This is a genomic window from Hallella sp. (assembly GCF_037460745.1).
Taxonomy (GTDB): domain Bacteria; phylum Bacteroidota; class Bacteroidia; order Bacteroidales; family Bacteroidaceae; genus Prevotella; species Prevotella faecis.
Map to the genome: position 1 here is coordinate 1 of NZ_JAXVAE010000075.1, position 49,653 is coordinate 49,653.

At 50.3% G+C, this 49,653-nt stretch carries 41 protein-coding genes; 20 read left to right on the forward strand and 21 right to left on the reverse strand.

Annotated elements, in window-relative coordinates; all coding sequences use genetic code 11:
* The first annotated feature begins 222 nt into the window (after positions 1 to 222).
* From WKK33_RS03780 to WKK33_RS03790, 3 genes are all read left to right on the forward strand, one after another.
* Positions 223 to 1,095 (forward strand): sigma-70 family RNA polymerase sigma factor, encoded by an 873-nt coding sequence (locus WKK33_RS03780; protein ID WP_215760496.1) that lies wholly within the window; start codon positions 223 to 225, stop codon positions 1,093 to 1,095.
* Positions 1,096 to 1,214: 119 nt separating this feature from the next.
* Entirely contained in the window at positions 1,215 to 4,067 is a 2,853-nt protein-coding gene (uvrA, locus tag WKK33_RS03785) for an excinuclease ABC subunit UvrA (protein ID WP_337932553.1), read from the forward strand.
* A gap of 10 nt (positions 4,068 to 4,077) precedes the next feature.
* A complete protein-coding gene (locus tag WKK33_RS03790; protein ID WP_337932554.1) occupies positions 4,078 to 4,950 on the forward strand; it encodes a glycosyltransferase family 2 protein in 873 nt (290 codons plus the stop codon).
* A gap of 47 nt (positions 4,951 to 4,997) precedes the next feature.
* Here WKK33_RS03790 and WKK33_RS03795 read toward each other — a convergent pair whose 3' ends face one another.
* Positions 4,998 to 5,255, reverse strand: coding sequence for a hypothetical protein (locus WKK33_RS03795; protein ID WP_287768937.1), 258 nt, complete (start codon positions 5,253 to 5,255; stop codon positions 4,998 to 5,000).
* Positions 5,256 to 5,656: 401 nt separating this feature from the next.
* Here WKK33_RS03795 and WKK33_RS03800 point away from each other — a divergent pair, with 401 nt between their 5' ends.
* The 8 genes from WKK33_RS03800 (at position 5,657) to WKK33_RS03835 (ending at position 14,331) form a co-directional block, all read left to right on the forward strand.
* The gene (locus WKK33_RS03800; protein ID WP_337932556.1) at positions 5,657 to 6,472 is read left to right on the forward strand and encodes an MBL fold metallo-hydrolase; all 816 of its coding nucleotides are present in this window, start codon (positions 5,657 to 5,659) and stop codon (positions 6,470 to 6,472) included.
* A gap of 38 nt (positions 6,473 to 6,510) precedes the next feature.
* A complete protein-coding gene (locus WKK33_RS03805) occupies positions 6,511 to 7,641 on the forward strand; it encodes a hypothetical protein (protein WP_337468784.1) in 1,131 nt (376 codons plus the stop codon).
* Positions 7,638 to 8,897, forward strand: a complete 1,260-nt coding sequence (locus WKK33_RS03810; RefSeq protein ID WP_287768940.1) for a hypothetical protein — start codon at positions 7,638 to 7,640, stop codon at positions 8,895 to 8,897. Before WKK33_RS03805 ends, WKK33_RS03810 begins: the two co-directional genes overlap by 4 nt.
* A gap of 2 nt (positions 8,898 to 8,899) precedes the next feature.
* Positions 8,900 to 10,213, forward strand: a complete 1,314-nt coding sequence (locus tag WKK33_RS03815) for a DEAD/DEAH box helicase (RefSeq protein WP_337569673.1) — start codon at positions 8,900 to 8,902, stop codon at positions 10,211 to 10,213.
* Positions 10,214 to 10,388: 175 nt separating this feature from the next.
* Positions 10,389 to 11,456: a 3-phosphoserine/phosphohydroxythreonine transaminase gene (serC, locus tag WKK33_RS03820; RefSeq protein WP_309438252.1), complete on the forward strand. Its 1,068-nt coding sequence runs from the start codon at positions 10,389 to 10,391 to the stop codon at positions 11,454 to 11,456.
* A 24-nt stretch (positions 11,457 to 11,480) separates the two neighbouring features.
* The gene (locus WKK33_RS03825; RefSeq protein ID WP_337569672.1) at positions 11,481 to 12,398 is read left to right on the forward strand and encodes an NAD(P)-dependent oxidoreductase; all 918 of its coding nucleotides are present in this window, start codon (positions 11,481 to 11,483) and stop codon (positions 12,396 to 12,398) included.
* A 92-nt stretch (positions 12,399 to 12,490) separates the two neighbouring features.
* Entirely contained in the window at positions 12,491 to 13,738 is a 1,248-nt protein-coding gene (locus WKK33_RS03830) for a DUF1015 domain-containing protein (protein ID WP_337569671.1), read from the forward strand.
* On the forward strand, positions 13,738 to 14,331 hold the full coding sequence (locus WKK33_RS03835; protein ID WP_337932558.1) for a YigZ family protein: 594 nt from the start codon (positions 13,738 to 13,740) through the stop codon (positions 14,329 to 14,331). Before WKK33_RS03830 ends, WKK33_RS03835 begins: the two co-directional genes overlap by 1 nt.
* A gap of 486 nt (positions 14,332 to 14,817) precedes the next feature.
* Here WKK33_RS03835 and WKK33_RS03840 read toward each other — a convergent pair whose 3' ends face one another.
* From WKK33_RS03840 to WKK33_RS03875, 8 genes are all read right to left on the reverse strand, one after another.
* Positions 14,818 to 15,330: a CinA family protein gene (locus tag WKK33_RS03840; RefSeq protein ID WP_287768946.1), complete on the reverse strand. Its 513-nt coding sequence runs from the start codon at positions 15,328 to 15,330 to the stop codon at positions 14,818 to 14,820.
* A gap of 59 nt (positions 15,331 to 15,389) precedes the next feature.
* Positions 15,390 to 16,415, reverse strand: coding sequence for a tRNA (adenosine(37)-N6)-threonylcarbamoyltransferase complex transferase subunit TsaD (gene tsaD, locus WKK33_RS03845; protein WP_337932559.1), 1,026 nt, complete (start codon positions 16,413 to 16,415; stop codon positions 15,390 to 15,392).
* Between the two features lie 17 nt (positions 16,416 to 16,432).
* On the reverse strand, positions 16,433 to 17,296 hold the full coding sequence (gene map / locus WKK33_RS03850; protein WP_287768948.1) for a type I methionyl aminopeptidase: 864 nt from the start codon (positions 17,294 to 17,296) through the stop codon (positions 16,433 to 16,435).
* Between the two features lie 120 nt (positions 17,297 to 17,416).
* Entirely contained in the window at positions 17,417 to 20,197 is a 2,781-nt protein-coding gene (metH, locus tag WKK33_RS03855) for a methionine synthase (protein WP_337932561.1), read from the reverse strand.
* Between the two features lie 9 nt (positions 20,198 to 20,206).
* Positions 20,207 to 20,686 (reverse strand): SsrA-binding protein SmpB, encoded by a 480-nt coding sequence (smpB, locus tag WKK33_RS03860; RefSeq protein ID WP_337569667.1) that lies wholly within the window; start codon positions 20,684 to 20,686, stop codon positions 20,207 to 20,209.
* Positions 20,683 to 21,189, reverse strand: a complete 507-nt coding sequence (locus WKK33_RS03865; protein ID WP_337932563.1) for a DMP19 family protein — start codon at positions 21,187 to 21,189, stop codon at positions 20,683 to 20,685. Before WKK33_RS03865 ends, smpB begins: the two co-directional genes overlap by 4 nt.
* Before the next feature lie 184 nt (positions 21,190 to 21,373).
* Entirely contained in the window at positions 21,374 to 21,934 is a 561-nt protein-coding gene (locus WKK33_RS03870; protein WP_215760723.1) for an NADH peroxidase, read from the reverse strand.
* Positions 21,935 to 21,962: 28 nt separating this feature from the next.
* Positions 21,963 to 22,382, reverse strand: coding sequence for a transcriptional repressor (locus tag WKK33_RS03875; protein ID WP_337932565.1), 420 nt, complete (start codon positions 22,380 to 22,382; stop codon positions 21,963 to 21,965).
* Between the two features lie 398 nt (positions 22,383 to 22,780).
* Here WKK33_RS03875 and WKK33_RS03880 point away from each other — a divergent pair, with 398 nt between their 5' ends.
* Positions 22,781 to 24,118: an NADP-specific glutamate dehydrogenase gene (locus WKK33_RS03880; RefSeq protein ID WP_215760725.1), complete on the forward strand. Its 1,338-nt coding sequence runs from the start codon at positions 22,781 to 22,783 to the stop codon at positions 24,116 to 24,118.
* A 327-nt stretch (positions 24,119 to 24,445) separates the two neighbouring features.
* Here the strand turns inward: WKK33_RS03880 and WKK33_RS03885 are convergent, their stop codons facing one another.
* On the reverse strand, positions 24,446 to 25,633 hold the full coding sequence (locus tag WKK33_RS03885; RefSeq protein WP_337932588.1) for an aminotransferase class I/II-fold pyridoxal phosphate-dependent enzyme: 1,188 nt from the start codon (positions 25,631 to 25,633) through the stop codon (positions 24,446 to 24,448).
* 160 nt (positions 25,634 to 25,793) lie between these two features.
* Here WKK33_RS03885 and WKK33_RS03890 point away from each other — a divergent pair, with 160 nt between their 5' ends.
* The 6 genes from WKK33_RS03890 (at position 25,794) to WKK33_RS03915 (ending at position 34,289) form a co-directional block, all read left to right on the forward strand.
* On the forward strand, positions 25,794 to 26,840 hold the full coding sequence (locus tag WKK33_RS03890; protein ID WP_287768954.1) for a diacylglycerol kinase family protein: 1,047 nt from the start codon (positions 25,794 to 25,796) through the stop codon (positions 26,838 to 26,840).
* A 673-nt stretch (positions 26,841 to 27,513) separates the two neighbouring features.
* Entirely contained in the window at positions 27,514 to 29,121 is a 1,608-nt protein-coding gene (locus WKK33_RS03895; protein ID WP_337932566.1) for a hypothetical protein, read from the forward strand.
* 158 nt (positions 29,122 to 29,279) lie between these two features.
* Entirely contained in the window at positions 29,280 to 29,645 is a 366-nt protein-coding gene (locus WKK33_RS03900) for a DUF3244 domain-containing protein (protein WP_337932568.1), read from the forward strand.
* Positions 29,646 to 29,850: 205 nt separating this feature from the next.
* Positions 29,851 to 30,639 (forward strand): GLPGLI family protein, encoded by a 789-nt coding sequence (locus tag WKK33_RS03905; protein ID WP_337932570.1) that lies wholly within the window; start codon positions 29,851 to 29,853, stop codon positions 30,637 to 30,639.
* Positions 30,640 to 30,749: 110 nt separating this feature from the next.
* Positions 30,750 to 31,535 carry a GLPGLI family protein gene (locus WKK33_RS03910; protein ID WP_337932572.1) on the forward strand — a complete coding sequence of 262 codons (786 nt, stop codon included), beginning with the start codon at positions 30,750 to 30,752 and terminating at the stop codon, positions 31,533 to 31,535.
* Between the two features lie 204 nt (positions 31,536 to 31,739).
* Positions 31,740 to 34,289 (forward strand): hypothetical protein, encoded by a 2,550-nt coding sequence (locus tag WKK33_RS03915; protein WP_337932573.1) that lies wholly within the window; start codon positions 31,740 to 31,742, stop codon positions 34,287 to 34,289.
* Positions 34,290 to 34,537: 248 nt separating this feature from the next.
* Here the strand turns inward: WKK33_RS03915 and WKK33_RS03920 are convergent, their stop codons facing one another.
* From WKK33_RS03920 to WKK33_RS03950, 7 genes are all read right to left on the reverse strand, one after another.
* The gene (locus tag WKK33_RS03920; RefSeq protein ID WP_337746176.1) at positions 34,538 to 35,188 is read right to left on the reverse strand and encodes a response regulator transcription factor; all 651 of its coding nucleotides are present in this window, start codon (positions 35,186 to 35,188) and stop codon (positions 34,538 to 34,540) included.
* 12 nt (positions 35,189 to 35,200) lie between these two features.
* A complete protein-coding gene (locus WKK33_RS03925) occupies positions 35,201 to 37,789 on the reverse strand; it encodes a DUF5686 family protein (protein ID WP_337569300.1) in 2,589 nt (862 codons plus the stop codon).
* Between the two features lie 42 nt (positions 37,790 to 37,831).
* Positions 37,832 to 38,536, reverse strand: coding sequence for an HAD family hydrolase (locus WKK33_RS03930; protein ID WP_337469106.1), 705 nt, complete (start codon positions 38,534 to 38,536; stop codon positions 37,832 to 37,834).
* Positions 38,537 to 38,588: 52 nt separating this feature from the next.
* Positions 38,589 to 39,557: a CDP-alcohol phosphatidyltransferase family protein gene (locus tag WKK33_RS03935; RefSeq protein WP_309438718.1), complete on the reverse strand. Its 969-nt coding sequence runs from the start codon at positions 39,555 to 39,557 to the stop codon at positions 38,589 to 38,591.
* A gap of 42 nt (positions 39,558 to 39,599) precedes the next feature.
* A complete protein-coding gene (locus WKK33_RS03940) occupies positions 39,600 to 40,406 on the reverse strand; it encodes a hypothetical protein (RefSeq protein WP_337932575.1) in 807 nt (268 codons plus the stop codon).
* Between the two features lie 34 nt (positions 40,407 to 40,440).
* Positions 40,441 to 41,169, reverse strand: a complete 729-nt coding sequence (locus WKK33_RS03945) for a sugar phosphate nucleotidyltransferase (RefSeq protein ID WP_337932577.1) — start codon at positions 41,167 to 41,169, stop codon at positions 40,441 to 40,443.
* A 121-nt stretch (positions 41,170 to 41,290) separates the two neighbouring features.
* Positions 41,291 to 42,559 carry a D-alanyl-D-alanine carboxypeptidase gene (locus tag WKK33_RS03950; RefSeq protein WP_337932578.1) on the reverse strand — a complete coding sequence of 423 codons (1,269 nt, stop codon included), beginning with the start codon at positions 42,557 to 42,559 and terminating at the stop codon, positions 41,291 to 41,293.
* A 274-nt stretch (positions 42,560 to 42,833) separates the two neighbouring features.
* On the opposite strand from WKK33_RS03950, the gene WKK33_RS03955 reads away from it, so the two are divergent.
* Together WKK33_RS03955 and nudC are read left to right on the forward strand one after the other, a co-directional pair.
* Positions 42,834 to 44,516 (forward strand): bifunctional metallophosphatase/5'-nucleotidase, encoded by a 1,683-nt coding sequence (locus tag WKK33_RS03955; RefSeq protein WP_337932589.1) that lies wholly within the window; start codon positions 42,834 to 42,836, stop codon positions 44,514 to 44,516.
* A gap of 92 nt (positions 44,517 to 44,608) precedes the next feature.
* The gene (nudC, locus tag WKK33_RS03960) at positions 44,609 to 45,427 is read left to right on the forward strand and encodes an NAD(+) diphosphatase (protein WP_337932580.1); all 819 of its coding nucleotides are present in this window, start codon (positions 44,609 to 44,611) and stop codon (positions 45,425 to 45,427) included.
* A 150-nt stretch (positions 45,428 to 45,577) separates the two neighbouring features.
* On the opposite strand, the gene WKK33_RS03965 is transcribed toward nudC, so the two are convergent.
* From WKK33_RS03965 to WKK33_RS03980, 4 genes are all read right to left on the reverse strand, one after another.
* The gene (locus tag WKK33_RS03965) at positions 45,578 to 47,542 is read right to left on the reverse strand and encodes a TlpA disulfide reductase family protein (RefSeq protein WP_337932582.1); all 1,965 of its coding nucleotides are present in this window, start codon (positions 47,540 to 47,542) and stop codon (positions 45,578 to 45,580) included.
* A 6-nt stretch (positions 47,543 to 47,548) separates the two neighbouring features.
* Positions 47,549 to 48,145 carry a DUF5041 domain-containing protein gene (locus WKK33_RS03970; protein WP_337932584.1) on the reverse strand — a complete coding sequence of 199 codons (597 nt, stop codon included), beginning with the start codon at positions 48,143 to 48,145 and terminating at the stop codon, positions 47,549 to 47,551.
* A 116-nt stretch (positions 48,146 to 48,261) separates the two neighbouring features.
* Complete coding sequence (locus tag WKK33_RS03975) at positions 48,262 to 48,888, reverse strand: DUF4230 domain-containing protein (protein WP_337932586.1); 627 nt, start codon at positions 48,886 to 48,888, stop codon at positions 48,262 to 48,264.
* Positions 48,885 to 49,553 (reverse strand): DUF4230 domain-containing protein, encoded by a 669-nt coding sequence (locus WKK33_RS03980; protein WP_337570338.1) that lies wholly within the window; start codon positions 49,551 to 49,553, stop codon positions 48,885 to 48,887. Before WKK33_RS03980 ends, WKK33_RS03975 begins: the two co-directional genes overlap by 4 nt.
* Positions 49,554 to 49,653: the final 100 nt, after the last annotated feature.

Below are 49,653 nucleotides of genomic sequence, written 5' to 3' on the forward strand. Positions count from 1 at the left end.
CAAGCCTTATTTGAGGCTTGATACCCCGCCATGCCCTTTCGCTGAATAGTTACTTTCAGAAAAAAACTCGTTAATAAATGCTTTTTCGTGAAATCCATTTGCAGTATATCCTAATTATTGGTATCTTTGCACGCCTTTTCCATAAATGGAAAGGTAAGACCTTCATCATTGCAAGGGGCGTCAGGGTAAAAATTAGGCATTAGAAATAATTAAAACAATAACATGCGTCAACTTAAAATTCAGAAAAGTATCACCAATCGCGCTGGCGAAGCATTGGACAAGTATCTCGTTGAGATTGGCCGAGTGCCCATGATCACAGTGGAAGAAGAAATTGAGCTTGCACAAAAGATCAAGAAAGGCGGACGTGAGGGTGAACGGGCTAAGGACAAACTGGTTAAAGCCAATTTGCGCTTTGTGGTTTCCGTAGCCAAGCAGTACCAACACCAGGGGCTTGGTCTTACCGACCTCATCGATGAGGGTAACATCGGACTGGTTAAGGCTGCAGAAAAATTTGATGAGACACGTGGATTCAAGTTCATCTCATACGCTGTATGGTGGATTCGTCAGAGTATTCTGCAAGCCATCGCCGAGCAGAGCCGTATCGTAAGGTTGCCACTCAACCAGGTTGGTGCGCTGTCGAAGATCAACGCTGAGATTTCGAAGTTTGAACAAGAGAACCAGCGTCGTCCGTCGGTTCACGAGTTGTCAGATTTGACCAACATCGATGAAACGAAGATCGACCAAACCATTAAGGCCGACAACCATCACATGAGCATCGACGCTCCTTTCCAGGAGGACGACGACAACAGTATGGCCGATGTGCTGGCTTCAGGCGAGGACAGTCGCGCTGACAAGCATGTCGACTATGAGAGCATGTCGCACGAGCTCGACACTGTTCTTCGCAATGTGCTGAAGGATCGCGAGATTACCATTGTGCGCGAGTGTTTTGGCATTGGCTGCAATGAGAAAGGACTTGAGGAGATTGGCGACCAGCTTGGTTTGACGCGCGAACGTGTCAGACAGATTCGCGAGAAAAGCATCGTCAAGCTCAGAGAGAGTGGTTACTCGAAGCTGCTCATCAAGTATTTGGGCTAAGCGACGTTGAAAATAGCCTGTTTCGTTAGAGATAAAAGGTCGAAGCAGGCTATTTCGCGCCCTACTCCATCTCCTATTTACCTAATTATTATAGTGTTTCCAAACCGCAAATCGTTAGAATGGAAGAGAATTGCATAGAGGTTAAGGGCGCGCGGGTCAACAACCTGAAAAACATAAGTTTAAACATTCCGCGCAACAAGTTCATCACAATCACTGGTGTTTCCGGCTCTGGCAAATCATCGTTAGCTTTCGACACGCTTTATGCAGAAGGCCAGCGACGCTACGTTGAAAGCCTTTCAAGTTATGCCCGTCAGTTTATGGGTAGGATGAACAAACCCGAATGCGATTTTATCAAAGGATTACCACCCGCCATTGCCATTGAACAGAAGGTTATTTCGCGCAATCCTCGTTCAACGGTAGGCACCTCCACGGAGATTTACGAATATATGAAGCTGCTCTATGCACGCATAGGGCATACCTATTCACCCCTCTCAGGCCAGGAGGTGAAGAAACATTCGGCCGACGACATTGTGAACCAAACGTTCGGCTTTTCTGATGGCACTCGCTTCATGGTGCTCGCACCCTTACATGTGGTCGAGGGACGTACCATTGAAAAACAGTTGGAGATGTTCCTTCAGGAGGGTTATACTCGATTGATGACGGGTTCCGACGTGGAACGGATAGAGGACATTCTCGCAGATGGAGCATCATCGAAGGTGTCTCTAAGCAACTCGTATTTGGTTATCGACCGCATGAGTGTCTCGCATGAGAAAGATGCCATAGCCCGCCTTACCGACTCAATAGAGACCGCCATGTATGAAGGCGACGGTGCCTGTCGGCTGGCTTTTTTGCCATCAGGAATCGTATACGATTATTCATCGCGATTCGAAGCCGATGGCATGACCTTTGAGGAGCCCAATGAGAATATGTTCTCATTCAACTCACCATTGGGTGCTTGCCCAACTTGCGAAGGCTTCGGCAGCGTTATTGGAATTGACGAAAAGTTGGTTATCCCCAACTCTACCCTATCTGTTTATGATGGGTGCGTTCAATGTTGGCATGGCGACAAGATGCAAGGATGGAAAGATGAGTTTTGCAGAAGAGCCAAGCACGCCAACTTCCCTATCTTCAAGCCCTATTTGGATTTGTCGCTTGAGGAAAAAGACTGGCTTTGGCACGGCCTTCCCTGTGACCGCGATGAAGCAGGCCATCTTCGCGATGACGCCGTTTGCCTGGATTCGTTCTTCCAAATGGTGAAGAACAACCAATATAAAATTCAATACCGCGTAATGCTCAGCAGGTACCGCGGAAAGACGGTCTGTCCTGACTGCCATGGAAGTAGACTGAAAAAGGAAGCCTCGTGGGTGAAGATCAACGGCCGTAGCATTATTGACCTCGTGCAAATGCCGGTAGAACAACTTCGTCAGTGGTTTGCAATGCTGCAACTGCCAGAGCATGAGCAGGAAGTGGGTAAGCGCCTGCTAACAGAAATCAACTCGCGACTGAAGTTTCTTTGTGAGGTGGGACTGGGCTATCTCACGCTTAACCGCATGAGCAACACCCTGTCGGGAGGTGAGAGCCAACGCATCAACCTCACCACATCATTGGGATCGTCGTTGGTGGGAAGCCTATACATTCTTGATGAACCCAGCATAGGTTTGCACAGTCGCGACACCGATCGCCTCATACACGTCCTTAAAGAATTGCAGGCGCTTGGCAACACCGTCATTGTGGTGGAGCATGACGAGGAGATTATGCGTGCTGCCGACTGGCTCATCGACATTGGCCCCAATGCAGGTGACCTTGGCGGTGAAATTGTATACGAAGGTTCCATTCCCAACGGTTTGGAGAACAAAGAAAATGACTCTTTGTGTCAGCAACTTCTAAAAGACCATCCGAACAGTTACACCATCAAATACCTTACGGGGAAAGACACAATTGCTGTTCCTAAATCACGCAGAAAATGGAATCTTTCTATTGGCTTGAAGGGGTGTCGAATGAACAATCTGAGAGGCATCGATGTGGATATTCCGCTCAACGTTTTGACGGTGGTAACTGGTGTGTCGGGCTCGGGAAAGTCAAGCCTGGTGAAGGGTATCCTCTACCCTGCCCTAAAGCGACACATGAATGAGGTGGCCGAAACGCCTGGCGAGTATCTCGCTTTGGAAGGCGATTGGAATGCGCTTCGTCATGTGGAGTTTGTTGACCAAAACCCCATTGGCAGAAGCACACGTTCGAACCCGGCCACATACCTGAAAGCATATGACGCCATTCGTGACCTGTTTGCAAGCCAACCATTGGCCAAGCAGTTGGGATTTCCCGCCCAATACTTCTCCTTCAATGCCGAAGGTGGACGCTGCGAGGAGTGCAAAGGGGCTGGAGAAATCACTGTGGAGATGCAGTTTATGGCCGACCTTACATTGGTGTGCGACGCCTGTCATGGCAAACGCTTCAAACAGGATGTGCTCGATGTGAGGTTTGAGGGGAAAAACATTTACGATGTGCTGAGCATGACCGTCAGGGAAGCCATCGATTTCTTCGGCACCCATAAGCAAAAGACCATCGTCGATCGCCTCAGACCATTGTATGAAGTGGGACTGGGTTACATCAAACTCGGACAGAGTTCGTCGACGTTGTCGGGGGGCGAGAACCAACGAGTGAAACTGGCTTATTTCATCGGGCAGGAGCGTCAGGAACCCACACTATTCATTTTCGACGAGCCTACCACCGGTCTTCATTTCCATGACATTGCACGCCTGCTGCATGCCTTCAACGCACTCGTTGAACGGGGTCATAGCCTAGTGGTCATTGAGCACAACTTGGATGTAATCAAAGAGGCTGATTGGGTTATCGACTTAGGACCCGATGGAGGCGACAAGGGTGGACAACTGGTTTGTGCTGGAACACCAGAGACCATAGCCAAATGTGCGAATAGCGTTACGGGAAAATACCTGAAAGACAAACTTCAATAAACCGACACCTATGCTGTCTATACTGATACCGACATACAATGACGATTGCTATGCGCTTGTTCAAGCGCTTGCTCTCCAAGCGAAAGCCATCAACTTAGCGGATTGGGAGATTATCGTTGCCGATGACGGATCGACCGACGATCAGGTGATAGCTCGTAACAAGAATCTCCAGGACATTTCTGGATGTCGGTTTGTTAGAAACAATGACAACATGGGGCGTGCGGCCATCCGCAACTTCTTGGTAGAGCAAGCGCGTGGTGAATATTTGATATTCATTGACGCCGACATGAAAATCTGCGAGCCCAACTACCTGAAAAGGTATGTTACGGCGCAAGCACTTGGCAATGTTGTTTATGGAGGCTACATTGTACAAGGAGGAACAAAAACGAACCTGAGATTCCTCTACGAAAAGCAAGGTGAGAAAAACCGTTCGGCCCAACTTCGCAACAATCAGCCCTACAAAGATTTTCACACATCCAATTTCATGGTTTCACGCAAGGTGATGAAAGTTCTTCCATTCGACGAGCGTTTCCGCCATTATGGTTACGAAGATGTGTTTTGGGGAAAGCAGTTGGAAGTATATGGTGAGAGCATAGTTCACATCGATAATCCTGTGGCTTTTTGTACCTTTGAGCAAAACTCCGATTTTATCGTTAAAACGGAGGAAGGCCTTCGTACCCTGCGACTTTTTCGCAATGAGCTCAAAGGTTATTCGCCCTTGCTGAAAGTTGCTGATAAACTTGAAAGGAACAAGCTTAAACCGTTGTTTGCCTGCATTTTCAGAGTAATGGGAAAGAGCTTAAAAAGGCTCTTGCTTTCCAAACACACGAACCTGCTGGCATTTCAAATATATAAGCTGGGATATTACCTTAGCCTCAAATAAGCCCCAAACTCACAATAGACCGTTGGCAGAGCAGTCCTGTTGCAAGTTTATTCTACTGCCTGAGGAAATCCTTGGAGCCGAATGCGCCAAAGACCATTGGTGCGAACCATTTGAAAATTATATTCCGACTCGCCTTTCACCAAGGTGATCTTGTCCAAACTGTCCATACGGAAATAGTTGGATACATGAACCTCTATGGAGGCCATACTGTCGTTGTCGAAACTGAAGCCGCCCAAGGTGCACTCCACGTCGCTCTCGGTTGCCTTAAGACTGTCAATGTCGTCTTGTGTGACTTGAGAGGCCATATAACGTAGCCAACGTTGGGATGATTCGTCGCAATATGTACTGGATTTTTGAAATTGCCACCTAAAGAACGATTGGGCAAAAGAATCGGCACATGAAGTTAGCTGCTTATCGCTATTTGCACACGAAGAAAACGGCAAAATAAGCAAAAAACAGCAGGAAACTGCAAACAACAAGGTTGTTAAGAAAAACATGTGTCTCATTCACCAAACGATTTTTATAAGCATTGCAAAGGTAAGCAATCCATCTGTGGAAGCCAAACATCGCGCTTACTTTTTGTTGCTGTCTTCCATGATGTGTTTAACAAGAATGTGAGTAATGCATGCTGATTAAGGATTTTTGCATATTAAAAGTTGAATATGTCCTTTCTTTTAGCTAACTTTGTGGGAAAATTGAAAACAAAATGTTGCATTATATATCGTTTGGCAGTGGAAGCAGCGGAAACAGCAGCTTCCTCTTCACGGAGACTGATGGACTCCTGATAGATGCCGGCATAGGTATTAGGGCGCTCAAAAGGCAGTTTAAAAATTTTGGACTGCACATGTCGAGCGTCAAAAACATTCTCATCACGCACGACCACGCAGACCACGTGAAGTCGGTGGGGAGCCTAAGTAGAGACTACAACCTGCCTGTGTGGACAACAAAAACTGTCCATGATGGCATCAACAATAATTGGTGTGTCAGGTGTAAAATTACGCCTGAGAGGGCAAAACGTGTTCAGAAGGGAATTTCTTTTCAGTTGGGCGACTTCCTGATCACTCCGTTTGGTGTACCCCACGATAGTGCCGACAATGTAGGATATTGCATCCAATATAAGGATGTTACATTTGTCTTAATGACCGACATTGGACATCTCACTGATGAGATGAAAGGATTTATCAGCAAGGCAAACTATTTGGTTATTGAGGCCGACTATGAAAATGAAATGCTGATAAGCGGTCCTTATCCTGAACACTTAAAGAGACGAATCCTGAGTCCGTATGGACACATGAGCAACGAGGAATGCGCAATGGCCTTAGCCGAAAACGCCACCTCGAACCTCAAGCACGTATGGCTTTGTCATTTGAGCGACGAGAACAACCATCCCGACTTGGCAGAAAAGAGCGTGAAGCAGATTTTACGGTCGCATGGTATCGTGGTTGGCAATGAGCCAGGGGCAGATTTCAAATTGGAAGTTCTGAAACGAAAGACCCCAACAGGCATATTTGAGCTAAAGTAACCTCAAGACAGATTTACTAACTTAATCCCATTCAAACAATGAATAGACATACGAAACTCAACATCTTATGGCGATCATTGTTGGTCGCCATGTTGATGGCTTTCTGTAATACCTTGTCTGCCGAAGAGACCGATCGGCAACGAGCCGATGAACTCAACCGACAGGTGGACTTATTGATGGGACGTCTGCAAGCCACGCGCGACACGTTCACATACTTCAACACCTTAAGGCAGGCTGTTGAAACTGCGCTGCAATGTGACTATTATGATGGTATGCCAAACGCCAAAGGAAAGGTCGACCCCAAATACCGCCATATCAACAGTAAGCGCCTGTCGCCCATTGGTACCCGACTAATCGATGCTGGAATATACTATTATAGCCATCGACGCAACGAGGAAGCGCTCGAAGTGCTGAAAACCTACCTGCACTTTTCACGAAGTCACATCTTTAGATGGAAGAAAGACCTGTATAAAGGTCAAGCGGCCTACTACCTGTCTTTGTTATGCTATGGGGCTAAGAAATATGCCAAGGCAGATCATTATGCCGACATAGCGCTTCAAGATGCCGAGTACGCAAAAGACGCCGCAGAGGTGAAAGTGAGTTGCATGAAGGAAATGATGGTTACGCCCAACGACTCGGCACGCTACCTGTATACGTTACTCGGGCTACATGATAAAGCTCCCAACAATTCCACCTTTATGCGATTGTTAATGGAGTATTACTCAACAGATGGGCACGAGCAGGAATTGGAGCAGTTCGCATTGGACGAAACGCGTAAATCGCCTACAAACAAGCAGGCATGGGCCTTGTTGGGAGAAACCAAAATGAGAAAGCAAAATTGGCAAGAGGCATTGGAGGCTTTCCGCAATGCCATCCGACTCGACACCACATTTGTGGAGGCCATATATAATAAAGGTATCTGTATCAGTGCCCAAGCCCAACAAGTGTTGCAAAATATAGAGACTAAGCCCCAAACGCTCCCCGACTCTATCAAAGCTTTGTTGCAAGAGGCAAGGAAAGATTTCGAACAGGTGGCGCGACTGAATCCGCATGTCGAAGAAATGGATTGGGCCACACCTCTTTATTTAGTATACAACCTTTTAGGTGAAGACGAAAAAGCCAAGGCCATCAAACCAAAAGTAGAGGAACAAAAGATAAAAAAATCATGAGAACAGAATACACGCCTTTGAAAAGCAGGCTAACTTGTCGCAAATTTGTTACACCGAGATGGTGGTGCATCATATTTACCTTATTTATTGGTAGTTGGTGTGTTTCCACTACAACATTTGCACAAAAGAAACAGATTTCTAACGCCAAGGAGAATGTAAAGAAAGGTAATAACCTCGAGAATGCGGAGAAATCGATGGTAGAGTTGTTGAAGGATTCTGCCAATCGACAAAACGATAAGATATGGACCATCCTTTTCGATGCTCTCAAGAAACAATACGACCAGGGCAACGAGAAGATCTACCTGAAACAAAAGTATGACACAGCAAACTTGTTTAATATTGCCTCACGTATGTTCCAGCAGATGGAAGCCTACGATTCTATCGATGCGCAACCCGACGCAAAGGGACGCGTGAAACTCAACATGAGGAAAGACAACGCCGCATTGCTTAATCGGCTTCGCCCCAATTTATTAAGTGGAGGCCATTACTTTGTCCGAAAAAAGAAGTACGCTGAAGCATATCAGCTCTTCGACCAATACATAGACGCAGCCCAACAACCCCTGTTTGCGTCGTACCGCTATATGGAGAAAGACAAGAACATACCAATGGCTTCCTATTGGGCTGTGTATTGCGCCTACAAGATGCAAGATAGCAAAAAAACGCTTAACCACACTTATCAGGCCCTGAAAGACACCACTCACTATGAGATGATGCTCCAATATCTGTCGGATACTTACAGACGCGACGCCGACACAACTCGTTACGTGAATACACTGGTTGAAGGATTCCAAAAATATCCATTGTCGTTGTTCTTCTATTCGCATCTGATAGAGCATTATTCGCAGACAGGGCAATGGGACGAGGCACTTGCGCTAACAGACAAGGCACTTAATGTCGACTCAACCAACCAAGTATTTTGGCAGACAAAGGGCTCTATATTATTGAACTTAGGCGACTTCCAAAAATGCTTCGACATTAGCCAACGGCTCATTAGCGAAAACGACAGCTTACCAGAGGCATGGCTGAACGCCGGATTGTCGAAGTTTAACATGGGGGTTAAATTCGACAAAACGTCATTGGCAAGCTCCAAGCAGCGTGCTGCCACCCTTAAGTATTACAAGGAGGCTCTCCCCTATTTGGAAAAGTACAGGGCCATGAGACCTGATAGAAAAGACAAGTGGGCTTTGCCTCTTTACACCATATATCTAAACCTGAATATGGGCAAGGAATTTGATGAAATAGACAAACTGATGTAACAATGAAAATAGAAGAAATAACAAATAAGTTGGGCATCAAGCTCAACGACATGCAAGAAGCGTCTGCGCAAGCCATTATCGGAGGAAACGGCGACCTGGCTGTTCTGAGCCCAACGGGTTCGGGAAAGACCTTGGCTTACCTTCTTCCAGTGTCTCAACTGATAGACGAGCTGCAGGACGAGGTGCAGACCATCGTTATTGTTCCAGGACGCGAATTGGCCCTGCAAACAACCAACGTGCTGCAAAACATGGGCACTGGAATCCGCTCCTTTGCCGCATACGGTGGCCGTCCCACCATGGATGAGCACCGTGTGTTGCGTCGACTAAAGCCACAGGTGGTGTGTGGAACACCGGGACGCCTGAACGACCATTTAGATAAGGAGAACATCGATCCGTCGCATGTTAAGTTTGTCGTGATCGATGAGTTCGACAAGTGTTTGGAGATGGGCTTCCGTGAAGAGATGAAAGCGTTGCTCAGAAGAATGCCACGCCAAGCAAGGCGAATCCTCTTGTCGGCAACCGACTCAGAGGACATCCAGGGCATGGTAGGACACGCTATGCGATTGGACTATAGACAAGAGGACGAGCAGGTACCTGACCGAGTAAAGGTGCTTGCCGTTCATTCTCCCGAAAAAGACAAATTGGAGCCGTTGGGGCGCCTCTTGCTTTCATTTGGGCAAGATAGCACTATCGTCTTCGTAAACTATCGCGACTCAGTGGAGCGTACGGCCGCTTATCTTCGCCAAATGGGCTTCACGCTAAGTGCGTTCCATGGAGGCCTGGACCAAAAGGCACGTGAGGATGCTTTGTATCGTTTTGTTAACGGATCAGCCAACATCATGGTTAGCACCGACCTCGGTAGCCGTGGACTCGACATTCCCAACATAAAGAACATCGTTCACTACCACCTGCCCGAAAGCGAAGAGAGCTATGTGCATCGTGTAGGACGAACGGCGCGATGGCTAGAAACAGGACAAGCCTATTTCATCCTTAGCACCAACGAGCAGGTGCCTGAATATGTACACGCGGAAGTGACCGATTACGAAATACCCGAAAACGAAGGGGCAGAATGTCCACAACCTCGAATGTCAACCCTTTATATTGGAAAGGGCAAAAAAGACAAAATATCAAAAGTCGATATCGTTGGTTTCCTTTGCAAGAAGGGAGGACTGAAATCGGCTGACATCGGACGCATCGATGTGAAGGACCATTATGCATACGCGGCCATCGACAGGAAGCAACTGAAAAGTGTGCTAAAACGTATTGCTGGAGAAAAAATCAAAGGTATTCGTACCATTGTGGAAGAAATAAGATAAAAACCTTGATCTTTGGATAGTTAGCGCATGAATATGTAATATAAAGTGTCGCTTTAACAGTATAAAAATTCATCGATAAATTATGGATAAATTATTTGTTTTATTAAAATAAATACCGTATCTTCGCAACGAATTATTATGAAAAACAATATTAACCCTATAAAAAATTGAAGTGATGAAGAAGTACAATTTTAATGCAGGTCCTTCGATGCTTCCCCGCGAAGTGATTGAGAACACAGCGAAGCAACTTTTGGATTTTGACGGCCATGGCCTTTCTTTGATGGAAATCAGCCACCGTGCTAAGTATTTCCAACCTGTTATAGATGAGGCTGTAGCTCTTATCAAGGAATTGCTCGACATTCCAGAGGGTTACTCTGTCATCTTCCTCGGTGGCGGCGCTTCTTTGCAGTTTATGCAGATTCCAGCCAACTTCCTGATCAAGAAGGCTGGTTATGTGAACACTGGCACATGGGCCAAAAAGGCCATGAAGGAGGCTAAGATGTTTGGCGAGGTTGTTGAGGTTGCATCGTCTGCCGACAAGAACTACACCTATCTGCCACATAACTTCGAGATCCCGTCTGACTTGGATTATCTTCACATCACCACCAACAACACGATCTATGGTACCGAGATCCGCAAGGAAATCGACGCACCCGTTCCATTGATTGGTGATATGAGCTCTGATATCATGAGCCGTCCTGTTGACGTTTCTAAGTATACAGCGATCTATGCTGGTGCACAGAAGAACATGGCTATGGCAGGTGTTACCGTTATTATCGTCAAGGACGACATGTTGGGCCAGGCTCCTCGCGAGCTCCCCACAATGATCGACTACCGCACACACGTAGACAAGGGCTCTATGTTCAACACTCCTCCTGTGGTACCTATATATTCGCTGCTTGAGACTATGCGTTGGGTGAAGGCTCAGGGTGGTGTCACTGAGATGGACCGCAGAGCTCATGAGCGCGCCGACATCCTTTACGGAGAGATCGACCGCAACAAGTTGTTCCGTGGAACAGTAGCGGAGGAGGATCGTTCTCTGATGAACATCTGCTTCGTGATGAACGACGAGTACAAAGAGTTGGAGAAGGACTTCTTCGATTTCGCTACAGAGCGTGGTATGGTCGGCATCAAGGGTCACAGAAGCGTAGGTGGTTTCCGTGCAAGTTGCTACAACGCTCAGACTATCGAGGGTGTCAACGCCATGGTTCAGGCCATGAAGGACTTCGAGGCACAACATTAATTTCACACTTAACCTTATTTAATCATGAAGATACTTGTTGCTACAGAGAAGCCTTTTGCCCCTGCCGCAGTTAACGGCATTAAGAATGAGGCACAGGCTGCAGGCCACGAAGTGGTTTTGCTTGAGAAGTACACTGATAAGCAGCAGTTGTTGGATGCTGTTGCCGATGTCGACGCAATGATTGTTCGTTCAGACAAGGTTACTCCTGAGGTGCTCGACGCTGCTAAGAACTTGAAGATTGTGATACGTGCCGGTGCCGGTTACGACTCTATCGATACCGCCTATGCTAAGGAAAAAGGTGTTGTTGTTGAGAACACTCCCGGACAGAACTCTAACGCTGTAGCCGAATTGGTGTTTGGTTTGCTGGTGTTCACAGTTCGTAATTTCTTCAACGGTAAGAGTGGTAGTGAGTTGAAGGGCAAGAAGCTCGGTATCCTTGCTTTTGGTAACGTAGGTCGCAATGTGGCTCGCATTGCCAAGGGATTTGGCATGGATGTTTACGCATTCGACGAGTTTGTTCCCAAGGAGAAGATAGAGGAGCAGGGCGTACATGGCGTTAACAGCCGCGACGAACTGTTTGAGGTATGCGATGTTGTGTCATTGCACATCCCCGCTACTGCCGAGACTCGCGAGAGCATCAACTATCAGGTTGTCAACCTGATGAAGAAAGGCGGTATAGTTGTTAACACAGCCCGCAAGGAAGTTATCAATGAGGCTGAACTGATTAAGTTGCTCGCTGAACGTGAGGACCTGAAATACATCACCGACATCAAGCCTGACGCTGATGAGGAGTTCCGTAAGTTTGAAGGCCGCTATTTTGCAACACCTAAGAAGATGGGTGCCCAGACTGCTGAGGCTAACATCAATGCAGGTATTGCAGCTGCTAAGCAAATCGTTTCCTACTTCGCAACAGGTGACGAGAAATTCCGCGTGAATAAATAATTAATGAAAAAGGAGGCTCTGCCGACATTCCGTTCATTCGGAGTGTCGCCAGAGCTTTTGTTTAACTACAATAACCCCAAAACCTTAATACTATGGCAACTATCAAACCTTTCCGTGGATTACGCCCTCCAAAGGATCTTGTTGAACAAGTGGAATCAAGACCCTATGACGTCCTCGACTCAGAAGAGGCTCGTGTGGAAGCTGGTGATAATGAGAAGTCTCTCTACCACATCATCAAACCTGAGATCAATTTTGAACCCGGCGTTTCTGAATACGATCCCCGTGTTTACGAGAGCGCAGCTGAGCAGTTCAAGAAATTCCAAGATAAGGGTTGGCTCGTCCAGGACGCAGAAGAGAATTACTATATTTATGCGCAGACCATGAATAATAAGACCCAGTATGGTCTTGTCGTTGGTGCTGCCGTAGACGACTATATGACTGGTGTGATCAAAAAGCATGAGCTCACCCGTCGTGACAAAGAGGAAGACCGCATGAAGCACGTCAGAGTATGCGATGCAAACATGGAGCCTGTCTTCTTTGCTTATCCCGATAATGCCGTTCTCGATGCATTGATCAACAAGTATGCTAAGACCACACCCGAGTACGACTTCATTGCTCCCATTGATGGTTTCCGCCATCAGTTCTGGATAGTGTCTGACAAGAACGATATTAATCTTATTACCGAGGAGTTCCACAAGATGCCCAATTTGTATATTGCCGACGGCCATCACCGTTCAGCAGCTGCAGCTCTTGTTGGAGCAGAAAAGCGCAAACAAAACCCCAACCATAAGGGTGACGAGGAGTACAACTATTTCATGGCAGTTTGCTTCCAAGCCTCTCAGCTTACCATTCTCGACTATAACCGTGTGGTGAAAGACCTCAATGGTATGACAAGCCAGGAATTTCTGAAAGCATTGGAAGATGACTTCGTTGTTGAGAACAAGGGCGCTGAGGATTATAAACCCCAACACCTGCACGAGTTCTCGCTTTACCTCGACCACGAGTGGTATAGCCTGACAGCTCGCGAGGGCAAATACAACCCCAATGATCCTATTGGCATTCTTGACGTCGATATCTCAAGTCGCCTTATCCTCGACAAGTTGATGGGAATAAAGGATTTGAGATCCGATAAGCGCATCGACTTCGTGGGTGGCCTCCGTGGATTGGAGGAGCTCCGTCGTCGCGTCGACAATGGCGAGATGCGTTGGGCATTGGCGCTCTACCCTGTCACCATGAAACAAATCATGGATATTGCCGACAGTGGCAAGATCATGCCTCCCAAGGCCACATGGTTCGAGCCGAAGTTGCGCTCCGGACTGGTAGTACATAAATTGCAATAATGGATTCGTATAAGACAATTGACGAAACAATCATAGGCGAGGGCTACTATACTGAAAAGCGTAGTAAGTTCCTCGCTTATGCTCATCATGTTGAAACAGTAGATCAAGCAAAAAACATCATCGCGGGTTATCGTAAGAAATACTACGACGCCCGCCATTGTTGTTTTGCGTATGTGTTGGGCCCTAACGGCGAAGAGTTCCGCGCCAACGACGATGGTGAGCCGTCGTCTACTGCCGGCAAGCCCATTATGGGGCAAATTACATCGCATGAACTTACCAATATCTTGATTTGCGTCATTCGCTATTATGGAGGCGTAAACCTGGGTACTGGCGGACTTATTGTGGCCTATCGTACGGCAGCTTCCGACGCCATCGATCATAGTAAGATCGTCACGCGGTTGGTGGAAGAACAAGTTGTTTTCCGTTTCACCTACCCTATGATGAATGGCGTTATGGGCATTGTCAAAGACATGCAACCCAAGATTATCTCCCAGACATTTGATAACGACTGTGAAATAGTGTTGTCTATTAGGAAGAGCCAGGCTGAAGAACTTCGAAATCGCCTGAACGGTTTAACCTTTGGTGGGCTATAATTTTCTGCCCTCTATCAATCGTCATTACCTCCTTTTGGTCGGTGGGACTACAACATATCAAGCATAGGCCCCCGTGTCTTATGCTGCCCTCCACTACGCCCTAAGGATGCGATAGGTACGTATAGTCTGTGATGAAAAGGGGGTATAGTCATTTACCTAAAGTTACTGCCCCAAATATCATGGCGGCAATCATTGTGTTGGATAATGATTGTCGCCATCTATATTGCTTTACATTGCGGTTAGGTTTGGGCCAAGCCTCAAAACATCCCCTACTCTGCTTATTTGGATGAACGTAAACAACAAATTTCATCCTTCGTTTTCTCGTCATGGAAAACTCAAGCAAACTTGGGTTATGCTCATCTGGCTAAGCGAAAAAGCACCATATCAAAACACCTTTTCTCGTCATGGCAGTGCATAGGTTATGTCCAGCTCAGCTCATCTGCCTCAACGAAAACATGTCATTATATGGCGCATTGGGCAAATGCTTTATTGCTCCTTGACTTCTGCAGGGTGTTTCTCTTGATAATAGCTCAAGAACAGGCGCAAAGCCTTGTTGGTAGCTATTGCCAAATTGATATCTCGACCAAAATCCTCGGTCAATTTGAATGTGCGCACATCGTCTTTAGAGCCATATCCCAACCAAACAGTACCTACGGGGATGCTTGGGGTTCCACCGCCAGGACCAGCTACACCGGTGGCAGAGATGGCGTAGTCTACGTTCAGGGCTTCGCAAGCACCAATAACCATTTGACGGGCCACTTCCTCACAAACCGCCGTTTGCTCTTCCAACACCTCATGCGAAACATGAAGAATGTTCTCTTTTACCTCGTTGGTGTACGACACGACACCACCCTTAAAATAGTTGGACGCACCAGGTACAGATATGATAGCCTCGGCAATGCGACCGCCCGTGCAACTCTCAGCTGTTCCGAGCGTGTGTCCGTTATCATAAAGAGCCGCCTGAATTTCGCGACTCAAAATCTTTGTTTCTAATTCCATTGGTTCGAATGATTATGGGCAACAAGCTGACGCTTGACTTGCCCCAATGAAAGAAATGATTATTTGAATGTTACTTTGGAGAATGCGGGAGCGTCAATGGGACAGAAGTCTTGATCCTTAAACTTACAGTATCCCACAATGCCAATCATTGCAGCATTGTCGGTGGTGTAACTAAATTTGGGGATGTAGATAGTCCAACCATAACGATCCGCATGGTCGTGGAACGCCTGTCGAAGCACGGAGTTAGCAGAAACACCACCTGCCACAGCAACGTGCTTGATGCCTGTTTGCTTAACGGCCATGCGCAACTTCTTCATTAAGATGTCGACGATTGTATACTCAAGGCTTGCTGCCAGGTCTTCCTTATGATGCTCCACAAAATCGGGATCCTCTGCAACCCACTTACGAAGGTTATAAAGGAAAGATGTCTTCAATCCTGAGAAGCTATAATTTAAACCTGGTATGCTTGGCTCAGAGAACTTGTATGCTTTCGGATTGCCGTTCTTTCCCAGTCGGTCGATGATTGGGCCACCGGGGTAACCAAGTCCCATAACCTTCGAGCACTTGTCGATGGCCTCGCCCGCAGCGTCGTCGATGGTTTGCCCGAGCACCTCCATGTCGTTGTAGGCGTTTACCTTAACGATCTGCGAGTTGCCACCCGACACCAGGAGACAAATGAACGGGAACGGCGGCATGTGCTGGTCGTCGTCACTCTCTTTGATAAAGTGAGCCATGACATGCCCCTGCAAGTGGTTGACATCAATAAGTGGAATGTCCAAGCTTCGCGCAAACCCCTTTGCAAAGCTAACGCCTACGAGCAAAGAACCCATCAATCCGGGGCCACGTGTAAATGCCACAGCTGACAATTGGTCTTTTGTAATGCCTGCCCGTTTGATGGCTTGGTCGACCACCGGCACCACGTTTTGCTGATGGGCTCTGCTGGCCAACTCGGGCACTACGCCACCATAGGCCTTGTGCACTTCTTGTGAAGCCGTTACATTACTCAGCAAAACGCCGTTGCGAAGCACAGCTGCAGAGGTGTCGTCGCAACTGCTTTCAATTCCAAGAATATAAATATCGTTCATACTTACAATCTTATTCATCATCTGGAAAGAATTTCTACACCCGTTTCGGTCATAAGGAACGTGTGTTCCCACTGAGCGCTGGGTTTCTCATCGCCACTTATAACCTCCCAACCATAGGGATCATCGGCGTCGATGTAGACTTTCCATGTGCCCATATTGATCATCGGCTCAATGGTAAACACCATTCCTGGAACCAACAGCATGCCCGTTCCCTTGTGGCCGTAGTGTAGAATTTCGGGAGCCTCATGCATCGACAATCCCACGCCGTGCCCGCAAAGATCGCGCACCACTCCATAGCCATATTTCTCCGCGTGCTTCTGAATGGCATGACCAATATCGCCCACGAAACAATAAGGTTTTGCGGCTTCTGCGCCAATCTCCAAGCACTCCTTTGTTACGCGAACCAATTGCTCTTTCTCGGGAGTGGTCTTTCCGCCGATGATGAACATACGCGATGCGTCGCCATAATATCCATTATAGTCGAGTGTCATGTCTACATTCACGATGTCGCCCACTTGCAACACATCCTCCTTTTTTGGAATGCCGTGGCAAACCACCTCGTTGATACTTGTGCAAACACTCTTTGGAAAACCTTCGTAATTAAGGCACGATGGATGGCAGTTGTTCTCCTCGCAATATTTCATACAGATGTCGTCGATTTCCTGCGTGGTCATGCCCGGATGAATGGCAGCCTCCACAGCGTCGAGGCATCCTGTGTTGAGTTTACCTGCCACGCGAATGCCCTCAATCTGCTCAGGCGTTCTTACCATATCGCGTGTGGGAACAAGTTTTCCCTTGCTTTCCCAATACATGACTTTTTCGTCTAGTTCTGTCAATGGCTGACCGCTAATGGCGTGCCATCTTTTCTTTTTATTTAGCATTTTCTACTAATTTAATATCTTTGTACAAAGTTAATGCATTTAATCTGAATGGCGAAATTGCGAAACAAAAAAATGCGCGGCGTGCCTGTTTAGTGGACCTTTCATTCTTCCCCAACACAACTATGCATCTTGGTTTTCGAAAAGATTCAGCTTATTTTTGCGCGCCTCATCAAGCGACACGATGCGCTGCTGTTCCTGCGCATAATCGTCTCGCAACTGTGTATATTTCTCTTTCAGTTCCTCAGCATACCGTGGCATTTCCTGTTCGTTAAGCATGCGTGCTGCCGCCAACACGTTTTGTGCGGCGTCTTTCATCCAGGCCACCACTCCACCGTAAACAGGAGCTATTTTTAGCGCCACATGAAGTTCCGAAGTTGTTGCTCCACCTATCATGATGGGCACCTGCAATCCCGCCTTGTTGAGTTCCTCGGCCACATGCACCATCTCGTCCAACGAGGGTGTGATGAGTCCACTCAGCCCCACCATGTCGGCATGTTCCTCCTGCACCTTCTTCACGATTTGCTCTGCAGGCACCATCACGCCCATGTCGATTACCTCGTAATTGTTGCACGCCATGATAACTCCCACGATGTTCTTTCCAATGTCGTGTACGTCGCCTTTCACGGTTGCCAACACAATTTTTCCAGCCTTGACAGATCCTTCTTTCTTCTCGGCTTCAATATATGGCTGCAGGATAGCCACAGCTTGCTTCATGGTACGAGCGGTTTTCACCACTTGCGGCAAGAACATTTTTCCTTCTCCAAAGAGTTTTCCCACTTCGTTCATTCCATCCATGAGCGGCATCTCTATGATATTTACGGCGTGCGGAAACTTCTGCAGCGCCTCATGCAAGTCGTGGTCCAAATGTTCGGCCACCCCCTTTCGCAACGCATATTTCAGTCGTTCCTCCACACTTCCCTTGCGCCATTCTTCCTCAGGCGCATTAGTGTTTATGGCTCCCGGCTGACCTTGCGCAGCGGCCTTTCGGGCATCTTGTTCTTCCTTCATGCGTTGCGCGAGCTCGATGAGATCCTCAGCCGCTCCTTTGCGACGATTGAGTACAACATCCTCAATAACAGACAGTTGGTCGGCTGGAATATCGTCGTAAGCCACTTTTGTGGCTGGGTTCACAATGCCAAAATCCATGCCCTCCAGAATGGCGTGATAAAGGAACACGGCATGCATGGCTTCACGAATATAGTTGTTTCCCCTGAACGAGAAACTAAGATTGCTCACGCCACCGCTGACATGCGCTCCCGGAAGGTGTCGCTTAATCCACCCTGTTGCACGGATAAAGTCTACGGCATAGTTGTCGTGCTCCTCCATACCCGTGGCAATGGCCAAGATGTTAGGGTCGAAGATGATGTCCAACGGATTCATTCCCACCTCGTCGACCAACAAGTGGTAGGCGCGTTCGGCAATCTCGATACGCCGTTCATACGACGTGGCCTGTCCCTGTTCATCGAAGCACATCACCACAACGGCCGCGCCAAACCGTTTTATGTCGCGCGCATGCTGCAAGAAAACCTCTTGGCCTTCTTTCAGTGAGATAGAGTTGACAATGCATTTGCCTTGCACACATTTCAGTCCGGCCACGGCAACATCCCAATTCGACGTGTCGATCATGATGGGCACCTTGGCTATGTCGGGCTCCGATGCTATGAGGTTAAGAAACGTCACCATCTCCGTCTTGGCGTCAAGCAATCCGTCGTCCATATTCACGTCGACGACCAACGCTCCGTTCTCCACCTGCTTCCTGGCAATGGTCAGGGCCTCCTCGTAGTTTTTCTCCTTGATGAGTCGCAGAAACTTACGCGATCCAGCCACGTTGCAACGCTCGCCCACATTCACGAAGCGCACTTCCGGCGTTACGTCGAGCAACTCAAGTCCCGAAAGCCACATGGTGTTGGGTCGTGGCTGTGGAACATGCGGCTTCTTTCCCTGTGCCAACAGGTTGTATTGGCGAATAAACTCGTCGTCGGTTCCGCAACATCCTCCCACAATGTTCACCAATCCCTCGTCCATCAGTTCCTCTATCTGTGGCGACATGCTTTCTGCCGTCTCGTCGTAGAGTCCCATAGAATTAGGCAACCCGGCGTTGGGATAAGCCGAAATGTAATAAGGTGCCTTGGCTGCCAGCGAGGCAAGGAAAGGCTTCATTTGCTTGGCTCCAAACGAGCAGTTGAGGCCAACTGAAAAAATATCATACTCGCTGACGCTTGCCAGAAAGGCGTCGAGCGTCTGGCCGCTCAGCGTTCGTCCAGCCAAGTCGCTTACCGTGACGCTCAGCATAATGGGCAATTTTCGTCCTTGTTCGCCCATCACCTTATTGGCGGCGTCAATAGCACATTTAGCGTTCAGCGTGTCGAAGATTGTTTCTATCAAGAGCAGGTCGGCTCCCTCTTCCACCATGGGCGTAATCTGTTCACAATAAGCGTTGTATAGCTCATCGTAGGTCATGTCGCGTGCGGCGGGGTTGCTCACATCCGGACTGAGCGAGCATGTCTTGTTCGTAGGTCCTATTGATCCTGCCACAAAGCGCGGCTTTTCAGGCGTAGAGAACTTGTCGGCCTCCTCACGGGCCATGCGCGTCCCTACCCTCACCATCTCCACGCAGTCGTCCTGCAAATGATAGTCGGCTTGCGAGATGCGTTGTGAGGAGAACGTGTTGGTCTCAATGATGTCGGCGCCCGCTTCGAGATATTTCCTGTGGATTTCGCGAATGACGTCAGGGCGTGTCAGGTTCAACATGTCGTTGTTTCCTTTCATCTGCCCAGGCTTATCCTTATAACGCGTTCCACGGAAATCGGCCTCGGTGAGGTGATAATCCTGTATCATTGTGCCCATGGCACCATCGAGAATCATTATCCTCTTTTTTACAATATCCTGAATAGTCATCATGCTTATGGATTAGAAGTGCTTGATGGCGCGGTCCATCTCACGTCGGTCTTCCTTCTCTTTAAGCGTCTGTCGCTTGTCATACTCCTTCTTTCCTCGCGCCAAGGCTATGTCGAGTTTGGCTCGTCCTTTCTCGTCGATAAACAACAGGACGGGCACAATGGTGAATCCCACGGCCTTTGTGTCTTCCATGAGTCGTCGGATCTCGCGTTTGTTAAGCAGCAATTTTCGGTCTCTCTTGGCTACATGATTGGCGTACGACCCATAGAAATAAGGGCTGACGTTCATGCCTTTTACCCATATCTCGCCGTTGTTGATGAAGCAGAAACTGTCCACCAACGACGCCTTTCCGTTGCGTATCGACTTTATCTCGGTACCTGTCAGCACGATTCCTGCCGTATAGGTGTCGATAAAGTAATACTCGAACGAAGCTTTCTTATTTCTTATTTGTACAGGACTTTTTTTCCTGATTTCCTGTTGCTCTTTGTTCATTTCTCGATGTGTGCAAATTGTTCGGTGTGCTCGTCAACGTAGTGTGCCACGGCCGATGTGAATTCCTCCTCATACTCCACGAACGTGTCGTCGAAGTCGTCGAAGCATGGGAACTGCTCGTAGAGCGCGTCAAACTCCTCCTGTGTGCAATCGGCTTCAATCTCCTCGTGGTAGATGTTGTAGTAGCGATGACATTTGTTGATGAGCTTATAAAGGTCGTGTATTCCCCAGTTGCGCATGGCCCTATCGAATGGGTTCTTAAAGAAGAACGGGCCGTATCCGTTGTGGATGAGTTGTACAAATCCGCCATCCATCACCTCGTCGCGCAAGGCGATATAGGCCAACAGGGTTATTTGGTCGGCGTTGAGATCTTGCATGTTTTCTGCGTTGAGTTCTCCACCGATCGCATGATGTATGGCGTCTGTAAACACTTGGATAAAAGCATCCATTCCTTCTCCTGCAGCCTTTTGCAGGTCTGTATCTTTAACCACTACCGCTTTCATATTCCTTGTTTTGTTTGTTTTGCAAAGATACATCAAAAAGTTGAAAATCAATCATTATGTCGCAAAAACGTTGTAAATGACGGAATTGCAGGAACGCCATGAAACCAAGAAAGGGCGACTGCCTTTCGTAGCAATCACCCTTCCCTATCATGTTTTTTTAGCTCTTATTGAGCCACACACGCATTTACTTCTGGAAATAGCGCTTGTAGAGGCCCATGAAACCAGCAGAGTGGCGAGCCTCGTCGCGTGCCATCTCATGAATGCTATCGTGCAGAGCGTCGAGGTTGTTGGCCTTAGCCAGCTTGGCAGCCTCAAACTTGTCGGCTGTGGCGCCCTTCTCTGCAGCCATGCGCACCTCCACATTGGTCTTGGTGTCGTGCAGGATGCTGCGGCCCAGGAATTCAGCGTAGCGAGCGGCGTGTCCAGCCTCGTCCATGGCGTAGCGCTCAAAAGCGCGGGCAATCTCAGGATAACCCTCACGATCGGCCTGGCGAGCCATAGCCAGATACATGCCCACCTCGGCACACTCGCCAGCGAAGGTAGCGCGGCAATGCTTCAGCAGCTCAGCGGGAACGCCTTCCTCCAAGGCAACGCCCAACTTGTGCTCGGCTGCAAACTCAGGGAGTGTATCCTCTGTCAACTCAGTAAACTTACTGGCGGGAGCGCCACAGATAGGGCACTTCTCAGGAGCGGTCTCACCCTCGTGGATGTATCCGCATACGGTGCAAATAAACTTCTTCTTCATAATGTTTTTGTTTTTGTATGGTAAGTAATCAGTTTCTGCGCGACGCGCAGTCCCTGCATATTCCCTTGTAATAAACTTGAGCCTCGTCGACAATGTGACCATCCACCTTCCTCGGAGCGTCGATTGCGGGCACCTCCTCGTTCATCAGGTCGAACACCTTTCCACACTCGCGGCAGAAGAAATGCACATGTGGGTGAACGTCGCCGTCATAACACACGCGATGGTCGTCGATGGTTATCATCTGTGCTGCACGGTGCTCCGACAGCAACCGAAGCGTGTTGTACACGGTTGTGCGACTCAAGGTCGGAATTTCCCTCACTATTCCCTGAAACACATCCTCCACCGTGGGATGGGTGCGATGGGTTTGCAAGAATTCCATTATCGCCAAGCGTTGCACAGAAGGGCGCAGCCCGCATTCCACTAACCTGTCGTAGGCTTCTTGTCTCATGTCTGTTTGCTCTTTGTTCTATTTTCTTGATTACAGTTGCAAAGATAGTGAATTGTTTTTATATCTCCAAACAATTCTGTAATTATTTCAAGTTAATAATAAAAATAATATTTATTCCCTTCCAACTTCTAATGGGCGCATGGACTATCTATATATAATAAGGTGTAGGTTCCTAACGGTTTGTTTTCGCACACACCGAAGAATCTCCCAAAAGCCTGTTTCTTTCATTTTTTACTGTTTTACGCAAAAAAAGATGTCTTTTTGTAGGTTTTTTGCAAGAAACACTTTATCTTTGCAACCGGAAACAAACAATTAGATAGACAACCCATTGTAAAACTGTCGAGTCGTCGGCATTCTGCAATTCAGGATCGTCACAACAACAACCAATACAACACATTATGAAAGCATCGGAAGTAGTAGAAAGATTGCAACAGGTCTATCCTGGCCAGCCCGAGTACATCCAGGCCGTTAGTCAGGTGCTGGGCACCATCGAGGATGAGTACAACAAGCACCCCGAGTTTGACCGTGAGAACCTCATTGAGCGTTTGTGCATTCCCGACCGTATCATCAAGTTCCGCGTGAACTGGATCGACGACAAAGGCAACGTGCAGACCAACAATGGTTACCGCGTTCAGCACAACAACGCCATTGGCCCGTACAAGGGTGGTCTTCGTTTCCACGCTTCCGTCAACGAGAGCATCCTTAAGTTCTTGGCTTTCGAGCAAACCTTCAAAAACTCGCTCACCACGCTGCCGATGGGTGGCGCCAAGGGTGGTTCCGACTTCTCGCCCCGCGGCAAGTCGACGGGTGAGGTCATGCGTTTCTGCCAGGCCTTCATGCGCGAGCTTTGGCATTATATTGGGCCCGACTGCGATGTTCCCGCTGGCGACATTGGCGTAGGCGGCCGCGAGGTAGGCTACATGTTTGGCCAATATAAGGCTCTAACCCACCAGTTTGTGGGCATCCTCACGGGTAAAGGCCAGGAGTTTGGCGGTTCGCTCATCCGTCCTGAGGCCACAGGCTACGGCAATGTCTACTTCTTGGAGAACATGCTGAAGACACGCGGCATCGACCTCAAGGGTAAGACGGTCCTCGTTTCCGGCGCTGGTAACGTTGCTCAGTACACCCTCGAGAAGTTGCTCCAGTTGGGTGCCAAGCCGCTCACCTGTTCCGATTCGGATGGCTACATCTACGACCCCGACGGCATCGACGAGGAGAAGTTGGCCTACATCATGGAACTAAAGAACGTGGAGCGAGGCCGCATCAAGGAGTATGTAGAGGAATATCCCTCAGCCAAGTATGTGGCAGGCGCCAAGCCTTGGTTTGAGAAGGCCGACATCGCTACACCTTGCGCCACACAGAACGAGATCAATGGCGAGGCGGCCGAGGCGCTGGTGAAGAACGGCGTGATTGCCGTAAGCGAGGGTGCCAACATGCCTTCTACCCCCGAGGCCATCAAGGTGTTCCAAGACGCCAAGATCCTCTATTGCCCGGGCAAGGCCAGCAACGCCGGTGGTGTGGCCGTGTCGGGATTGGAGATGACGCAAAACTCAGAGCGCCTGAAGTGGAGCCGCGAGGAGGTCGACGCCAAGTTGCATAGCATCATGAACGAGATTCACGCCGAATGTGTGAAATATGGCACGCAGCCCGATGGCTACATCAACTATGTGAAGGGTGCCAATGTGGCCGGCTTCCTGAAGGTGGCCAAGGCCATGATGACACAGGGCGTATTCTAACAACAAAACATCAACACAAACACGCAGAGGGTGGTTGGCCACCAATGGCCATCCTCCCCCATTCATCGAAAAGCCGCATTCCATGATCTGGATGCGGCTTTTCGTATATAGGTAGTTGTCTGTTGATGGCCAAGCCTTCAAAGCGCAAGCCGAAACACCTGCTCGAAACAAACGCTAACAAGAATTAAAATCTGATGACCGATTCGGGTTGAAATATACAGTCCGATTGAGGCTGGAAGAAAGAGCCCGCCCCCATCGGAATGTTAGGCAATATGAGGGCACAAAAAAGCCATGCCCCTTTGTGAGACATGGCGATTATTTGTTTTTTTACTTGATGATGCCTTGTTCTACGAAGATCTTCTTCAGCACCTGCACACCCTCCTCCACTTGTTCTTTCGAGTGCGACGCCATCAAGGCGAAGCGAACGAGCGTGTCTTGCGGAGCGCAAGCAGGCGGGATAACGGGGTTGATGAACACACCAGCGTCGAAGGCGAGCTTTGTCACCAAGAACGTCTTGTTGATGTCGCGCACATAGAGCGGGATGATTGGGCTCTCTGTCTCGCCAATCTCAAAGCCCTCCTCGCGGAAACGCTCCAAGGCGTAATGGGTCACGTCCCACAGGTGCTTCAGGCGCTCCGGCTCGTTCTTGATGATGTGAAGAGCCTCAATGGCGGCAGCCGTAGCGGCAGGCGTGTCGCTGGCCGAGAAGATATAGGTGCGTGAGGTGTGGCGCAGATAGTTGATGGTATCCTTGTCGCTGGCGATGAAACCACCGATCGAAGCCATACTCTTTGAGAAGGTACCCATGATGAGGTCCACCTCGTCCGACAGTCCGAAATGGTCGCAAACGCCGCGGCCCTGCTCACCAAACACGCCCAAGCCATGCGCCTCGTCGACCATGATCGAGCAGTTGTACTTATGCTTCAGCTCCACGATGGCGGGCAGATTGCACAGGTCGCCCTCCATAGAGAACACTCCATCGACCACAATGAGCTTCACGGCCTCCTGCGGCAGCTTGGCCAACACGCGCTCCAGGTCGGCCATATCGTTGTGCTTGTAGTGCAGCTGTGTGGCAAAGCTCAAGCGGCGGCCATCAACGATCGATGCGTGGTCGCGGTCGTCGCAGATAAGGTAGTCGCCACGTCCCACCACCGCGGGAATGACACCTGAGTTGACAGAGAAACCAGTAGAGAAGCAGAGGGCGTCCTCCTTGTGCTCAAACTCGGCGAGCTCCTTCTCCAGTTGCACGTGGATGTCGAGCGTTCCGTTCAGGAAACGGCTTCCGGCACATCCTGAGCCATACTTTTCGAGCGCCTTCTTGGCTGCCTCGATCACGCGGTCGTCGCCAGTAAGACCTGTATAAGCGTTGCTTCCAAACATCAAGACCTTATGGCCTCCCATGGTCACAACAGGGCCCTGCTTGCTGGTGATCTCTCTGAAATAAGGATAAACTCCAGCCTCCATAAACTTCTGAGGCTCACGGTAGTTCTTGTATCTTTCTTGTAATTGTCCCATCATTAATAATAGGTGTAGAAAATCTACGAGTTATACATTTAGGCTACAAAGATAATCATTTTTTTTCAGTTGGGTGATAAAAAACAGAGAAATCGTATTTGTAGACTAAAAATAGACGTCAAAAATCGCCTATTCATAAAAAATGCACTAATTTTGCAATATGAAGAAACGCATCCTTTTTATCATCAATCCCATATCGGGCGCTGCCAGCAAGGCGCGCATACCGGAGGCCATCGAAGCGTATCTCGACCACGACCAGTATGAGTACCGCATCGTGGAGACGAAGTATGCCGGTCACGCGGCCTCGATAGCACGCGACGCCAGCGTGGAGGGTGTAGATGTGGTGGTGGCCATCGGCGGCGATGGCACCGTCAACGAGGTGGCGCGGGGCATCGTCCACTCCAACACGGCGCTGGGCATCATTCCTTGTGGGTCGGGCAACGGATTGGCCCGTCACCTGTTGCTGCCGCTCAATGTGCGCAAATGCATTGAGATCATTAACCGTTACGAGGTGCACGAACTCGACTACGGCATCATCAACGAGTATCCGTTCTTCTGCACCTGCGGTGTGGGCTTCGACGCTTTTGTCAGCCAGAAGTTCGCCGAGGCCGGCAAGCGAGGTCCCATCACCTATCTGCAAAAAATACTTGAGGAGGGCACCAAGTACAAGCCCGAGACCTACGAGGTCGACGCCGACGGCATCAGCACCAACTACAAGGCGTTTCTCATCTCCTGCGCCAATGCGTCGCAATACGGCAACAACGCTTATATCGCCCCACAGGCGTCGATGAGCGACGGGCTGATGGATATTGTCATCATGGAGCCTTTCGACATTCTCGAGGCGCCCCAGATAGCCATCGACATGTTTAGCAAGACGCTCGACATGAGTTCCAAGATTAAGAGTTTCCGCACGCGCTACCTCCATATCCATCGCTCCCACCCTGGCGTTATCCACTACGACGGCGAGCCGGTCATGACAGGCGAGGACATCGACGTGCGCATTGAGGAGAATGGCATCAAGATCATCGTCAACCCCGATGGCGACAAGCGCCAACGCCAGCCCAACATGCTGCAAACCACCACTTGTGAGTTGTTTAATGACCTCAGCGCCATCCGCCACGATGTGTTCTCGCAAACGCGAAGGGGTGTGCGACTGGTAAAGCTCATCCAGCGAATGATTGAGCGCAACCTGCCCGGGCTCAACTAACGTGGCTGCTCTGAGTTGAGCCGAGGCGAGAGGTGCCCAATGGTGGACGGTGGGCTTATACCAGCGTTCGTGTTTCTTATCCTGTGGGGAGCCGTGGGCTGCTTTTTATACTTTTGTTGCCGCATGGCCTTTCTCATCATTATTCATCCAAATATCGCAACAATCTATACACCAAACTACATATTTCTTTTCTTTCACGGAAATATTGGGCGCAAATACGCAATTCTCAGCACATTTTTGCAACCACTTGACATTCAGCACATTGTAACCTCCGTTGCATATTCGGCACCCCGCATTTCTTCATTCGCTCTGCGGTTAGGCGTCTTTCACCAGGCGATACATGCCTAACCGCATTGCGATACCTTCCTAACCGCGCTGCGAAAGATGGTTTATCGCACTTCGAAAGATGGTTTATCGCACTTCGAAAGATGCCCTTTCGCCACTCGATACATGCCTAACGCCCATTCGCTGCTCGCATTTTCGATCTTTCCCCTGATAGAAACGGCTTTTTCGGTCGCTAATTTAACCGTAAATCCTACAACCTTTTGGGTTAAAAAACCTGACAGAGGCAATGGCATTATCTACGCTCTGCGCATCATTTTGTTAATCAAAAAAAACGGAAAACATTTGCATCATTTCATTTATTTCATTATTTTTGCAAAAAGCACTAACCATGAAGAACCTTAAAATAATCACCACGTTAATACCGTTAGGTCTTTTGCTATTTGTCCTTACGAACTGCGGAAGAAACTATAGCCGGACCATCGATAGGGCCTATGGTCTGGTCGATACCGACCCCGATAGCGCATTGGCATTGCTCAGCGGCATCAGTAACGAGCGGCTTGGCCACGAAACGGCTCGCTATGCGCTTGTTTATACCATAGCGCAGGACAAAAGCGGATGGGACGTCGACGACGACTCGCTCCTCCGTGTGGCTTATGCGTATTATGACGACAAGCCGGATGACTCGCTGTACGCCAAGTGCCAATACTATATGGGCAAGTATTATATGCTGAACGACAGTAGCGAGAAAGCCATCGATTGTTTTCAGAAATCAATTAAGGCGGCTCAAACGTGTGGCGACCAATATACCCAATGCCTTGGCTTGGAAAAGTTGTCAAAAATCAAAGTCAACTCCGAACCCCTGAAGGCTATAGCGTATGCCAAAGAAGCCGACAGGACTTACGCTTCCATTCGAAACAGGAAAATGTCGAACAGCATTTACTATAAGATGAATGTAAGCCTTACTTATATGTTTGCCGACAGTATGGAGGCTGCGAGAAAATACGGAAACGAAGCTCTTGCAATGGCGGTAACAAGTGGCGATTCCAACACTATTTCCAACACATGCCAAAACCTATCGGTAATCCTAAGAAAAGAGGATAATTATCAGGGGGCTTTGGAAAACGCCATAAAAGCGTGCGAGTTTAATTCTTACGTCGACAATTCAAAGACGCTCAATTTGGCTTGGGCCTATCTCAACACGGGCTCCATAGACCAATGCAAGCGTATCTTGAAGCGTATTGACACGAACGATCCTGCCGAACGGTACCTTATTTATTATTTAAGGCATAGGGCTTCCATGAAAGAGCACAACTACGGAAAGGCTTGTGAGGAAGCCGACTCGGCGTACTTTTACATCGAAAAGATGTATGGCGACCAATTGGTCTACAAAGAAAAATACTACGAGTCGTTTGTGAAAAGCCAATACGAGAAAGGCATAACGGAAGGAAGAGCGCGCTTCTTAACGTGGCTTTTGGTTCTTTTGGCCATTTTGTCGTTTACAATGATAGCCATGATTGTTTATTCGTATAGGCAATACAAAAGTAGGGTTAAAATGAAAATTCAAACCCAGGAGAAGGAAAAGGCGATGAAAGAGAAAATGCATAAGGAAGAAATCAGGCATAAGGAAATTCAGATAACCACCATGCGCCGCTATCTCTTAAAAAAGATCGATACGGCAGAAAAGATCGATAAGATAAGAGGAAATAGAGTAAAGCCTGTTGTGCTTACTGATGAGGACTGGGAAGAAATTCGCTTGTTTGTAGACAATATTGAAGGAGATTTTGTCACGAGGTTGCAACAAAGCTTTCCGTCATTAAGCAATGAGGACATCAAGTTCATGATGTTGTTGAGACTCGGCATGTCGGCAAAGGCTATGGGATTGATCTATGGCATCAGCGAGAAATCAATTCGCCAAAGACTGTTCGTTTATAAGGCCAAGGTGGGCATAGATGGAAGCAACAAAGGCTCACTGAGAGACTTTATAGCAACATTCTGACCTTGTTTTCCGTCGAAATAGACATCCCGTTTTTAAGCAACCGAGTAACACACTGGAAATCAGCAAGATGCAATATGGGTAAAATGAACGAAATAGACATGCAAAATTTGGAGGCAACCGCTAAATCCCCTAACTTTGCAGCGTAATCCCTAAAAAGTATGAAGAAGTTTTATATAGTTATTATGTTATTGATGCTTTGGATACCTTGTAAGGCTAACCAAATTGATATCAAGGCTAAGACCACAACACCTCGTGAAGGTGCAAGGATGCCTTCCGCATTACGGGTTGAAGCAAGTTGCAATGCCGAAACGGTTACCATAAATATTCATAATTATAATGGTGTATTCGTTGTTTACATTTATGATGTGAGTGGTAACATTTTACTTACCGAGCAAGCAGAAATAGCCTCTCATGGCACAATTGCTATAGATGTTTCTTGTTGTCCTCAAGGCGACTATACATTAGCAGTCTCTCTTAATGATAATATCTACGAAGGGAAGCTTCATATCGAAAAAGTTGCATAATAATGTGTTGGAGCGACCATCGTTATCTCTCCTTGTGACAAAGTTCCTAACACTCTCATTGAAGGAAAGGCAACGGATAAGCAGATTAAGGAAGCGTATGACAAAATGCTTGAAGATTGCAAAAAGTAATTAGATCAAGTGGATGGAGCCTACCTACTTGTTAGATAGGCTCCATCTTTAAGTATAAACCAACAACCACGAAAGGATGAAGTTATTTTATATCTTACTTTTAGGAATGCTGCTTCCGTTACCTTGCTGCGCCCAGAAGAAAACCATCGACACAGTTCGCGTGCGGTTTTCTTATGCCATAAAGGGAACATTATCTGAGACTTCTGAATCGCAATATGACGATGAATTGAGTGTGGACATAGGCGACAGCGTGTCTTACTGTTATAGCAGATGGGAGGAGGACAACGATAAGCTGTGGGAAAAAGTGAAAGCCGAAGGTGGCACCGCGAACGACTATCTTGCCCAGCAAGGTCCGTTTAGTCAGTATTTCGAAAGAGACATCAAGCACTACCCCACGAAGGACAAGCAGACGATAATCACTTTTCTGTACAAGTATTTTTTATACGAGGAACCCATCTCCCAATTCGACTGGCAACTCCTTTCTGGAGACACGGTGATCGTTTCCCACCCTTGCAAAAGAGCAAAATGCACCTATCGGGGGCGCACGTGGTACGCGTGGTTCACCTTTGACATCCCAATTCATGACGGCCCCTGGAAACTGCAAGGTTTACCAGGCATGATCCTTGCCGCCAAAGACCAGAAGAACCAGTTCTCGTTTGAATGTATCGAAATTAAGGACAACTTGAACACGCCCATGGAAGTAGACTTTAAGAAAACTATCAAATCCACTCCACAAAAAGTGCAATATTTGCGAATACTGGATGAAAGCAATCCAGAGGCGTTTGATAAGGCGGTGGGACTCAAAGGGATAATTTGGGGAAGTAAACCCAAATCACGGGTGGCCTGCCTCAAAGAATACTATTAAGGTAGGATTTCATCCCACGTTTTCTTGCCACGACATAACCCAAGCAAGCCTTGGCCTCCCTACTTGTTAGACAGGTCCCATCTTTAATCGTAAACCATAACCACGAAACCATGAAGTTATTTTATATCTTACTTTTAGGTATGCTGCTTTCGATTCCATGCTGCGCCCAGAAGAAAACCATCGACACGGTTCGCGTTCGGTTTTCTTACGTCATAAAGGGAACAACAACTGAGTCATCGAAACAGTATGACGATGAATTGAGTGTGGACATAGGCGACAGCGTGTCTTACTGTTATAGCAGATGGGAGGAGGACAACGATAAGCTGTGGGAAAAAGTGAAAGCCGAAGGTGGCACCGCGAACGACTATCTTGCCCAGCAAGGTCCGTTTAGTCAGTATTTCGAAAGAGACATCAAGCACTACCCCACGAAGGACAAGCAGACGATAATCACTTTTCTGTACAAGTATTTTTTATACGAGGAACCCATCTCCCAATTCGACTGGCAACTCCTTTCTGGAGACACGGTGATCGTTTCCCACCCTTGCAAAAGAGCAAAATGCACCTATCGGGGGCGCACGTGGTACGCGTGGTTCACCTTTGACATCCCTATTCATGACGGCCCCTGGAAACTGCAAGGGTTACCGGGCATGATCCTTGCCGCCAAAGACCAGAAAAACCAGTTCTCGTTTGAGTGTATAGAAATTAAGGACAACTTGAACACGCCCATGCAAGTAGACTTTAAGAAAGCAATCAAATCCACTCCGCAGAAAGTGCAAAATTTGCGAAAACTGGAAGAAAGCAATTATGAATCATATAGCAAGGCCGTAGGAATAAAAAGGATAATTCTTGGGTTTAAACCAAAATCACGGGTGGCCTGCCTCAAAGAATACTATTAAGGCGGCGTCAAAAAAAACACAGCAAAACATTTCTTATAAAGGGTTACGGTTGGCCATCTTTCGGCCTCTTTTCGGCTCATAGTGCCATCCTGTTCGGTCTCACAGCCCACTATGCCGCCTCACTCGCTGACGCTATGACCCCAAAAAGAGCTTCGAAAAACCGACAAAGCTAATTGATAGGACACCCCTGAAAAGAACAATCGCATGAAGAAGATATCTGCACTATTCCTTTTGTTGTTTGTCATGATTGCTGTTCAGGCCCAAGAGCTAACAGGATTCGTGAAAGACTCAATGACGCATAAGCCGTTGGATTGTGCGTCGGTAGTGCTCATGGATCGTTCAGGGAACCCGCTGACGTTTATGAACACCAAGGAGAACGGTGGCTTTTCGTTAACAACGCCTAAGGGAACCAACGCGGCAAAGCTCCAGGTGACCTATTTGGGTTACACCCCAAAGAGCGTACCCATTGGCCTATTCAAGAATGGCGAGACCATATATTTGACCCCCAACGCCATAAGCCTCAGGGAAGTGGAGATTAAAAGCAAGCGCCTCCAGCAGAAGAGCGACACGCTTGTTTATTCGGTTGCAGGATTTCGCCACAAGCAAGACCGCAGCATAGCCGACGTAATTGCCAAGATGCCAGGGTTGGCGGTGTCGGAAAAGGGAACCATTACGTACCAAGGAAAGCCCATCAACAACTTTTACATTGAAGGAATGGATCTTCTGGGGAAGAAGTATTCTATGGCTTCCGAAAATCTGTCGGCAAAGAAGGTGAAGAAAGTGGAAGTGTTTCGCAACCATCAGTCGATAAAGGCGCTCAAGGGCATACAGTTTTCCAACCAGGCTGCGATAAACCTGGTGTTGGAAGACGACGCCAAGGAAGTGCTCAACGGAATGGCGGAGATTGGCATGGGAGCCTCTACCCCGAAGGGCATAGGCGAAGACTTTCTGCGGAATACACGAATAATCGCAATGCTGTTTGGCCACAATCACCAGAGCCTTACCATGCATAAATCGAACAATGCCGGAAAGGACATCCAGCACGAGATAAGAGACTTGACCTCCTCGTCGCAACTGGAAAGCGACAACAAAGGTTGGGTGGATAATATTGGGCTTAGTGCTCCCAACATTAGTTTGGGAAGGTATAATTTTAACAATACGCACATAGCCGCAACCAACTGGCTGTTTAAGACAAAGCGCAAGGCGGAACTTCGTCTTCAGGGCACTTATCTCTTTGACAAAACCATTGGTTACAAAAAAGACATTACCACGTTTACAAACATCAATAATCTGCCCATCATGACAGAAGAAACCCATGCCAACTTATATCGCAGGGAGATGGATGTGGAATTGCAGTATAAGGAAAACAAAGACAGCTTGTATGTAAACAATGTGCTGAAAACGTCTATCAACTGGAACGAATCGTTCGCAAACACCATCCTAAATGGCACCAACACCAGGCAAGCGGTGGAGCCTCGCAAGCGACACTTGCGTGACGAGTTTAGCGTTATCAAGAAGTTTAGGAACAATAAAAGTGTGGATGTGAATGCCTCGTTCGACTATCTATACCTTCCGGGTAAACTGTTGACGCTGAGCGACTCTGTGCCCCAGAGCCTAAACGTCAACACCTTATCGTCCTTGATAAGCACACGTTTCAGACATCGTGTTTGGGGCATGTATATATCCTACGACGCACAGATGAAGTATCATCGAGATGATTTCGAACTCAACGACCATGACAAGGTGAGCTATCAGCAAGCAGAGCTCAAGCTGACCCCTCGTATGAGCATGGAAAAAAATGGTTTGCGCTTGTCATGCTCATTGCCCGTCTACGTTTCCTCCTATCGTCTGGGTGGCGCAAAGGAGCATCAGGCGTTCGTTTCACCTTACGTTTCGTTGGGCTACCAATGCAGCGGCTACTTGTCTTTGCTTTTCAACTATTCCCACCAAAAGAGCTGTTATGGTGTTGGCAACTGCTTGCCGTTGGCCTATTACAGAAGCTACGCCACAAGGATCGAGGGCAATGGCAAGCTGTGTTTCATAAGCTACGACAACGTTGACGGCAAGCTCGAGTATTCGAATCCCAACATAGGCTTGTTCTTTAACGCAAGGGGAAGCTACACGCTCATAAACGATGTGCCCTTGTTTGGGTATCGATACGAAAATAACATTTATAGCATAGTGGCGACCCCTCAGAAAGCCAACAACAGGCAGGTTTTGGCGTCGGCCGAACTGAGCAAGGCTTTTGGCTATGGCAAGTTGACGATGACGATAGGCGCAGACGCCATGAGGCACGATTACAAGGCGTGGATTTCTGAGCAGGTAGCCGATGGCCATGTTGACAACTACTCGGCCAAGTTTCAGGTGGCGTTTATACCCACCCCTTGGTTCTCCTTAGAGGGCAAGTCGACCTTCCACGAATCTAAGTACACCAACAAGACGTTTCGGTCGCTTAGCTCGTCGCCTTTGAGATCGTTCAAGCACAACCTCACGATGAATTTCATGCCCGGCAACTTCCTTTTCGCCTGGACCCATGAGCTATACCACAGCAACGACCATAGCGTAAGCCACACCTACTTCTCCGACCTAAAATGCACCTACACGCATAAGCGATACGAAATAAGCTTCATGGCCAACAATATTTTTGGCTCGAAGAAGTATGAGCGCAACATGGTGTACTCGTCGACCATTCAATACACGGTAAACAGCCTACGTCCCAGAGAATTTATGCTGGAGGTTAGCTTCTCGCTCTGACACGGGTTTACCAGATAGAGGGTCTGACAAATGTCAGACGGCCCTATAAGGCATACGAGTCGGAAGTCATCGACCGCAACATGCACAAACTCACCACAAGTTACAACAAGGACTGAGAAAACAAACTGGTGCTCAACGCATCGTGGCGCATCAGCTATGGCAAGAAGCATCAGGCTGCGGAAAAGCACATGAACCTCAACGACACCGACACAGGCATCATCAAACGATGAGAAGAATGGTGAGTAGGGTTAGATGTAATACTCGGCCGAGTCGACCAAGCCTGCCCTCAAGGCATACTTGGTGGCCTCATGGGCATTGTTGACCCCCAACTTCCTGAAGATGTTCTTCCTGTGGGTGTTGATGGTGTGAAAGCTTGAGAAGCGTTTGCTGGCTATCTCCTTTGTGGTCAGTCCGAGCGCTATATCCTTGAGCACCTCCGTCTCGGTCTTGGTTAGGTTCACCTCCTCGCGATGGTCGGGCTCGGGCGACAGGAGGAGCTCCGCCATGTGTTGGCAGATGAAGCGCCGGTGGCCAAGTGTAGCGTTGATGGCCGCCCTAATCTCTCCGAGCGACGAGTCTTTGAGAAGGAGGCCATACTGGCTTCCTTCCGCAATGACCACCCGCACGAAGTCGAGACTGAGCTCTTCGCTAAACAGCAACCATTGCACAAGCCTAAAGCGCTGGCTGAGAATGAAGAGTTCCTCGGGACCATCCAAATCAAACAAGGTATAGTCCAATATCACGACGCCCTCTGGCTTCTCAGCCAACGCTTGTATGAGCGCTGCCTTATCGTCGGCATACGTAATGTCTACGTCAGCAAAACCAGCAAGGACATACATGAGGCCGGCACGCGTAATGTCTTGTCGGTCGGCCAATATCACGTTTCTTGTCGTTGCCATTTGCTTTTTGGCTTAGAAGGTCAGACGAAGCATAAAACGGATGCCGTTGCGCTTGCTGGTAGGCAGGTAGGTGTAGTTGCAACGATGCACATACTCCACATGCAGAATCTTGAAGATGTTATGGATACCGGCTACCCACTCCACGTAGGGGCGCTTGGGGTCCATGACATAGCAACCCTCTGGGAAGGCCATCAGCACGCCATCGCCCGCGTTTTGCGCCAGGAGCGGGTTGTTCTTGTCGGTAAGGTTTCCCCACAGGCATTTCACGCCAATATACTCGCGCCACTTCAGCTTCTTGAGCAAAGGTATACGGTTGAAGATCTTTCCGTTGAGGTCCCAACTGGCGTCGAGGCTGGCGTATCGGTCGTTGAGAAACTCCATGTTGTTGATCAAGTTGAACGTCTCGTCCTCAACGATGTAGCTCAGGTTGGCAGCCGGCATGATGAGCAACGGATAGGGCACCTTGTTCCATTGGGCGCCCGCCTTGAGGTAGACGTCGATCTTTCCCCAACTCTTCATCCAGAAGCGCTTGTAGATGGCAGCCTCGGTGAAGTTGTAGTTGTAGTCGCCACCCAGGAAGTTCTTCAAGCCGAGCGTGTGGCCGAGCGTAAAGACCGGAGCGTCGAGGTTGATGGGCAGACGGCGCTGTTTGGTATTTATGTAGGTGCGGCCAGGAGCCAACTGGAACTGCAAGCTCAACTCCGTGGTGCGAATCTTGCCATTGTGCAGCAAGTCGCCCGCCTTCACATTGTCGGGTACCACAAAGTCGGTTCCGCTATTCAGGGGGTTGAAGGCCAGCATGCCCGCGGCCTCGTTCTCCTCAGCCTTAATGCCCAGCGTGGTCTTCAGGCCCCACTCCTGCTCATACTCGAACTGCAGTTGCTGGCGGTTGTAGAACATCATCTTGTCGACCTTGGTCCACTTGAATGCGGTAAACACATTATCCTTATCGGTATGGACAAACTTATCGGAGGGCGACATGATGTCATAGGTAGACGTGAGCGTCAACGTGCGTTTCGGGAACTCTCGTGGCAGATAGTCCTTCTTGTTGAACGAATAGGTCACCTCACCTTTATAATAGTTTTTCTTGGAGTGCCATCCGCGCGCATAATAGCCCGAGAAGAACCAATGCTTGTTGAGGTTGGCCGTCGACTGTCCGCTGATACGTGTGCGGTAGCCGTCGATGAAGTTTTTCGAGATGATGGTGTTGATCGGACCGATGTCGAACTTGCTGGGGTGGTTCTCGTCGCCCGTCTCCACAAAGTTTTCTATCAAGGCCTTGGCACCAAAGATGATATACTTAAAGCCCCTGATTTGTTCCAACCGATGGATGAAGGCGTCCATGGAACTCTCCGACTTGGTTAGCTCCACCGATCGATACTGGTTCCAGAAGTTCTCGTCGCGCATCAGCGCGTTGGCCTCCCGTTTCTCCTTCGCCTTTCCCTTGAAGAGCACCTTGGGCAATTCGTCGAAGGCATAGTCGGTAAGACGCGTGGTGCGTATGACCACCGCTTTGGTGAGAAACTTCATGAGCGACATCTCAACAATCATGTCGTCGACGCTCAGGGCCCATTCGCCATTGGGCAAGCGGGTGTACTCTTGCTTGATCTGCAAGTTATCCACAAAGTTGACGTCACTCCGCTTGGGAATGGTGAGGTTGCACTTCTTCACATGAAGCGTGGAATCGGCCAAGATGTAGAGTTCGCCCCTAAATCCGAAATCCTGCTGGTTGTTGGGCATGAACTCCAAATGGTAGCAGAGGTCGCGGTCCACATACACCGTGTCTTGGATGTAATAGCGGTAAAAGGCTATGGCATCTTTTCCGATGGGCGACGTGAAGGGATATTGCAACAGTCGCACCTGGTCGTCGTAGATGTCGACATCGGTAAATACATCCTTTGTGGCCACCGTGATGATGTCGCCCGTCTGGATGAGTTGGCTGATGCCTTGCGAGTTTTCACCCTGTATGATGTCTTTCTCCGTTCTGGGATTTTTTCGGAAGATATGCTGCGATACGGTCTCGTCGACAATGAGCGGCAGGATGAGTTTGTTGTTGTATGGGCACATCTCCACCTGGTCGAGCATCCACTTGTGCTTACCAATGAAGCCCGAGTCGATGTCGGCTCCCGAGATGTCGTTGAGGGCCGTGGTCAGCTTCTGGTACTTCGTGTATTGGTAGTAGTCGTGGTTTTGCAGGTTGGTGCGTTTCTTTGCCGCAATGACCCTACGCATCAGCTCCACGGCAGGGTTGTCTTTTCGCGAGTAGCGGTTGCGTTTCTTCTTCACCACAAACTCGCTCAGCATCCTCGTGTCGGGACTCAACTTCACGTCGAGCTTCGATGGCGTGTTGGCGTTCACCACAATGGTCTTCGACTTGTAGCCCACGGCCGAGAACACCAGTTTCCATCCATTATGACGTGCAATGGTGTACTCGCCATAAGCGTTTCCGCTCACGGCCACCTGATGGTCTTTATACGACGCGCTGGGGTATAAGATGGTGTCGCCCGACTGTGCGTCGATTACCACGCCACTAATCTGTGCCTTGACGCTTATCGCAAGCACCAGGAGCAATAGCATGGAGAAAATCCTGAACCTATTCATAGTAATCTATTGAGAATAAACTTGTTAAGGGGTTCTACCCCATTATCCTTCTATGAGCTGTGCGAGGTCGGTAATGACCTTGTCGGGAATCGACTCGTCGTAGGTAGCGTCGGTCCATCCCTCGCCCTTGAACCATGCGGCCTTGCACCCCGCCTTGATGGCGGGCTCTATGTCCTTGTAGAAGCTGTCGCCCACCACCATCACCTCCTCGGGCTTCAGGCCCAGCTTTTCCACGCCCAGGGCGAAGATGCGGTGGTCGGGCTTTCGAATACCCACCACGGCCGACTCCACCACGTCCTGGAACAGATGGTCGAGGCCAAACTCCACCAACACCTCGTGGATGTTGCCGTAGAAATTGCTTACCAGGACCATGGGGTACGTTTGGTGCAACTGCTCCAGCACCTCACGGCTATGGCGTGTGGTTTCCTTCACCTGGGCATAGAGCTCGTTGAGCACGGCCTCGTGCTTCTCGTTGAACATGGCCTCGTCGGCGCCCCAAAAGCCGTTCTGGCACAAATATTCCATCTCCAGGCGAAGCTTTACGCTCAGCGTGGTGTGGAAATTGTAATGCGGCTGGATGATGGGGTTTCGGCCCAACGTGCGCTCCGCATAGACATAAGCGTCGCGAAACTGCTCCTCCGTAACGGGCACCTGATGCTTTTGGTAAGCGCGCCACAGCAGTTTTCCCCAGTGGCAACCCGCTGTGTCGAGCGTGCCTCCATAATCGAAAATATATCCTTTAATCATTTGAGGTTTCTTTTTATTTGTAATATCTCACAAAAACAAGGCGTTGCTCCCATTACGCGTTGAGCGCAGCCAATTTCTTGGTCATCTGTTGGCAGAGCGTCTCGTGGCGCTTGTGCATGCAAATATAGAGGATGTTAAGAACCACGATCTCGAAGAAGAAGAAAATCCACGGTCCCACCACGTCGTTGGTAAGGCTACCCGCTATGCAAGCGAGATAAATGGTGATGGCCCTACTGTTGAAGGTGAGCAGATTGGTGAAGGGCATGAGTGGCCGGCTGCCCTTGAGAAACTCCTGACGGATGGGCTCAAGCTGCTCCTTGTTGTGCTTGAGGCAAGCCTTGTTCCACGCCTCGAAGAACGATTGGAAGGCGGCCGTGCGCTTCTCCTGACTCTTACAATAGTTGGCGTAGAAATAATAATAGAGTTTCTCAAACCAGTTTTTCATCGGCAGGCTCTCAAACTTGGCTCTTTGCTGCACATAATTGTCGAGCTCCGATCCGCTCTTTCCTTTCAGGAAGAAGAGGTGTATTTGGCGATAATAGTCGGCCAACGAACTTTGTGGTGAGTGGCACAGCACGCCAGCGATAAAGGCCAAGGCCCAGATCCAGAAGCTCCAAGCGATGTCGGTTCCCGGAATGGTTTGGCCCATGAGGCGCGTGGCAATGCCTACATAGATGCAGAAGAACCACACATCGCCCGAGAAACCGTCCAACACGCGGCCCAAGAGCGTCTTCTTGCCCGTGAGGCGCGCCATCTGCCCGTCGGTGGAGTCGCAGAAGTTGGCCAGCATGAGCAGGGCCACACCCATCAGGTTGTGCTGCAAATCGGTTTGGGCGAACATCCATCCGGCACCCGCCCCGAGAAATATCGACAAGATGGTAATGGCGTTGGGATGAACGCCCATCTTGTTCCACATCAGCGCAAACACCAATCCGATGGGACGGGTGAAATGCACATCCAACCACTCTTCTGTATCTTCCGACTTAAAGGAAGCCTGTAATAACTCTTTAAAAGTTGCCATTCAAATCTATGAAAAAATCTATTCTGTAAAAAATCTATTGTCTTATCTCCTTGCCTTGGCCACGCATTGGGCTATGGCCATGGCCGCCTCTTCCCTACAACGCGAGAAGCTGGGCCAATCGTTGAAGTCGATGATGTAGAACCGGCCATGCTCGTCGATGATGGCGTCGCCGCCAAACACCTCCACACCCACCAACTGGCTCAGGCGAACCACCTCTTGGTGTAGCCTTTCGGCCTCGAAGGCATAATGGTGTGCCACACCGTTGCGCTTCTCGTCGCCAAACTTCGAGATGCCGTCGTCGCTGGGATAGAAAAATTGGAAGAACGCTGTTCCCACGCCATAAAACTTCACCAGGTCGCCTGGCACGTGGGCGCTCACCACCATGTCGGTCACGCCGCGCTTGCGAAACGCCTCCTTCGCTGCGTTAAGCGCCGTAAGGTCTTCGCAAAACACCACATCGGCCTTCGACTGCGCCGCGGCGTCGCCCCGCTTCAACCAATAGCCGTGGCTGCCCACGAGGGGCGGCATGGGCACGTGGTGAAGGCGCATCAGCTGGTCGAGCTCGGTACGGCGGCAACGGAGCACCCCTTGGGCGCCATTCACCACCAGGCTGCCGCCGCTCTCCTTGTCGCGCAAGAGGTCCAGCGTGGTTTCCTCACGAGCCATCGACAGGTAGACGTCGGCCTCCATAGGCCGCTCCACCCATTGGCGCTCATCCACCATCGCAATGTCGTCGGCCAGGCCCAAAAGCTCGCGCAAGCGTTCGCTGGCCCGCCTCAGTATGGCCCTGTCGTTCTCCACCGCGTTGGGCGAGAACCTATCGTCGCGCCGAATAGCCAAATATCTCATTGCTTCAATACCCTTTGTCTTTCATCCCATAGCCTTAGGCTTTCTCATCGAGTAACGCCTCGGCTTTCTCTATGTCGCTGGCATGGTCGATGTCGAGCACCTTCGAGAAGGCAAAGGCCTTGAGCTTACGACCGTCGCGCACCAGGCCGCGCTGGAAATTGCGCATGCGGCTCTCGCCACGTTCCATACAGTCGTCGAGCGTTTCGAGGGCGGAGGGGGCCAAGCCGTATATGCCGCCCGAGATATAGGTGCATTGTGTGTCGTTGGCATCGTAGAAGCCCGTCACGTTCATGGCTTCGTCGGTGCCCACATACAAGGGTTTCTCGTCGTCGATATAATTGGTTACGCCCATCAAGCCGTCGCCACCTTCGGCCAGCACTTCCTTGAACGCCTTGACATATTGGCAAAACTCTTGTTCGCGGAAGATGGTGTCGACGGTGGTGAGCACAAACGGTGAGCCGGCAAGCAACTCACGCAGTTGGAAAAAAGAATGCATGGAACTGGGTGTGCTGCGCACCTTGAACTGCAAGGGCACGGGTTGGCCACGCAACCCATCCTCCTCGAGCTCCAGCAGGTGGCGGCTCACGATAGTGGTCTTGTCGTTGCAGATAACAACAATCTCCTCGGCGTTGTTCTTCATAAACACCCTGATAAGGCGGTCTATAAGGTGCTCGCCATGCACTTTGACCATTGGCTTGGGTGCGTTGATGCCCTCAGCGGCCAGACGCGATCCTTCACCAGCGGCAATAATAGCAAATTTCATTGTATAACGATTCTTTTATAAGATGATGTGCAAAGTTACTGATAATCGCTGACAAACGGATGTTTTTTGACGATTATTTAGTTTTCTACACATAACAAAAGAGTCGTCGCAAGTACTTGGCCTACTTAGCGCCCTTAACCTCCTTCACCAGCACCTTGCAGAGGTTGCGCTGCAACACGTGGGCGTCGAGCACCGACATCTCGCTGTCCATGATGGCGAAGGCCAACAGGTGACCGTTGGGCGCCTCACAATAGCCGGCCAGGGTGCTGATGCCGTAGGGGTGCGAGAGGGTACCTGTCTTCACGCGCAACTTGCCTCGCAGCTCGGGGCCCGACAGCAAGCGGCAGGCGGTGCCGTCGACACCTGCCACCGACAGGTGTTTCCACAACCTGTTGAAGATGGCCTTGTCGGCGTAGCCATACCTGAGGATGTCGACCAGCGACTGGGCCGAAAGGCGGTTATAGCGGCACAGGCCGCAACCATCGTGTACGACAATCTTGGGATTGTTCTCGTGAATGGTTTGTTTCAAAAATTTGTTCAGATAAGCCACACCCACCTTTTGGGCCGAGTCGTTGGCGTTGAGGTGTTGGCCAATGGTGTAGAGCATGGCGGTGGCCCGGGTGTTGGAACTGTTCTTCCACATGCGTTCCACCACGCGGTCGATGGTTCTGATGGACCGGGCCACACGGTGGGCGCCACGTGGCGTTTTGCCTGTTACCACTTGGTCGGCCTTCACCTTGATGCCCTGGGCCTTGCACGCCGCAACGAGCGCATTGCCAATGCGGGTGGAGCCTTGGTAGAGCAGGCCATACTTCGACCGCTCAAGGTCCCACGGATACCAATGCACCTCAGCCTGCACGGGCTCGTTGAGCAACAGGTCGAGGATGATGTTTCCGTCAAGTTCTTTCACACCATTTTTCCGCAGCATCCTCGCCATAAACTTCAGGTCGTCGGGCGTGAAGTTGGGGTCGGCGCTGCCCTTGAGGATGATGCTTCCGCGCAGCAGTCCATCGGCCATGCGCCCCTTGATGAAAAGCGAGGTCTCATAGTTGTAATGGGTGCCGAGCAGATGGTAGCCCGCCACCCCCGACAGCAACTTCATGCACGAGGCCGAGGGGATGGGGGCGTTTTCCTGGAAGGCATAAACGGGCTTGTCGGCGGTGAGGTCGTAGACGCACAGGCCAAAGCGGCCTGCCACACGTGGCTTGTGGGCAAACTCGTCCAAGCGTTGCTTGAGGTTGGCGTCGACGGGAATGCCCGTATCGGCTTTCTTGGCGGGCGCCACGGCGTCTTTCGTGTCTTTTCCGCCACAGCCCACCAAAGCGGCCACGGCCAATAACGACGACAATATGATCAGGGGGAAACGGAAACTTCTCGGGTTTGATTTCATTTCGTATAAAAACAGATTGTGGCAACGCGCTGACATCAAAGAACTTACCGAACCCTCGCAGCTCGGCCGTCCCCATTAGGCACCCATCGCCATTCCAAACAAATTATTATTTCTTGCAAAAATAGCTTTTTTCCCGCTAACCTGCAAATGTTTCGGTCGTTTTTAGTAACTTTGCCCGTAAATAAAAAATACAGAAAACCACAAATAAATGAAATCATTCATCGCAGTAATCACGGGGTGCCTATTGGTTTTGGGCACCTCCTCAGCCAACGCTATGACAACGAAAGAGAAAACCATCGACCTGAAGTTCATTGAGACCAGCGACGTGCACGGTAGCTTCTTCCCCTACGACTTCATCAACCGCAAGCCCAAGGCTGGGTCGCTGGCTCGTGTGGCCACATACGTCAACCAGTTGCGCAGCCAGCATGGCGAGAACGTCATCTTGCTCGACAATGGCGACATTCTCCAGGGCCAACCCGTAAACTATTATTCCAACTATGTGGACACGACCAGCGCCAACATCGCGGCACAGGTCGTCAACTACCTACGCTACGACGCGCAGACCATTGGCAACCACGACGTGGAGACGGGCCATCGGGTCTACGACAAATGGGTGAGCGCCACCCACTGCCCCATCCTGGGCGCCAACGTCATCGACACCAAGACCAACAAGCCCTACCTCAAGCCCTACACCATCCTGAAGCGTGGCGGCGCGCGCATCGCCATCATCGGCCTGCTCACGCCCGCCATCCCCAACTGGTTGGGCGAGAACCTGTGGAGCGGGCTCCGCTTCGAGGAGATGGTGAGCTCGGCGCGCCAATGGATGCGCGTGGTGAAGGAGCAGGAGAAGGCCGACATCGTCATCGGACTGTTCCACTCGGGCAAGGACGGCGGCATTACGACGCCCCACTACAAGGAGGATGCGGCGCTGGCCGTGGCGCGAGAGGTGCCGGGCTTCGACGTGGTGTTCTTCGGTCACGACCACACGCGCTACGCCGACGCGGTAACCAACAGCGAGGGCAAACTGGTGGCGTGCCTCGACCCTGCCAACAACGCCATGTCGGTGGCGCAGGCCGACCTGCAACTGGTGAAGAAGAAGGGGCGCTGGTGCGTCAAGGAGAGCCAATGGAAGCTCGTGGATGTGGCCGACCTGCCTGTCGACAACGACTTTGTGGACCATTTCAGCGCGTTCAACGAGACGGTCAAGGCGTATGCCGACCGTGTGATTGGCACCTTCGAGAACACCATCTCCACGCGCGACAGCTATTTTGGCAACTCGGCCTTCAACGACCTCATCCTCAACCTCGAGCTGAGCATCACCAAGGCCGACGTGGCGTTCAACGCGCCTGTATCGTTTGACGTGGCCATCAAGAAGGGACCGGTGCGCGTGGCCGACATGTTCAACCTCTATAAATATGAGAACCAGCTCTTCGTGATGCGCCTCACGGGCAAGGAGATACGCAAGGCGCTCGAGATGAGCTACGACCTCTGGGTAAACACCATGACCTCGCCCGACGACCACCTGCTGCTGCTCGACAGCCAGACGCGTGGCGACCAGCAACGCTTGGGCTTCAAGAACTTCTCGTTCAACTTCGACTCGGCAGCGGGCATCGACTATGAGGTGGATGTTACCAAGCCCAACGGCCAGAAGGTGAAGGTGCTGAAGATGAGCAACGGCGAGCCGTTCGACGAGAACAAATATTATAAGGTGGCGGTAAACAGCTATCGCGCCAACGGTGGCGGCGAACTGCTCACGCGCGGCGCTGGCATTGCCAAGGACGACCTGGACGACCGCATTGTGTGGCGCTCGGAGTATGACCTGCGCCATTATCTCATGGAGGAAATCAAGCGATTGGGCACACTCAACCCGCAGCCCAACACCAACTGGCGCTTCGTGCCTGAGCAATGGACGCAGGAGGCGGCCAAGCGCGACAGACAGTTGTTGTTCCACGATTAAGTCCAAATCGGGCATAAGACCGAAAAGGGGGAAATGGTAGGATATTATTGTTTCTTTCCGAAATGGGTTTAGAAAAAGCAAGAAAAGGCTATATGAAAAGGTATTATTTCATCTTCTCCAAAAACAACATCCTGCTGGAGCAACAGCCCAACGGGACGTTCACCATTCCATGCGCCGAGGAGGTGCCCATCGGCATCCATCCGTGGACGCACGTGCTCAACATATCGCCCATGGACGACGGCACGGAGGTGAAGGCGCTGATGGTCGACGACCCGAAGAGCATAGAGGCCACCGATGACCAGCTGCGCAAGGATGGATGGGTGTTCAAGTCGCTCCGCGAGTCGTTCTACCACCTGCCCGAGCCGCTCTACCTCAAGGCGGGTAAGTGTGAGGAGCTGCTCTACTGGGACCACAACACGCAATTCTGTGGTGTGTGCGGAGCGCCCATGAAGATGTCGACCGACATCTCCAAGCGCTGCACGCAATGTGGCAAGGAGGTGTGGCCCCAACTGGCCACGGCCGTCATCGTGCTCATCCGGAGGGGCGACGAGGTGCTGCTGGTGCACGCCCGCAACTTCGTGTCGGACTTCTACGGGCTCGTGGCGGGATTTGTGGAGACGGGCGAGACGCTCGAGGAGGCGGTGCGCCGCGAGGTGATGGAGGAAACAGGGCTGACCATCAAAAACCTCACTTACTTCGGGTCGCAGCCTTGGCCCTACCCTTGCGGACTCATGGTGGGCTATATGGCCGACTACGACGAGGGCGCCATACACCTGCAACGGTCCGAACTGTCGAAGGGCAACTGGTTTCGCTACGACCAGATGCCACGCATACCCCAAAAGTTATCTATCGCCCGTCGGCTCATCGACGCATGGCTCAAGAGCCACGGGGTGACATCATCGCAAGAATAACCTTTTCTGGCCAATAACACAAGCAGGGCGCGCCATAACGGTGCGCCCTGTTTGCGTAATGGGTTGAATGCGACATGTGGAACCACCTTATTGTAACATGTAACATGTAACAATGTAACGTTTTCGTTGAGCCGGCTGGGCAGCGCAAGGCTATTGGCTGTTGGCCACCTCTTCTATTATGTGTCGGATGGCTTCGGGATGGTCGGGACGGGGAGCCACGGTTGGCAGTAGGTTGCCGTTGGGGGCCACGATCTTGTAGGTGGGATAGCCAGCCACACCGATATAGCGCTCGAGGGCACTCTGCTGCTTTTCGGGCAGGTTATAATGGATGCTGTTCTCGCCTGTGAGGTGGAATTGGGCAATGGCGGTCTTCCACGCCTGCTCGTTGCTGTGGTTTACCAGATAGAGGTAAACGATGTTGAGGTCCTTGAGTTGTTGCTTCATCTTCGGCACATGGGTCATCATCTCCTTGCATGGGGCGCACCACGTTCCCCACACGTCGAGGTAGATGAAGCGTCCACGATAGGGCTCCACGATCTTTCTGAAAATTTCCTCACCGTCGGTCAGGTCGGCCAACGGTCGAGGGTCGGGCGTAACGATGGCTTCCGCAGCCTTGCGGGCGGCCACAAGCTGGTCGTTGGTTTTGAGCACAGCGCCGAGGAGATAAGGCTGCCGCACGTTCTCGCGTAGCATTCTCATTTCGTTGTCGTCGAGTGGCGCCACTTTCTCCTTGAGCCTTTTTTCGATCAGGCGGGCCACGGCAATCTCCCGAAGCGTGGGTGGCAGATCAAGAAGTGAGTCGAGCGCCTGTATCTGCCTTTGTTTGTAATAGAGCGAGATCTCGCTGAACAGTTCGGGCCTACTTTCAAACAGGGCTTGCAGGGTGTCGGTGAGGTAAAAGCCCTCCATCCAAACGCCCGCCGAATCAAGCAGTTGCAACGAGGGCACGTCGATGGCGGCCTCTGCGGGCATCTCACTTTCGATGAGCCGCTTTTCCTCTTCAGACAGCCAGCACCCTCCCTCGCTGGCTTTCTTCAAGATGCCTTGCAGGAAGGGCACGCCGCTACCTATCGCACAATGTTTCTGGATGGCTGCCGCACAGAGGTCGTCTAAAAAACGGCCGTAGCGTTTCTGCACCATGAAGGGAGCGTCGAAATGGAACAAGCGGCGTCGCTTGGCCTCGCCTATGATCTCCTCGCGCTTCACCTTGCCACGGTTGAAACGCAACTGTCCCAAATCGTAAGCGAAGAACGACCTCGACATGCTTTCCGTGTAGTCCTTGTAACGCTTGGAGAGCAACGGGTGGCGCGAGAGGATGGAGTCGCGGCAATGGGCGAACGCTTGGAGCTCCTTGTCGTAGGCGCTGATAAACTGCGGGAAGTGCATGGCCTTACGCGCATCATAATCCATGTCGTAGCCATACAAGGGATGATTGAGAAACTCGTTGACCATGCGAGCCGATTTTCCCATGACGTAAATACGCCCCTCCACGTCGTCGACGAAGAACAGCATCTTTTCGCCGGGTGCGATGACGTAGGGAATCCATATCCAGTTGTTGAGGCGATAGATCGCGGGAGTGGCTTGGGTGACCATCATCGAGCCCGTTTGGCCAACAAGGGGTATTTGCGCCTCGTATCGACCAAGCGAGTCGCTAAGGGATGCGTAGCTTTGCAGCACGTCGTCCACCATACTGCCAAAGTTTGTGGTAACGTCGATGCCCGCCTTGCCACTTCGGTGCGCCACGCGCAGGGTTGCCTGCTGCTCCTTGTCAAGGATCGTTGCGTCAAAGGGCGTGTCGTCTGCCACGGGATAGTCGGGCAGGAACCGGGTGGTCAGCACCGATATCTTGTGCTTCACCCCATCAATGGCCACGGAGCCCTTCTTCAGTCGTATCTCCTTATGCTGCTTGTCGTGGGTAAGCACCAAGCGCCCCTTTCCCACCTCGGCATAGCTCCAATAGTCGCAGTCGTAGATGGCGTACTCGTCGAACAGTCCGATGAGCCATTCGCCCGTCGCCTCGTCCCTCAGACAGAGGTTTAGGCCCGATCTCTGTTGTGCCTGTGCCGCCACCACAATGAGGGCGAGCAGGAGGGTGAGGAGAATTTTCTTTTTCATAGTTTTCTACTTGATCTTTATTCCGAGAACATAATAATGTGGAATGAATTCGAGAATGTCCGACGAGAAATCGAGCTTGATTTCGTTGTCGCCACAAAAGCGGAAGGAACCTCCATCTTCGTCGTACCAATATGAGCCATACATAACGAGCGGAATCATCTCCCCTTTCTTGAAGGATGTTGCCTGTTCAAAAGGTCGCGACTCATAGACAAAATGCTTTTTGCCAGGCATTTGGGGAACAAATATCGGTTTCAGCTTAAACCGACCGCCAAACTCCCGATCTTCGCTGAAACGGAAGAGGTAGTTGGCCGTAGAATCGCTACTGGATGGCACAATACCAATGACAAGTTTCTTGCCAAGACTCATGTTGACGTCGAAGTTGAATGCCTTCTTCGGCTCTTCGCCTTTTGCATATTCCATGACAACAACCTCGACCTCTGCGCCTTTCATTTTCTTCGTATCGAAGCTATATACCCTATAGCCCTGGGCGTTAAGCAACGGCAGATAGTCGCTAAACGATGGTTGACTCATTTTAATTTTCTGCGCCTGTGCCGCCACCACAATGAGGGCGAGCAGGATGGTGAGGAGGATTTTCTTTTTCATATAGGTTGGGAGTTAGAGGGTTTCTTGTGGGGAGCGGCGGAGGCTGTTACAACGACAAGCCAACCGCTTGAGGGTGCGTGCCGTGGGGATGAAACCACAATGGCTTGCTGGCCTGATTATTTAGTTGAAGGCGGATTGGCAAACCGGATGCGGGCATAGTCGAAGCCCATGGCCTTCAGCAGATTGTCGAACTGTGTGGAGGCGTTCTGCTGGGCGCTGCGAATGTTGGAGGGCGTTAGGCACCGCCGCCTCATCGCCAGCTGTGCACGACGTGTGAGGGCAGCCTTGTCGGCCTCGCTCCACTTGCCTTCCTCGTAGAAGGTCTTGGTTCGCGCTTCGTCAAGAAAATTATCGTCCAATAAGCGTATGGCGGGAAGCAACACGTCGACCGTGTCGTGGTCCATCGTGATCCATCCATCGGCCGTCTGGCTCAGGTCGACACCCAACCGCAAGGTGCCGTAATAAATGCGCGACAACTCATCGTCGCCAAAGAACCCATGGCGCACCGTGTCGACCATCTCCTCGTCGGCCACAGAGAGAAACTCCCATTGGCCGATGCCCCTGATGCGCTCCACCTGGGTGGGGGTGACGCCGATGCGCTGCGTGTGGCCCACCTCCACGCTGCTGCCCTTCATCTGGTGCGACAGGTAAGCCACCACACCCACGATGGCCAACACGCAAACGGCCACAAGCACGAGCTTGGCTACAAGCGCCCTGCTGATCTGCTGTAAGAATTGCTTCATGGTTCCACTGTCTTAATGAGGTTAGGTATATCGCTGATGGTGAAGCGCTTACGAAACGTAACGGTGATGTTCTCGGGCCGATAGCCCAACGCCTCCACGATGGGCACCAACTGGCGTGCGGCGTTTTGGCGCGCGTTCTCTATGATGCCCAGGCGGGGTATCGACTTGATGATGTCGTCGCGCCCCTGCCGCTGGATCTGCGTCACCTCCTCGTCGGTGAACCTACTGCGGAACAGCGACACCTTCTCCCTCACGCCCTCATGGTCGATCTGCGTGGCCGTGAGCGTCACCTCAGGGTCGGGCAGCACAATCTCCACCTTGTCGCCACGCACCCGCACATTGGCTTCCGAGAACTCGCTGAAGTCGACATACGCCTTCACGCTGGCCTTCACGGGGATGGCTATGCGCCGCTTTCCCAGCGGAAGGTTCAACTTGAAACGCTGCTGAAACACCTTGCCGCCCACCGACAGCGTGTCGTCGAAAGTGACAATCTTATGCAACTGGTATTCGGAGGTGTAAAGGCGCGAGCATTTCTGTATCTGCATGACCATCAGCGGAAGGGTGTCCACCTGCTGGACCTCCCCCACCCGTTCCTGCTGGCCATTGCCGCAGGCTGCCAGCATGGCTGCCAGCAACACCATTGTCACACTGATGATTTTACGCATGGGCATTTCGTTTTTGGTTGGGATTATTTAGTGGGTTCGTCGACAATACAAATTTAGATAAAATTTCCGAATTATAAGCCAGTTGGGATAAAAAACAGAA

Bases quoted from the DNA above. Each gene is read 5' to 3' on its own strand.
- WKK33_RS03780 (WP_215760496.1), top strand. From the start codon at position 223: ATGCGTCAACTTAAAATTCAGAAAAGTATCACCAATCGCGCTGGCGAA.
- uvrA (WP_337932553.1), top strand. From the start codon at position 1,215: ATGGAAGAGAATTGCATAGAGGTTAAGGGCGCGCGGGTCAACAACCTG.
- WKK33_RS03790 (WP_337932554.1), top strand. From the start codon at position 4,078: ATGCTGTCTATACTGATACCGACATACAATGACGATTGCTATGCGCTT.
- WKK33_RS03795 (WP_287768937.1), bottom strand. From the start codon at position 5,255: ATGGCCTCTCAAGTCACACAAGACGACATTGACAGTCTTAAGGCAACC.
- WKK33_RS03800 (WP_337932556.1), top strand. From the start codon at position 5,657: ATGTTGCATTATATATCGTTTGGCAGTGGAAGCAGCGGAAACAGCAGC.
- WKK33_RS03805 (WP_337468784.1), top strand. From the start codon at position 6,511: ATGAATAGACATACGAAACTCAACATCTTATGGCGATCATTGTTGGTC.
- WKK33_RS03810 (WP_287768940.1), top strand. From the start codon at position 7,638: ATGAGAACAGAATACACGCCTTTGAAAAGCAGGCTAACTTGTCGCAAA.
- WKK33_RS03815 (WP_337569673.1), top strand. From the start codon at position 8,900: ATGAAAATAGAAGAAATAACAAATAAGTTGGGCATCAAGCTCAACGAC.
- serC (WP_309438252.1), top strand. From the start codon at position 10,389: ATGAAGAAGTACAATTTTAATGCAGGTCCTTCGATGCTTCCCCGCGAA.
- WKK33_RS03825 (WP_337569672.1), top strand. From the start codon at position 11,481: ATGAAGATACTTGTTGCTACAGAGAAGCCTTTTGCCCCTGCCGCAGTT.
- WKK33_RS03830 (WP_337569671.1), top strand. From the start codon at position 12,491: ATGGCAACTATCAAACCTTTCCGTGGATTACGCCCTCCAAAGGATCTT.
- WKK33_RS03835 (WP_337932558.1), top strand. From the start codon at position 13,738: ATGGATTCGTATAAGACAATTGACGAAACAATCATAGGCGAGGGCTAC.
- WKK33_RS03840 (WP_287768946.1), bottom strand. From the start codon at position 15,330: ATGGAATTAGAAACAAAGATTTTGAGTCGCGAAATTCAGGCGGCTCTT.
- tsaD (WP_337932559.1), bottom strand. From the start codon at position 16,415: ATGAACGATATTTATATTCTTGGAATTGAAAGCAGTTGCGACGACACC.
- map (WP_287768948.1), bottom strand. From the start codon at position 17,296: ATGCTAAATAAAAAGAAAAGATGGCACGCCATTAGCGGTCAGCCATTG.
- metH (WP_337932561.1), bottom strand. From the start codon at position 20,197: ATGATGACTATTCAGGATATTGTAAAAAAGAGGATAATGATTCTCGAT.
- smpB (WP_337569667.1), bottom strand. From the start codon at position 20,686: ATGAACAAAGAGCAACAGGAAATCAGGAAAAAAAGTCCTGTACAAATA.
- WKK33_RS03865 (WP_337932563.1), bottom strand. From the start codon at position 21,189: ATGAAAGCGGTAGTGGTTAAAGATACAGACCTGCAAAAGGCTGCAGGA.
- WKK33_RS03870 (WP_215760723.1), bottom strand. From the start codon at position 21,934: ATGAAGAAGAAGTTTATTTGCACCGTATGCGGATACATCCACGAGGGT.
- WKK33_RS03875 (WP_337932565.1), bottom strand. From the start codon at position 22,382: ATGAGACAAGAAGCCTACGACAGGTTAGTGGAATGCGGGCTGCGCCCT.
- WKK33_RS03880 (WP_215760725.1), top strand. From the start codon at position 22,781: ATGAAAGCATCGGAAGTAGTAGAAAGATTGCAACAGGTCTATCCTGGC.
- WKK33_RS03885 (WP_337932588.1), bottom strand. From the start codon at position 25,633: ATGGGACAATTACAAGAAAGATACAAGAACTACCGTGAGCCTCAGAAG.
- WKK33_RS03890 (WP_287768954.1), top strand. From the start codon at position 25,794: ATGAAGAAACGCATCCTTTTTATCATCAATCCCATATCGGGCGCTGCC.
- WKK33_RS03895 (WP_337932566.1), top strand. From the start codon at position 27,514: ATGAAGAACCTTAAAATAATCACCACGTTAATACCGTTAGGTCTTTTG.
- WKK33_RS03900 (WP_337932568.1), top strand. From the start codon at position 29,280: ATGAAGAAGTTTTATATAGTTATTATGTTATTGATGCTTTGGATACCT.
- WKK33_RS03905 (WP_337932570.1), top strand. From the start codon at position 29,851: ATGAAGTTATTTTATATCTTACTTTTAGGAATGCTGCTTCCGTTACCT.
- WKK33_RS03910 (WP_337932572.1), top strand. From the start codon at position 30,750: ATGAAGTTATTTTATATCTTACTTTTAGGTATGCTGCTTTCGATTCCA.
- WKK33_RS03915 (WP_337932573.1), top strand. From the start codon at position 31,740: ATGAAGAAGATATCTGCACTATTCCTTTTGTTGTTTGTCATGATTGCT.
- WKK33_RS03920 (WP_337746176.1), bottom strand. From the start codon at position 35,188: ATGGCAACGACAAGAAACGTGATATTGGCCGACCGACAAGACATTACG.
- WKK33_RS03925 (WP_337569300.1), bottom strand. From the start codon at position 37,789: ATGAATAGGTTCAGGATTTTCTCCATGCTATTGCTCCTGGTGCTTGCG.
- WKK33_RS03930 (WP_337469106.1), bottom strand. From the start codon at position 38,536: ATGATTAAAGGATATATTTTCGATTATGGAGGCACGCTCGACACAGCG.
- WKK33_RS03935 (WP_309438718.1), bottom strand. From the start codon at position 39,557: ATGGCAACTTTTAAAGAGTTATTACAGGCTTCCTTTAAGTCGGAAGAT.
- WKK33_RS03940 (WP_337932575.1), bottom strand. From the start codon at position 40,406: ATGAGATATTTGGCTATTCGGCGCGACGATAGGTTCTCGCCCAACGCG.
- WKK33_RS03945 (WP_337932577.1), bottom strand. From the start codon at position 41,169: ATGAAATTTGCTATTATTGCCGCTGGTGAAGGATCGCGTCTGGCCGCT.
- WKK33_RS03950 (WP_337932578.1), bottom strand. From the start codon at position 42,559: ATGAAATCAAACCCGAGAAGTTTCCGTTTCCCCCTGATCATATTGTCG.
- WKK33_RS03955 (WP_337932589.1), top strand. From the start codon at position 42,834: ATGACAACGAAAGAGAAAACCATCGACCTGAAGTTCATTGAGACCAGC.
- nudC (WP_337932580.1), top strand. From the start codon at position 44,609: ATGAAAAGGTATTATTTCATCTTCTCCAAAAACAACATCCTGCTGGAG.
- WKK33_RS03965 (WP_337932582.1), bottom strand. From the start codon at position 47,542: ATGAAAAAGAAAATTCTCCTCACCCTCCTGCTCGCCCTCATTGTGGTG.
- WKK33_RS03970 (WP_337932584.1), bottom strand. From the start codon at position 48,145: ATGAAAAAGAAAATCCTCCTCACCATCCTGCTCGCCCTCATTGTGGTG.
- WKK33_RS03975 (WP_337932586.1), bottom strand. From the start codon at position 48,888: ATGAAGCAATTCTTACAGCAGATCAGCAGGGCGCTTGTAGCCAAGCTC.
- WKK33_RS03980 (WP_337570338.1), bottom strand. From the start codon at position 49,553: ATGCGTAAAATCATCAGTGTGACAATGGTGTTGCTGGCAGCCATGCTG.